This window comes from Chryseobacterium sp. SIMBA_029, from assembly GCF_046535275.1.
Classification (GTDB): Bacteria; Bacteroidota; Bacteroidia; order Flavobacteriales; family Weeksellaceae; genus Chryseobacterium.
Genome location: NZ_JAWRXA010000008.1, coordinates 115,343 through 173,013 on the forward strand (window position 1 = coordinate 115,343; position 57,671 = coordinate 173,013).

The 57,671-nt window shown below is 35.3% G+C and carries 51 protein-coding genes, 1 tRNA gene and 1 riboswitch (2 of these 53 running past the window's edge); of the genes, 32 read left to right on the forward strand and 20 right to left on the reverse strand.

Features of this window, described 5'->3' with window-relative positions; all coding sequences use genetic code 11:
• Both folP and SB679_RS15615 read right to left on the reverse strand, forming a co-directional pair.
• Nucleotides 1–320 carry the start of a dihydropteroate synthase gene (gene folP / locus SB679_RS15610; protein ID WP_410703364.1) on the reverse strand. The gene continues 442 nt to the left of window position 1, outside the view, so only the first 320 of its 762 coding nucleotides appear in the window; the start codon lies at nucleotides 318–320; the stop codon falls past the left edge of the window.
• A 311-nt stretch (nucleotides 321–631) separates the two neighbouring features.
• The gene (locus SB679_RS15615; protein WP_410703210.1) at nucleotides 632–2,653 is read right to left on the reverse strand and encodes a hypothetical protein; all 2,022 of its coding nucleotides are present in this window, start codon (nucleotides 2,651–2,653) and stop codon (nucleotides 632–634) included.
• Between the two features lie 280 nt (nucleotides 2,654–2,933).
• Here SB679_RS15615 and SB679_RS15620 point away from each other — a divergent pair, with 280 nt between their 5' ends.
• The 6 genes from SB679_RS15620 to tpiA all read left to right on the forward strand — a co-directional run bounded on the left by SB679_RS15620 (nucleotide 2,934) and on the right by tpiA (nucleotide 8,493).
• Nucleotides 2,934–3,500 (forward strand): DUF1599 domain-containing protein, encoded by a 567-nt coding sequence (locus SB679_RS15620; RefSeq protein WP_410703211.1) that lies wholly within the window; start codon nucleotides 2,934–2,936, stop codon nucleotides 3,498–3,500.
• 1 nt (nucleotide 3,501) lies between these two features.
• Nucleotides 3,502–4,614, forward strand: coding sequence for a BT_3928 family protein (locus SB679_RS15625; RefSeq protein ID WP_410703212.1), 1,113 nt, complete (start codon nucleotides 3,502–3,504; stop codon nucleotides 4,612–4,614).
• Between the two features lie 124 nt (nucleotides 4,615–4,738).
• Nucleotides 4,739–5,089, forward strand: coding sequence for a hypothetical protein (locus SB679_RS15630; RefSeq protein ID WP_034710850.1), 351 nt, complete (start codon nucleotides 4,739–4,741; stop codon nucleotides 5,087–5,089).
• A gap of 35 nt (nucleotides 5,090–5,124) precedes the next feature.
• Nucleotides 5,125–7,251: a S9 family peptidase gene (locus SB679_RS15635; protein ID WP_410703213.1), complete on the forward strand. Its 2,127-nt coding sequence runs from the start codon at nucleotides 5,125–5,127 to the stop codon at nucleotides 7,249–7,251.
• A gap of 35 nt (nucleotides 7,252–7,286) precedes the next feature.
• On the forward strand, nucleotides 7,287–7,664 hold the full coding sequence (locus SB679_RS15640) for a GxxExxY protein (protein WP_410703214.1): 378 nt from the start codon (nucleotides 7,287–7,289) through the stop codon (nucleotides 7,662–7,664).
• 67 nt (nucleotides 7,665–7,731) lie between these two features.
• The gene (gene tpiA, locus SB679_RS15645) at nucleotides 7,732–8,493 is read left to right on the forward strand and encodes a triose-phosphate isomerase (protein ID WP_410703215.1); all 762 of its coding nucleotides are present in this window, start codon (nucleotides 7,732–7,734) and stop codon (nucleotides 8,491–8,493) included.
• Nucleotides 8,494–8,559: 66 nt separating this feature from the next.
• On the opposite strand, the gene SB679_RS15650 is transcribed toward tpiA, so the two are convergent.
• Nucleotides 8,560–9,822, reverse strand: coding sequence for an esterase-like activity of phytase family protein (locus SB679_RS15650; protein ID WP_410703216.1), 1,263 nt, complete (start codon nucleotides 9,820–9,822; stop codon nucleotides 8,560–8,562).
• A 257-nt stretch (nucleotides 9,823–10,079) separates the two neighbouring features.
• A riboswitch (cobalamin riboswitch) is annotated at nucleotides 10,080–10,265 on the forward strand.
• An 86-nt stretch (nucleotides 10,266–10,351) separates the two neighbouring features.
• Here SB679_RS15650 and SB679_RS15655 point away from each other — a divergent pair.
• Nucleotides 10,352–11,461 carry a T9SS type A sorting domain-containing protein gene (locus SB679_RS15655; protein WP_410703217.1) on the forward strand — a complete coding sequence of 370 codons (1,110 nt, stop codon included), beginning with the start codon at nucleotides 10,352–10,354 and terminating at the stop codon, nucleotides 11,459–11,461.
• A gap of 79 nt (nucleotides 11,462–11,540) precedes the next feature.
• On the opposite strand, the gene clpP is transcribed toward SB679_RS15655, so the two are convergent.
• The gene (clpP, locus tag SB679_RS15660; RefSeq protein ID WP_034710843.1) at nucleotides 11,541–12,227 is read right to left on the reverse strand and encodes an ATP-dependent Clp endopeptidase proteolytic subunit ClpP; all 687 of its coding nucleotides are present in this window, start codon (nucleotides 12,225–12,227) and stop codon (nucleotides 11,541–11,543) included.
• Between the two features lie 123 nt (nucleotides 12,228–12,350).
• Nucleotides 12,351–14,333: a DNA primase gene (gene dnaG / locus SB679_RS15665; protein WP_410703218.1), complete on the reverse strand. Its 1,983-nt coding sequence runs from the start codon at nucleotides 14,331–14,333 to the stop codon at nucleotides 12,351–12,353.
• A gap of 103 nt (nucleotides 14,334–14,436) precedes the next feature.
• Here dnaG and tsaE point away from each other — a divergent pair, with 103 nt between their 5' ends.
• The 14 genes from tsaE (at nucleotide 14,437) to SB679_RS15735 (ending at nucleotide 29,559) form a co-directional block, all read left to right on the forward strand.
• Entirely contained in the window at nucleotides 14,437–14,844 is a 408-nt protein-coding gene (gene tsaE, locus SB679_RS15670; protein WP_410703219.1) for a tRNA (adenosine(37)-N6)-threonylcarbamoyltransferase complex ATPase subunit type 1 TsaE, read from the forward strand.
• Between the two features lie 71 nt (nucleotides 14,845–14,915).
• Nucleotides 14,916–16,109 carry an alanine dehydrogenase gene (locus SB679_RS15675; RefSeq protein ID WP_410703220.1) on the forward strand — a complete coding sequence of 398 codons (1,194 nt, stop codon included), beginning with the start codon at nucleotides 14,916–14,918 and terminating at the stop codon, nucleotides 16,107–16,109.
• Nucleotides 16,109–16,480, forward strand: coding sequence for a hypothetical protein (locus SB679_RS15680; protein ID WP_410703221.1), 372 nt, complete (start codon nucleotides 16,109–16,111; stop codon nucleotides 16,478–16,480). Before SB679_RS15675 ends, SB679_RS15680 begins: the two co-directional genes overlap by 1 nt.
• A gap of 39 nt (nucleotides 16,481–16,519) precedes the next feature.
• Nucleotides 16,520–17,290, forward strand: a complete 771-nt coding sequence (locus tag SB679_RS15685; protein WP_084681397.1) for a sensor histidine kinase — start codon at nucleotides 16,520–16,522, stop codon at nucleotides 17,288–17,290.
• Nucleotides 17,268–17,978: a LytR/AlgR family response regulator transcription factor gene (locus SB679_RS15690; protein WP_410703222.1), complete on the forward strand. Its 711-nt coding sequence runs from the start codon at nucleotides 17,268–17,270 to the stop codon at nucleotides 17,976–17,978. Before SB679_RS15685 ends, SB679_RS15690 begins: the two co-directional genes overlap by 23 nt.
• A 107-nt stretch (nucleotides 17,979–18,085) precedes the next feature.
• On the forward strand, nucleotides 18,086–18,475 hold the full coding sequence (locus SB679_RS15695) for a hypothetical protein (RefSeq protein ID WP_410703223.1): 390 nt from the start codon (nucleotides 18,086–18,088) through the stop codon (nucleotides 18,473–18,475).
• A gap of 99 nt (nucleotides 18,476–18,574) precedes the next feature.
• The gene (locus SB679_RS15700; protein ID WP_410703224.1) at nucleotides 18,575–20,857 is read left to right on the forward strand and encodes a cation:proton antiporter; all 2,283 of its coding nucleotides are present in this window, start codon (nucleotides 18,575–18,577) and stop codon (nucleotides 20,855–20,857) included.
• Between the two features lie 197 nt (nucleotides 20,858–21,054).
• On the forward strand, nucleotides 21,055–22,068 hold the full coding sequence (locus SB679_RS15705; protein ID WP_410703225.1) for a LysM peptidoglycan-binding domain-containing protein: 1,014 nt from the start codon (nucleotides 21,055–21,057) through the stop codon (nucleotides 22,066–22,068).
• A gap of 4 nt (nucleotides 22,069–22,072) precedes the next feature.
• The gene (locus SB679_RS15710) at nucleotides 22,073–22,924 is read left to right on the forward strand and encodes a PAAR-like protein (protein ID WP_410703226.1); all 852 of its coding nucleotides are present in this window, start codon (nucleotides 22,073–22,075) and stop codon (nucleotides 22,922–22,924) included.
• Between the two features lie 3 nt (nucleotides 22,925–22,927).
• Entirely contained in the window at nucleotides 22,928–25,426 is a 2,499-nt protein-coding gene (locus SB679_RS15715) for a M23 family metallopeptidase (RefSeq protein ID WP_410703227.1), read from the forward strand.
• Between the two features lie 4 nt (nucleotides 25,427–25,430).
• Nucleotides 25,431–26,360: a hypothetical protein gene (locus SB679_RS15720; RefSeq protein WP_410703228.1), complete on the forward strand. Its 930-nt coding sequence runs from the start codon at nucleotides 25,431–25,433 to the stop codon at nucleotides 26,358–26,360.
• A gap of 70 nt (nucleotides 26,361–26,430) precedes the next feature.
• Nucleotides 26,431–27,567 (forward strand): SH3 domain-containing protein, encoded by a 1,137-nt coding sequence (locus SB679_RS15725; protein WP_410703229.1) that lies wholly within the window; start codon nucleotides 26,431–26,433, stop codon nucleotides 27,565–27,567.
• Between the two features lie 398 nt (nucleotides 27,568–27,965).
• Complete coding sequence (locus tag SB679_RS15730) at nucleotides 27,966–28,448, forward strand: hypothetical protein (RefSeq protein WP_410703231.1); 483 nt, start codon at nucleotides 27,966–27,968, stop codon at nucleotides 28,446–28,448.
• 265 nt (nucleotides 28,449–28,713) lie between these two features.
• The gene (locus SB679_RS15735; RefSeq protein ID WP_410703232.1) at nucleotides 28,714–29,559 is read left to right on the forward strand and encodes a prephenate dehydrogenase; all 846 of its coding nucleotides are present in this window, start codon (nucleotides 28,714–28,716) and stop codon (nucleotides 29,557–29,559) included.
• Nucleotides 29,560–29,945: 386 nt separating this feature from the next.
• On the opposite strand, the gene SB679_RS15740 is transcribed toward SB679_RS15735, so the two are convergent.
• On the reverse strand, nucleotides 29,946–31,367 hold the full coding sequence (locus tag SB679_RS15740) for an L-serine ammonia-lyase (protein WP_410703233.1): 1,422 nt from the start codon (nucleotides 31,365–31,367) through the stop codon (nucleotides 29,946–29,948).
• A gap of 191 nt (nucleotides 31,368–31,558) precedes the next feature.
• On the opposite strand from SB679_RS15740, the gene SB679_RS15745 reads away from it, so the two are divergent.
• Complete coding sequence (locus SB679_RS15745) at nucleotides 31,559–32,137, forward strand: Crp/Fnr family transcriptional regulator (protein WP_410703234.1); 579 nt, start codon at nucleotides 31,559–31,561, stop codon at nucleotides 32,135–32,137.
• A gap of 60 nt (nucleotides 32,138–32,197) precedes the next feature.
• Nucleotides 32,198–32,821: an FMN-dependent NADH-azoreductase gene (locus SB679_RS15750; protein WP_410703235.1), complete on the forward strand. Its 624-nt coding sequence runs from the start codon at nucleotides 32,198–32,200 to the stop codon at nucleotides 32,819–32,821.
• Between the two features lie 83 nt (nucleotides 32,822–32,904).
• Here the strand turns inward: SB679_RS15750 and SB679_RS15755 are convergent, their stop codons facing one another.
• The 6 genes from SB679_RS15755 to SB679_RS15780 all read right to left on the reverse strand — a co-directional run bounded on the left by SB679_RS15755 (nucleotide 32,905) and on the right by SB679_RS15780 (nucleotide 38,255).
• Entirely contained in the window at nucleotides 32,905–34,248 is a 1,344-nt protein-coding gene (locus tag SB679_RS15755) for an ammonium transporter (protein WP_410703236.1), read from the reverse strand.
• A gap of 107 nt (nucleotides 34,249–34,355) precedes the next feature.
• On the reverse strand, nucleotides 34,356–34,997 hold the full coding sequence (locus SB679_RS15760; RefSeq protein ID WP_410703237.1) for an alpha/beta hydrolase: 642 nt from the start codon (nucleotides 34,995–34,997) through the stop codon (nucleotides 34,356–34,358).
• 114 nt (nucleotides 34,998–35,111) lie between these two features.
• Nucleotides 35,112–35,738, reverse strand: a complete 627-nt coding sequence (locus tag SB679_RS15765; RefSeq protein ID WP_410703238.1) for a YceI family protein — start codon at nucleotides 35,736–35,738, stop codon at nucleotides 35,112–35,114.
• 78 nt (nucleotides 35,739–35,816) lie between these two features.
• Nucleotides 35,817–36,383 carry a YceI family protein gene (locus SB679_RS15770; protein ID WP_410703239.1) on the reverse strand — a complete coding sequence of 189 codons (567 nt, stop codon included), beginning with the start codon at nucleotides 36,381–36,383 and terminating at the stop codon, nucleotides 35,817–35,819.
• Nucleotides 36,384–36,527: 144 nt separating this feature from the next.
• Nucleotides 36,528–37,577 (reverse strand): glucokinase, encoded by a 1,050-nt coding sequence (locus SB679_RS15775; protein ID WP_410703240.1) that lies wholly within the window; start codon nucleotides 37,575–37,577, stop codon nucleotides 36,528–36,530.
• A 114-nt stretch (nucleotides 37,578–37,691) separates the two neighbouring features.
• On the reverse strand, nucleotides 37,692–38,255 hold the full coding sequence (locus SB679_RS15780; RefSeq protein WP_410703241.1) for a hypothetical protein: 564 nt from the start codon (nucleotides 38,253–38,255) through the stop codon (nucleotides 37,692–37,694).
• A 239-nt stretch (nucleotides 38,256–38,494) separates the two neighbouring features.
• On the opposite strand from SB679_RS15780, the gene SB679_RS15785 reads away from it, so the two are divergent.
• Together SB679_RS15785 and SB679_RS15790 are read left to right on the forward strand one after the other, a co-directional pair.
• Nucleotides 38,495–39,871, forward strand: coding sequence for a DUF1800 family protein (locus SB679_RS15785; protein WP_410703242.1), 1,377 nt, complete (start codon nucleotides 38,495–38,497; stop codon nucleotides 39,869–39,871).
• Nucleotides 39,872–39,895: 24 nt separating this feature from the next.
• Nucleotides 39,896–41,080, forward strand: coding sequence for a DUF1501 domain-containing protein (locus SB679_RS15790; RefSeq protein ID WP_410703243.1), 1,185 nt, complete (start codon nucleotides 39,896–39,898; stop codon nucleotides 41,078–41,080).
• 88 nt (nucleotides 41,081–41,168) lie between these two features.
• Here SB679_RS15790 and SB679_RS15795 read toward each other — a convergent pair whose 3' ends face one another.
• The 4 genes from SB679_RS15795 to SB679_RS15810 all read right to left on the reverse strand — a co-directional run bounded on the left by SB679_RS15795 (nucleotide 41,169) and on the right by SB679_RS15810 (nucleotide 43,065).
• On the reverse strand, nucleotides 41,169–41,303 hold the full coding sequence (locus tag SB679_RS15795; protein ID WP_410703244.1) for a hypothetical protein: 135 nt from the start codon (nucleotides 41,301–41,303) through the stop codon (nucleotides 41,169–41,171).
• Between the two features lie 93 nt (nucleotides 41,304–41,396).
• A complete protein-coding gene (locus tag SB679_RS15800; protein WP_410703245.1) occupies nucleotides 41,397–42,416 on the reverse strand; it encodes a helix-turn-helix transcriptional regulator in 1,020 nt (339 codons plus the stop codon).
• Between the two features lie 9 nt (nucleotides 42,417–42,425).
• Nucleotides 42,426–42,731 (reverse strand): hypothetical protein, encoded by a 306-nt coding sequence (locus SB679_RS15805; protein ID WP_410703246.1) that lies wholly within the window; start codon nucleotides 42,729–42,731, stop codon nucleotides 42,426–42,428.
• Between the two features lies 1 nt (nucleotide 42,732).
• Entirely contained in the window at nucleotides 42,733–43,065 is a 333-nt protein-coding gene (locus tag SB679_RS15810) for a HopJ type III effector protein (RefSeq protein WP_410703247.1), read from the reverse strand.
• An 85-nt stretch (nucleotides 43,066–43,150) separates the two neighbouring features.
• On the opposite strand from SB679_RS15810, the gene SB679_RS15815 reads away from it, so the two are divergent.
• The 7 genes from SB679_RS15815 (at nucleotide 43,151) to SB679_RS15845 (ending at nucleotide 53,377) form a co-directional block, all read left to right on the forward strand.
• Nucleotides 43,151–44,545 carry an RtcB family protein gene (locus tag SB679_RS15815; protein WP_410703248.1) on the forward strand — a complete coding sequence of 465 codons (1,395 nt, stop codon included), beginning with the start codon at nucleotides 43,151–43,153 and terminating at the stop codon, nucleotides 44,543–44,545.
• 224 nt (nucleotides 44,546–44,769) lie between these two features.
• Nucleotides 44,770–44,877, forward strand: a tRNA-OTHER gene (locus SB679_RS15820).
• A 249-nt stretch (nucleotides 44,878–45,126) separates the two neighbouring features.
• Nucleotides 45,127–46,878 carry a hypothetical protein gene (locus SB679_RS15825; RefSeq protein WP_410703249.1) on the forward strand — a complete coding sequence of 584 codons (1,752 nt, stop codon included), beginning with the start codon at nucleotides 45,127–45,129 and terminating at the stop codon, nucleotides 46,876–46,878.
• A 485-nt stretch (nucleotides 46,879–47,363) separates the two neighbouring features.
• A complete protein-coding gene (locus tag SB679_RS15830) occupies nucleotides 47,364–48,116 on the forward strand; it encodes a DNA polymerase beta superfamily protein (RefSeq protein ID WP_410703250.1) in 753 nt (250 codons plus the stop codon).
• A gap of 100 nt (nucleotides 48,117–48,216) precedes the next feature.
• The gene (locus tag SB679_RS15835) at nucleotides 48,217–50,439 is read left to right on the forward strand and encodes an ATP-dependent nuclease (protein WP_410703251.1); all 2,223 of its coding nucleotides are present in this window, start codon (nucleotides 48,217–48,219) and stop codon (nucleotides 50,437–50,439) included.
• Nucleotides 50,421–52,319 carry a UvrD-helicase domain-containing protein gene (locus tag SB679_RS15840; protein WP_410703252.1) on the forward strand — a complete coding sequence of 633 codons (1,899 nt, stop codon included), beginning with the start codon at nucleotides 50,421–50,423 and terminating at the stop codon, nucleotides 52,317–52,319. Before SB679_RS15835 ends, SB679_RS15840 begins: the two co-directional genes overlap by 19 nt.
• Entirely contained in the window at nucleotides 52,316–53,377 is a 1,062-nt protein-coding gene (locus tag SB679_RS15845; RefSeq protein ID WP_410703253.1) for a DNA polymerase beta superfamily protein, read from the forward strand. Before SB679_RS15840 ends, SB679_RS15845 begins: the two co-directional genes overlap by 4 nt.
• Nucleotides 53,378–53,421: 44 nt before the next feature.
• Here SB679_RS15845 and SB679_RS15850 read toward each other — a convergent pair whose 3' ends face one another.
• The 4 genes from SB679_RS15850 to SB679_RS15865 all read right to left on the reverse strand — a co-directional run.
• The gene (locus tag SB679_RS15850; protein WP_410703254.1) at nucleotides 53,422–53,772 is read right to left on the reverse strand and encodes a TfoX/Sxy family protein; all 351 of its coding nucleotides are present in this window, start codon (nucleotides 53,770–53,772) and stop codon (nucleotides 53,422–53,424) included.
• Nucleotides 53,773–53,951: 179 nt separating this feature from the next.
• Nucleotides 53,952–55,217, reverse strand: a complete 1,266-nt coding sequence (locus SB679_RS15855) for a hypothetical protein (RefSeq protein ID WP_410703255.1) — start codon at nucleotides 55,215–55,217, stop codon at nucleotides 53,952–53,954.
• A 4-nt stretch (nucleotides 55,218–55,221) separates the two neighbouring features.
• Nucleotides 55,222–55,953, reverse strand: coding sequence for a WG repeat-containing protein (locus tag SB679_RS15860; RefSeq protein WP_410703256.1), 732 nt, complete (start codon nucleotides 55,951–55,953; stop codon nucleotides 55,222–55,224).
• A 124-nt stretch (nucleotides 55,954–56,077) separates the two neighbouring features.
• On the reverse strand, nucleotides 56,078–57,671 hold the 3' portion of the coding sequence (locus SB679_RS15865; RefSeq protein ID WP_410703257.1) for a polyribonucleotide nucleotidyltransferase. It continues 704 nt past the right edge of the window; 1,594 of the gene's 2,298 nt are visible here — the last part of the coding sequence; the start codon falls outside the window, past its right edge; the stop codon is at nucleotides 56,078–56,080.

Below are 57,671 nucleotides of genomic sequence, written 5' to 3' on the forward strand. Positions count from 1 at the left end.
TCATATTGCCCTCCTGAAATATCATTGATCATATCTATTCCTTCATTGAAACCAAATTGTACGGTTTCAGCATAAAAAGTATCCAGTGAAAGTAATGCCTCAGGGAATTCTTTTTTAATTTGAGAAAGTAAGCTTCCGATTCTCCTTATTTCTTCTCCACTCGTTAAAAATTCAGCATTGGGACGGGTAGATTGCGGACCGATGTCAATGATTTCGGCGCCGTCTTTCAGCATTTTTTCGGTGTGTTCTAATGCGGATTTTTCATTATTAAATGTGCCACCATCTGAAAAAGAATCCGGAGTAAGATTCAGGATTCCCATGATCTTTGGAGCACTTAAATCAACCAATCTTCCGTTACAGTTGATGGAGTGAAAAGGTTTGTGAATTAAAGGAGTTGAAAGCATACAACTTTGTATTAAGGATGATAGGTGGTTTGGTATACTGCAAAATTAGGGAGTTAATGTGTAATTTTCACTGAATATTTTACAAAAAATAATAGAATAAAAATATATCTTAATTTGTATACATATAGCCGGTACTCATTCAACACTATAAAAAGATTGAAAAGATACCGGCAATGAGAAGCTTATATTTTTTTGACTAAATACCAGCTATCAATGTATGAAAATATCTAATCAAAATAAGTCTCAGAGTTGTTATATGTACTTACTTTTCCTACTGCTTCAGGCATTAAAAGAATGTAGCCTGCTGCAGGAGTATTGGTTTTAATAGACAGCATATTTTGGTTTATAATTCCCGAAATCAGTCTATCACTATTATTTGAAACCATAATAATGGGTTCAGAATCTGAAGTTTGTAAAATACAGTTGTTAATTGTAAAAAACTGGGCATTATCGATATAAATACCTTGACGCGATTTTACATTATCTACGAATATATTGTACGCATTTATATGAGTTCTTCCAATATCTCCTCCCGAAATATGAACTTTAGACCCTACTGTAGTATTAGGAAGGCTTAATACTCCATTAATATTTGAGTTTTTGATAGCAATATCTGAAATATTACTGCTATAGAAAAAATCCGACATAATCGTAGAATTTTCTAAAATCAGTTGTTTATAATCGACGATGGTGTTAAAAGAATAAAAAGAAGATTCTTTAATTGAAATCTTATTAAATTGAGTGGAAATCGGAAATTGACATTCGATTTTAGAAGTTGGGGCATCAATTTTTGACAGATTAACCTCACCCGTTCCCCAAAATAACAGATTACCTTTTTCAATGATTCCTCCATTAAGGACCAGTTTACTTTTTAAGGGATATTCATTTTTAGCGAATTCCATAATACCATGAAATACAGCCTGATCCAGAAAAGCACCATCCATATAAAGATTATTTACAGTCACTGTACGATCATTACTATAACTTGCTCTTATCCCTTTTTTCAACAATATTGTATTTTTATTTGTTTTAATCTTCAGATTATCAATATACAATTCGGTATTAAAAGTTTCAAGAGCTGAGCTGTCAAAAGCAAGGTCTCTACTTCCTCTTTCACTGATATCGATATCCAGGTTGCTGATATAGGCATCACCGGTAGCTTCAAACCACATGGCTCCACTGGGATTGTTAGATTCAAATTTCTCAGAATCATTAGATATATAGATGTTGTTACCAAAGAATTTAGTATTTCTGTCAGAACAAACAGCAGAAGCGCCATAATTTACCACTTGAATATTTTCTACATAAAACTCACCAAAAGATACGATAGCTCCATATCCCCATTGTATCATTCCCTCAGAATCAGCTCTGTTTCTTAGAACGAACTGTAAATCTGAATTCAATTTTTCCAAAATTTCATCTGCTAAATAACCACAATCTTTTGTTGTTATATTTTTAACAGACGTTTTACCAGACTGATTTTCACCATTATCAAACGAGTGATACACATGAAAGGGTTTCATTGAAATATTTTCAAAATGACTATCCTCAATAGTAACATTTCCATGAGAATTAAAAGTAACGGCTGACATAGCGTGAATATTGACAGCTCGTAAATTTTTTATACTGGCATTTGATTCTCTATCACCTTGTATGAATAAAAAGACATCATCTAAACTTGGTATGATTGATGGTACAGAAGCATCTCCTGCCCATTGGATCCATTTTTCAATATTTCCGTTTTGATTTTTGTAAGTACCTCTTCCCCCATCAAGAAAAATATTTTCAAATACTATATTTTTTTTGACATTAAGTTTCCATCCACAATCTGACTCATAATTATCGTTTAGCCGAAAATTAAAGTTGATAAAATTAAAATAATCAACTTCCTGAGTAATTTTGCTAAGTAAATGATAAGTCAGACCATTGCCATCAATGGTATATCCCATAGATGATATGGTCATCATTTTAGAGATCGCAGGGCTATCATCGTCAATACCGTTGCAGAAAGGATTAAAAACCCTCGCATTCAATACTTTAGAGTTTTCCATTACTCTCTGGTAGAAAAAAGCTCCTTTTTTCCTGTAAATAATCTGATCCAAATTAGCATCCGTTATTGGTGATCCATTCTCCCAAACTGATGTCTTTTTAAAATTAACATTTTCGTTTGAAAAACTGTCTACTAATACTACTACATCATCTGTTGGATAGCTGCTTCCCGGAGAGAAAAAATCTTCAGTGTAAATCATAATTTTGTTTTTTGGTTGTTATTATCAATTCTTTGTAAGAGATTGTAGAGCAAAAATAGATCGGCATAGCGTCAAATCTTGACGTATTAAAATAATGTATTCATCATGAGAGGATCAATGTGAAATGTTTAACGATTAAAAACTATTATTTCCAGCCACTCTCTTCTTCAAGTTCTCCTACATTCAAACCTTATCGCTACACCTTTCAAGCTCAAAAATCTCCTTTCTAACTTCTGCTACCTGAAACCTAATTCGTATATTTGGAAGATTAAGAGAATTTATGCTAAAAACTTCATTACAGTTCGAAAAAGTTATTGGAGAGTGCCGTGCTCTTTTCAGCAAAAAAATGCAGGATTACGGTGCCGCCTGGAGAGTATTGAGACCGAGTTCCATCACCGATCAGATTTACATTAAAGTCAACAGAATCCGTACGTTACAGATGACCGATGTGAAAATGGTGGATGAAAGCGAAGAAGGTGAGTTTATCGCGATTGTGAACTACTCTATCATCGGACTTATTCAGCTTGAAAAAGGTCTTTCTAACGATTTCAACGAAAATAATGAAGAGATTTTACAACTCTATGATAAATATTCCAGTGAAGCCATGGCTTTAATGGAAAGAAAAAACCACGATTACGGTGAAGCGTGGAGAGATATGAGAATTTCTTCCATTACAGATCTTATTTATCAGAAAGTCTTAAGAACCAAGCAAATTGAAGACAACCAGGGCAAAACGATCGTTTCCGAAGGATTGGATGCTAATTATTTCGATATGCTGAATTATGCCGTTTTCTGCCTGATTAAATTCTCAGAAAAGGAAAACAATTTCGAACCCAAAACTATTTAATATGATCAAAGGTTTATTACGTTTTATTGTTGCTGTTATCTTTATTTTATCGGGATTTGTAAAAGCAGTGGATCTGGTAGGTTTTTCCTTTAAAATGGAAGAATACTTCTCGCCTGTTGTTTTTAATATGCCTTTTCTGGAGAAATTTGCACTGCTGTTTTCAGTCATTGTAGTAGTATTGGAACTTTTCCTTGGGTTTATGCTTTTACTGAAATTAAAACTGAAATTTACTCTATCAGCATTAGTTGCCCTTTGTATCTTCTTTGGATTCCTTACGTTCTATTCGGCGTATTATAATGTAGTGACAGATTGTGGATGTTTCGGGGATGCTATTAAGTTTACGCCATGGCAGAGCTTTATTAAAGATATCGTACTGTTAGCCGGGCTTTTACTTCTGTTCGTTCTGTATAGAAAAGAGTTTAAGAAAAAAGATGAATACAGTAACAGCACTCCAAAAGATACTTCAGCCAAGTTTAAATATGCTGTTTTGGGACTGTTCGCTGTAGTAATGATCTATATTATGGCACAGGGAATTATGCATGAGCCGATTATCGATTTCCGTGATTACAAAATAGGAACGGATATTAAAGCCGAAAAGGAAAAAATTAATAAAAACCCTTCTGAATACAAAACTTTTTACTCTTTAAAGAATCAAAAAACCGGACAAGTGTTAAAAGTTAATCAGGATGATTATATCAAAGAAACCAAATACTGGGCAGAAGGTTCTCCCTGGAAAATTGAAGAGGGGAAAAACGAATCTGTTTTAGTAAAAGAAGGCTATAAATCTGAGATCGTTAAATTTAAAATTGAAGATCCTACAGGACTTGAATTGACTGACGAAATTATCAAAGCCCCTAAATCTATTTTGGTGTTCTCTTATCATCCAAAAGAAGTTTCTGCAGAGATGCTTAAAGAGATTGAAGCTAAAGTAAATGCTCAGAAAGGTGCTCTTATCTATGGTGTTTCTACCGATCAGAATACCTTCAAAACGATCAAGAATGCAATGATGGACGGTACAGCCATCAAAACGGTTGCAAGAAGCAATCCATTTGTATTGATCCTGGAAAACGGGAAAATTGTAGACAAACAGCCTGCAAAAGATTACATTAAATAATAAAAGTGAATGGTCAATGGTGAATTGTGAATTTAAAACCGACCGCACCATCCACTATTCAACTATCAACTATCAACTATCAACTATCAACTATCAACTATCAACTATCAAATTTAATCATATAATGCAAAAATCAAATAAATCCATCGCCGGTTACCACTTGTTAATGATTCTTTCTTCTGTAGACGGAGAATTTGCTCCTGAAGAAGGAATGCTTGTTCAGCAATACCTGGCAGATGAGTTTCCTTTCAAGATGAATCTGGATGACGAACTTGAAACCATTGCCCTGCTTAAGCCGGAAGAATGGAATGCCCATTTTGAATTCCACGCCAATTGTTTTCATGATGATTCTACCGAGCAGGAACGTAAGAAATTCGCACAGTTTGCCAAGACGCTTATTAAAGCGGATAATAAAGTAACTGACGAGGAACATACGTACTACAAACACCTGAAAAACATCTGGAATCTGGAGTAATTAATTCTCCACCACACCAAAAACAAAATATAACCATGAAAAGATTTTATTTAGGATTACTAATAATGAGTGCTTCAACAATTCAATCACAACAATTTCCTGCCCTGAAAGCGCCTGTTGCCGACAAGCAGGAACATATCCGTGAAATACACGGCGATAAAGTCAATGATCCGTATTATTGGATGATTGATTATTTTAAAAAAGGGAAAGACTCAACGAAAGTTGTGAATTACCTGACGGCAGAAAATACCTACTGGGAAGGCATGATGAAAGATACAGAACCTTTCAGAGAAAAGATTTACCAGGAAATGAAAGCCAGAATCAAAGAAAAAGATGAATCTGTTCCCAGCTTCAAAAAAGGATATTATTACTATACCCGTACTGAAACCGGAAAACAGTATTTCAAATATTGCAGAAAGAAAGGAAACCTGAATGCTCCGGAGGAGATTTTACTGGATGTAGATCAGCTTGCAGAAGGCCATGCCTACTATTCGGCTGCAGGATTCAGCATCAGTCCGGACAACACAAAGCTTGTGTACGGAGTGGATGATGTTTCCAGAAGGCAGTATAAGTTATTTTTAAAGGATCTTACGACCGGGAAAACAACCGATCTGGGTATTAAAAACACCACAGGCTCTGCTACTTGGGCGAATGACAATAAAACGATCTTCTATACAGGGAAAAATGCGGAAACGCTTTTAACAGAGAAAATTTTCAGACATTCCCTGGGAACGGATGCCTCTAAGGACGTTTTGGTGTATGAAGAAAAAGACAAAACCAATTATATCGGAGTTGGAAAATCAAAGAATGAAAAATTCATTATGATTTATTCCGGTGCTACCACTTCTTCGGAGACAAGATATCTGAATGCAGACGATCCTAACGGAACATTCAAAGTATTCCAGCCGAGAATGAAGGATGTGTTGTATGATGTAACGCCTTTGGAAGATAAATTCCTGGTGACCACCAATAAGGATGCCCTTAACTTTAAAGTAGTAGAAACTCCTCTTGATAAAACCGGAGTTGAAAACTGGAAAGATTTCATTCCGCACAGAAAAGAAGTCTTAATGGAAGGGATCAGCGAGTTTAAAAATTATCTTGTTTTCAGCGAAAGACAAAACGGCCTTTCACAGTTGGTGATCTTTGACAGAAAAACAGGTAAAAAAGAATTTCTGAAGTTTGATGAACCCACTTATACGGTATCTGCATCAGGAAATCCTGAATACAATACTGATAATTTCCGTTTCGGATATACTTCCATGATCACGCCAAGCTCTCAGTTTGAGCAGGATCTGAAAACTGGAAAAAGAACATTACTGAAACAACAGGAAGTTTTAGGCGGCTACAATAAAGATAATTATACCACGGAAAGACTTTTCGCTACTGCAAAAGACGGAACAAAAATCCCGATTTCTATTGTGTATAAAAAAGGATATAAGAAGGATGGGAACAATCCATTGCTGTTGTACGCGTATGGTTCTTATGGAAATTCTATGGATGCGTCATTCAGCAGTACAAGGCTAAGTCTTCTGGACAGAGGTTTTGCCTTTGCAATTGCCCACATCCGTGGCGGTCAGGAAATGGGAAGACAGTGGTATGAAGATGGTAAAATGATGAAAAAGAAAAATACATTTACCGATTTTATTGATGCCGGAGAATATTTAGTAAAAGAAAAATACACGTCTCCAAAACACCTGTATGCACAGGGAGGAAGCGCAGGAGGTTTATTGATGGGTGCTATCGTCAATATGAAACCTACTCTATGGAATGGCGTTATTTCGCAGGTTCCTTTTGTAGATGTTGTGAATACGATGATGGATGAAACAATCCCATTAACCACCAACGAATATGACGAATGGGGAAATCCAAGCAACAAGGAAGCCTATTTCTATATGAAATCATACTCCCCGTATGAAAATGTAGAAAAGAAAAACTATCCTAACATGCTGGTAACAACTGGACTTCATGATTCTCAGGTACAGTATTTTGAACCTGCAAAATGGGTGGCAAAACTGAGGGATATGAAAACCGATCACAATGTATTATTATTAAAAACAGACATGGCGTATGGACATGGCGGTGCTTCAGGAAGATTCGACTACCTGAAGGATCTTGCTTTGGTGTATGCGTTTATGTTTAAATTAGAAGGAATAAGTAAATAATAGCTCGCAGATTAAGCAAATTTCGCAGATTTAATATGACGGAAAATGAAATTTCATATATTGTTCGTAAATGTATTTTTAATGTTTACAACCAATTAGGTCCCGGCTTATTAGAATCTGTATATCAAAAGATCTTATTATATGAATTAGAAGAAAATGGTTTAAATGTCAAGTCCGAAGTAGTACTTCCTGTTTATTATAACAACAAAAAATTTGACATTAATTTCAAAATTGATATTCTAGTAGAGGATAAAGTAATTTTAGAATTGAAATCTATAAAAGAGTTAGATAGCGTTCACTATAAACAGCTTTATACCTATTTAAAATTAGCTGATAAAAAGTTAGGCTTGCTGGTTAACTTCAACACATCTAATATACTGGATAGTATAAAAAGAGTGGTAAACCATTTATAAAAAATCTGCTTAATCAAAAAAATCTGCGAGAGATAAGAATTAAAATAATAAAAATTCAGATAAAATTATGAGAAGAAAAATAGTTGCAGGAAACTGGAAAATGAACAAAAATGTAATTGATGCTCAGCAATTAATGATCCAATTACTAAGCTATAAAAATAACAACGCTACCCAGTGTGAAGTATGGATTGCTCCGCCGTCTATCTATTTGATGATGGCTAAAGACATCTTCGAAAAAGATGAGATCGGTGTATTCTCCCAGGATATGAGCGAGCATGAAAGTGGTGCTTATACCGGAGAATTGTCTGCAGACATGCTGGAATCTATTGAAGCAACCGGTTCTTTAATCGGCCATTCAGAAAGAAGACAGTACCATGGAGAAACAGATTCTCACTGCAACAGAAAAATAAAATTAGCACTAGACAAAGGATTAATCCCTGTGTATTGTAACGGTGAAACGTTAGAGCAAAGAAAAGCAGGTCAGCATTTCGAAGTGGTAAAAAACCAGACTGAAGTTGCCCTTTTCACGCTTTCTGCTGAAGAAATCAAAAAAGTGGTTATTGCTTACGAACCGGTTTGGGCTATTGGAACAGGAGAAACGGCAAGTCCGGAACAGGCTCAGGAAATCCACGCTCACATCAGAAGCATCATTGCTGCAAAATACGGTCAGGAGGTTGCGGATGAGGTTTCGATCTTATATGGAGGTTCTGTAAAACCAGACAACGCTAAAGAAATATTCTCTCAACCGGATATTGATGGTGGTTTAATTGGTGGTGCAGCCTTGAAATTAGAAGATTTCTCTAAAATTATTGAGGGTTTTAATTCATAATAAAAACCAACAAAAACATAAAAAGGGCGGAATTAAAAATTCCGCCCTTTTCGTTTAAAAATCTAATTATTGAATATCGACTACATACATCGTTCCCTTATCTACTTTCCCTGTTTTAGGAAGAATTTTCGCCTTTGGATTTCCACTTCCGTCATCGACTACTCCAAAATCATCATCATTGAAAACTGCCAGTTTATTATTTCCCAAATAAACAATTCCTTCAAACTTATCATGCTCGTAGCCCAGTTTTGCTACCAGATCTACCGCTAACGTCTTGGTAACAGGTTTTAATCCTGCCGTAGTAATCTCTGCCCACGTAGACTGTTCCAAAGCTTTTCCATTAATTTTCATTCCATCCACAGCGGCAAGATCAGTTCCATTCACATCAGAAGCTCCGCTTATATTAATTCTGTATACTTTTTTAAGTCCTCCCTGCGAACCAAAATTTCCGTCTCTTTCAATCACCAGAAATTCAGTGCTGCTTAATGCTGTAATATCGCAGACAGAATCGGACGCACCGCCATCCTGTTTGTATAAATATTGTTTAGTCTGGCCGGTTGCAATATCAAAAGTTACAATTCTGGTCAAAGTAGTATTCGTTGCCAATGCCTTTGTCGGAACATACATCGTCGATTGCATTGTTCCTACCAATGTTTTTCCGTCCGGTGTGATGCAAAGTCCTTCCATCCCGCGGTTGGCTTTTCTTTTTGCTAATACGGCAGGCAGTTTTCTGGGTCCTGTATTAACCCCTATCGGGCTGATTCTTTCCAGCTCCACTCCATCTGCACTGTAATGAACGATATGCGGTCCATATTCATCGGATACCCAAAATGTCCCGTCTACAGCAGCGACAATACTTTCACTGTCTAATCCATAATTATCGGTTCCCAGTACATTTCCGGAAGCGTCATAGGCAACTTCACCTGTACTTCCCATTCCGACTGGATTCGGAAGCCCTGTGATCAGCTGTCCTGAAGGATTTTTAAGTTTGATATATTTAATGACCTCAATATTTCCGTCTGCATTGATTTTAAAATGCATAATGGTAGGCGTAAAATTTGGAGTGAGGAATTTTTTCCCGTTTAGATAATCCGTATTCGGACCACGGTCTGTAATCACATAAAATTCTCCTTTTCTGGTAGGATGGGCTGCCGCACCGGAACCAAAGCCGCCGTTGTTGACATCAACCCCTCCAATAGTTGCCAGTTTTGAAAAAGGAAATTCCTGAGGAAGCTTAGCATAATTGATATCCTGACTGATCATCGTATCATCGTCTTTACAAGCTGACACAGCAGCAAGTATAAGTACAGAAAATAGTATTTTTTTCATAGTTACTTTTATGGCAGCGAAAGTAGACATTGCATATAAACAGATCTTGAATGCAATGATAATTGTATTTTAAGAATCAATATGTAATATGAATACATGATCAACAGAAAAATCAAACTGGTCAATTCTATAAATCCATTAATCTTTTCATTTGCTTAGTGAATAAAAAAATATTCATTCGGAAAAGCTCAATTACAAGCTATTTTTGAAGGTTAATGCCCATTATTAACAAAATATTCTTCAAATAATTAAATAATATCTTTGCGCTCGTTTAAGGTTGAACATCGGTTCAATAATAGGGAATCAGGTAAAATAATAATCCTGAGCTGTACCCGCAACTGTAAGCTATTTCACTTGTAGTATGAAATGCCACTGGATCCTCATCCGGGAAGGTGTACTATAAGATGCAAGCCAGGAGACCTGCCTTAGATGCTGTTTAATTTTGATATAACATTTACAAAAAATCTCTTTTGTAGTGACGATATCCAAAGATCAAGTTTCGGGAATAAAACTTTAATTTAATTATATCATGAAGAAAAACTATCTTTTTTTCTTACTGCTCTGTATGCAGTTTTTATCCGCCCAATTCACAGAAAGTGATATTAAATTCTGGGTAGGCACCGGCTCCAAAAAAGCGTATTTCATCGCTGATTTTAATGATAATAATACTCCGGCTTCTTACGCATGGGGATATCGTTTTGATGAAGCTAATCTAACGATGGAAGACCTCATCAATGGCATTGCAGCGGCAGAACCTGGTATTGAGGCTAACATTCCGTCCGGTTTTTTGTACAGCCTTACTTATAACCACCATATTCCGAGTCTGGATGATTATTGGTCTACTTGGTCTGGCCCGGATTCAGAAAATATGGTGCTTAATAATGGGGTAAACAATGACCCGCTTGTTAATGGAAAATGGTACGGAATATCTTATGGATTCGAGCCTGACTATACATATCCATCAACTCCTGTTGCGGCTTACCATTCTGCGTGGTACAGTTCCAGTCAGATTGTCAACTGGATCGGGACAGGCACCCATAAAAGCTTAGTCGTTATTGATTTTGGAACCAATAGTTCCAACGGAAATGCCGATTCTTTTGTTTTCGGGATTCAATACAACGGAAGTCTGAATGCGGCCCAAGCCTTAGAAATGATCAAAACCCAGGCTCCGTATTTCAATTATACGGTAAGCGGTAATCAGATTGCCGGATTGTCATTACATAATTTCAACGGAACTCCATCGGGACAGCAAACATGGAAATTGTATAAAGGTAAAAACCTTTCAAGCTGGAGAGGGCAGACCAATTTGTCACAAATACAGCTCATCAATAATGATTGGTTAGGATTAAGTTTCGGACAAAGACTGCCATTTACGCCAAGTGAAGCTACTAACAGCACACTCGGAGTTGCATCTGTCCATAAAAATAATTTTAAGATCTATCCAAATCCAGCGACAGATTTTATCCAGCTTGATAGTAACGAAAATATAAAAGAAGTCAATATGTACTCAGTTTCCGGCCAGAAAGTGCTGAATTCTCTGGGTAAAAAAATCAATATCCAATCATTAGTGAAAGGAATTTATTTTGTTGAAATTAAAACAGATCATCAAACGATCATTCAGAAGCTGATTAAACAATAAACATCACCATCTTTATTGAAAAATATTCCATAAAAAAAGCGCACCGTCTGGTGCGCTTTCTTATTTTCATTGCAGAAAATTATTTCTTTTCAACAGATCTTTGTAAAACCTCATCTACCATTCCGAAGCTTTTTGCTTCTTCAGAAGTCATCCAGTAATCTCTGTCTGATGCTTTCTCTACCCATTCATAAGTTTGTCCTGAATGTTCAGCGATGATATCATACAATTCTTTTTTCAGCTTCAGCATCTCTCTTAAGTTGATTTCCATATCAGAAGCCACCCCTTGTGCACCTCCTGAAGGCTGGTGAATCATTACTCTTGAATGTTTCAGCGCAGAACGCTTTCCTTTTTCTCCTGCAACCAGTAATACGGCTCCCATAGAAGCTGCAATACCTGTACAGATCGTTGCTACATTAGGTTTAATGATCTGCATCGTGTCATAAATTCCCAATCCAGCATACACACTTCCCCCCGGAGAGTTGATGTAGATCTGAATATCTTTTGATGGATCTGCACTTTCCAGGAATAATAGCTGCGCCGTAATGATGTTCGCAACCTGATCATCAATTCCTGTTCCCAGGAAGATAATTCTGTCCATCATCAAACGGGAGAAAACGTCCATCTGAGCAACGTTTAATCTTCTTTCTTCCATGATGTACGGGGTAAGATTTGTTGGACCATACATTCCCATATACTGATCGGTAGCTAAACCGCTGTTTCCTAAATGCTTTACAGAGAAATCTCTGAAGTCTTTTTTAATGTCCATATTTCTTGTGTGTTATTTTAAATTAAATAAATTCGAAGTTTAAATTACAATTTTTATTCCTAAAATTTTATAGGACTTTTTGTCATAAGAAACCGGTTCGATCAACTCATTTTTTCCGTTTATTTATCTTTTCCTGTCCCCGTAAATTCCCTTTATCGGTGAATATTCAATAATTTCACTCAATTTCATTGAAGCCTGCTTCAGTAAGGTAATTTTTTTGATGAGTTCAAAGTATTTTGTTTCATCGGTCATACTATAATTACTGAGCTCGCTTGCCGTTTCCTGGATTAAATAGTCAATATATCTATATTTATGCAGCAATACATCCCCTTTGATCTGTTCGGCGATATTGTCCCCATAATTGGGTGGAAAAATATTCCTGGATTCCCAGTTTTCAAGCTCATCTACAGGAAGTAGTGCATCAACAACCTTGGAGGTGATTTCTTCATCCATAAAAGATATAAAGAAATTTCCACTTCTCAATTCATCTTTCTGAATACCTTCTTTCACCTGGTTGATGATGGTTTCATTTCCTTTCAATAAAAATATATATTGTTCTTCCTCAAAATGATGAAGTATTTCTTCTATCACTGTAATCTGGTATTCTCCATTTTTCTCATCCTGCCTTTTCAGCACGATATCGCCAAACATCAGCATGTGATCCACAAGCTTGCTTTCCATAAACAAAACATCATAGAGAAAAGGATCGCCTTTTTCATTATCCAGAGGAACGATCTCCATCTTTACCGGAGTTTGTTCTTTCTGCTGCTGAACGTGCTGGTTATGATTTTGGGTCATCTGCTTCTGAATATCCAGCTCATTGAATAAACTCTGCTCAGACAATCCAAACTTATTGGAAACCTCTTTTAAATAAACCTCTTTCTTTAAAGCATTCTGTACAAAACCAACCGATTTTACAATATTACGGATAGCTTCAGCCTTTTTGATGGGATCATTTCCGGCATCTTTTAAAAGGATTTCTGCTTTAAAGTCAATGAAATCCATCGCTTCATTCTCGATGAACTTTTCTACATATTCCTGAGGGTGTTTTCTTGCAAAAGAATCGGGGTCATCCCCTTCCGGGAAAAGCAGAACCCGGATATTCATTCCCTCTGCCAATAGCATATCAATGCTTCGGAAACTCGCTTTAATTCCTGCATTATCCCCATCAAAAAGAATGGTTACGTTTTCCGTAAGTCTTTTAATAAGCTTGATCTGCTCAGTCGTCAGAGACGTTCCGGAACTCGCTACTACATTTTCAATACCCGACATATGAAGTGAAATCACATCCATATATCCCTCCACAAGAAGGCAGACATTTTTCCTTGAAATAGCCTGTTTACTCTGGTTGAGACCGTATAGAACATTCGATTTATGATAAATCTCCGTTTCCGGCGAGTTAAGGTATTTCGCAGTTTTTACATTATTTCTGAGAATTCTGCCTCCAAAACCCAATACCCTTCCCGAAAAACTATGGATGGGAAAAATAACCCTTTCCCGAAAGCGGTCGATTCCGGCAGGTGCATTTTCAGGGAAAATGGATAATCCTGATTTTTCAAGAATTTCCTTAGCATATCCTTTTTCTGAGGCATATTCCGTAAAAGCATTTTTCTTTTCCGGTGCATACCCAAGCTGAAATTTTTTGATGATATCATCCTTAAGCTCACGCTCTTTGAAATACGCTAATCCTATATTTTTACCTTCCTCTACTTCCCAAAGGAAATGCTGGAAATAATCATTGGCTACTTCATGGATTTTATACAGAAGATCCCTTTCTGACTGGGCATTTTTAGCTTCTTCAGAAAATTCACGCTGATCTTCTTCAATTTCGATTCCGTATTTCTTTGCCGCATGGCGAAGGGCTTCAGGATAGGTGAAATTTTCGATTTCCATCAGGAAAGAAATGGCTGTACCTCCTTTCCCTGTTGAGAAATCTTTCCAGATCTGCTTGCTCGGTGACACTACAAAACTGGGAGATTTTTCGTCATGAAACGGACTTAATCCCTTGTAATTAGACCCTGCCCTCTTCAACTGCACATATTCTCCCACAATCTCTTCTACCCTGATTGTGGAAAATATCTTATCTATGGTCTGTTTAGAAATCATGGTGTAAAAATAAGGAAATTCCGAATTTTAACCTTACAATCGGATGTACTTTATGCATATATTTCAAATGTTTTTATTCTTATTTTTGCAACAAATTACTTTTATGCAATTTAATATAAAAAGTATCGAAGACTGGCAGAGAATCGTAGAACAGATTCTTCCCAAACTACAACATAACATTCTCCTTCTGAAAGGAAACCTGGGCGCAGGAAAGACAACTTTCACCCAATTTTTATTAAACAAACTGGGAAGTGAGGATGAAGTGAATTCCCCTACCTACTCTATTGTCAATGAATACAACACTCCCAAAGGAAAAGTCTATCACTTTGATCTTTACCGACTAAAAAACATTGAAGAAGTCTATGATATTGGGATCGAAGAATATCTGGATAACGCCTTTCTCTGCATTATAGAATGGCCTGAAGTATACGAAGAAGAGCTGTATGGCCTTAAATACCACACAATGAGCATCATCAATACCGGTGAAAACAGAGAGGTGTCATTCGACTAAATATTATGTATCTTTGCTTATTAATTTCTATTGTAGAATAATTGTCTGTAAGAAATAATTTAATTTAAAGAATGAGTACTACAAATATTTTTACTCCTTTTACTGAAGAAGAATTGATGCCGCAAGAGGAAAAATTGGAGGTTGTAAAGAAAGGAAAGCAATTCAGTATTGGAATTCCTAAAGAAACCTGTCTTCATGAAAGAAGAACGTGCATCACACCAGATGCAGTACAGGTATTGGTAGAGCACGGCCACGAGATCATTATTGAATCCGGAGCCGGAGAAGGTTCTTTTTTTGCAGATTTATTATATTCTGAAGCTGGAGCAAAAATCACGAATGATCCTAAAGAAGCTTTCGGGCAGGACCTTATTCTAAAGATCAATCCGCCTACAGAAGACGAAATTGATTATATGAAACCGAATACCTATCTGGTTTCTGCACTTCAGATCAATCTTAGAGAAAAGGCGTATTTTCTGAAACTGGCAGAGAAAAAAATCAATGCTATCGCTTTCGAATTTATTGTTGATGAGTACAAACAGCTTGCATTGGTAAGACTGGTGGGCGAAATCGCAGGAACGGTCTCTATCTTATATGCTTCTGAACTATTGGCATTATCAAACGGCTTAATGTTGGGAGGTATTACAGGCGTAAGACCCGCTGAAGTAGTGGTGCTGGGAGCCGGAATTGTAGGCGAATTTGCAACGAAAGCCGCTATCGGACTTGGAGCAAGTGTACGTGTTTTCGACAATTCCCTTTCAAAATTAAGAAGACTTCATACGATTGTTGACAGCCGCGTTCCTACCTCAATCATCGACCCGAAAGAAGTAGGCAAAGCATTAAGACGTGCAGACGTAGTAATCGGTGCCCTTCCAAGATTGAATATGACACCTATCGTGACCGAAGATATGGTGATGAGAATGAAAAAAGGCAGTGTCATCATCGATATTACCATAGACAACGGTAAAGTGATCGAAACTTCCGAGCTTACGACCATGGAAGAACCTTACATCATCAAACACGGTGTCATTCACTGCGGACTCCCGAATCTGACTTCAAGAATGCCAAGAACCACTACAAAAGCCATTTCTAACTTCTTCCTTTCCTATATTTTAAATTATGACGAAGAAGGCGGTTTCGAAAATATGCTGACCCGCAAAAATGAAATGAAGCAGAGCTTATACATGTACAAAGGAAGACATACTAAAAAAGTGATCTGCGATCGTTTTGGACTTACCTACCACGATATCAATCTTTTAATTTTCTAATGAAAAAACTTAAATTCTACGTAATCGGCCTTATACCAGGGCTCCTTCTTGTATTTTTTATCCTTAACAAAAAAGGAGCGAGCTGCAGTGGCTATTTACCCAACAGCCGTGTAATTGCTGAAACTCTTTCTAAGGATTTCCAGTATTCTGAAAATGCCAAAAGCGAAATGAGTACGTATAAAATCAATGAAAAATTCTTAAAGGACAGCATCATCACCAACGGAAAAGTAGATTTTGATAAAAGTAATGCTCAGAAAAAGCCTTGCCCGGACTATGTATTGGTATATCCAAAAGAGAATCCCACCTACGAAATCACTTTTGAAAAATGTGAGGAAACCGTAACGCTGAACAGCCTGAAAAAACTGAAATAATCCGCTTTCATTTTTTAACCCGTTAATAAATCTATTGGTATGGAAGGCAATTACTATATGATTCATGATTATCTGATATTCATTGGAGTTTTTGCTATTTTCTTTTTGCTGACGGTGGGCATCTATCTTTTTGGACAAAACAAAAAATTCAGGCAGAGAAATCTGAAACTGGCTGAAACAAACAGGATCATAGAACAGCGGCTGAATGAGGTACAGCTGGAACATATCGGCACCAAACTGAATCCTCACTTATTTAAAAATATCCTTAATTCTGTACAGTCGCATGCTTACCAGACCTATATGTCTTTGGATAAACTGGCGAATGTGCTGGATTATATTCTGTATGAGAGCAACAGTAAATTTGTAAGCCCGAAAGAAGAACTCAACTTTGCCTTAAGCCTTATCGAGATCAATAAAATTAAGATAAATCCACTTTTTGATTTTAGAATTAAATCAAAAATTAATAAATCAGACGACGTTTACGAAGAAAAAATCTTTGCCCCGCTGCTTTCCGTCGACCTTATTGAAAATGCGTTCAAGCATACTGATTTTCTGGCCCAGGACTCTTTCATTTCAATCCACTTGGAGCTTGACAACCGGGTTTTCACGATGAAAGTAAGCAATAAAGCTTCTTTAAAAAACGTCCTTGAAAAGGAAAAAAGCGGTTTTGGCAGCCAGTCTCTGGACCAAAGGCTAAAAATGATCTACAACAATTACTATCAGCTTCAGAAAAGTTCAAAAAATGGTATCTTCACCGCAGAATTAACAATCAACTTAGGAGAATTCTATGATAAAATGCGTTATTCTTGATGATGAATTACTGGCGATAAGCTATCTGAAACTGCTGTGTGAGCAGATTGAAAATGTGGAAGTAGTAAAAGCTTTTAATGATCCTAAAGTTTTTTTAAGTGAAATCGGTACTATCGACTGCAACGTTTGTATTCTGGATATTGAAATGCCCGGCATGAATGGTCTTCAGGTTGCAGAGCTGATTTCCAACTCTAAAAAGATCATCTTCACGACCGCTTATAAAGAATATGCAGCAGAAGCTTTTGACCTGAATGTGGTAGACTACGTCAGAAAACCCATCAAAAAAGAACGACTGATACAGGCCTTCGAAAAGGCTCAGGAACTGGTGGCCTCTTCACAGAAAAAAGGCTTCATCGAGTGGAATACCAATATTGGTAAAACCGTTATTTTCACAGAACAGATCGCTTATATCAAAACTTCAGAAATCGACAGCCGAGATAAAGAAATCATTCTCTATGACGGAACCGCTATCGTTTTAAAAAACCTCAGCTTAAAAAACCTCCTGGAAATGCTTCCTCCCAAAGATTTTGCACAGGTGAACAAAAAAGAGATTGTTGCGTTATCATCCATCAAAGTATTTTCTACCAACGAAATCATTACCACCATTGCATCAGGCAATGAAAATTTCCTTAAACTTCAGATTGGAGAAGCGTATAAAAGCTCATTAATGGAAATGTTCGCAAAGTAGACTTTTCAAAGGTTTCCGGTTTTATTACAGAATCAGCCCATTTCATTACACCCCCCGTTTTACAACAATAAATCAGCCTATTTTTGCCAGTGATTAAATGATGTATCATGAAAAAACTGATGTGTGCCGGGATCATTCTTTTATCCAGCTTTTGCTTTGCTCAAGAAACTGCCTCAAAACTTAAGGTGTCTTTCTTTGACGGGATTGTTGCTGCAGGGTATGTAGACCACGGTGCTTTTATTAATTGTACAGGTCCAAATGTGAGCCTCATGCATAAAGGAACGAAATTCATTCTGGGAATGCTTCCTTCACTAAGAATCAAAGAAGACCGGTCACCCGGAACTAAAAATAACGCCATCACCCCGAATCTGGGGGCAGGTCTTACAGTAGTTTACCGGAAAATTGCGCTTCAGGTGCCTTTGTACTATAATACCAAGACGGCCATCCAAAACGGAGCCTGGAAAATGGGTATAGGATTAGGCTATAGTTTCAAATAGATCTTTCATTACATTATTTATGGCATTGATTACATTTTCCAGAAAAAAATATCTGCCATTCACATATTCTTTAGAAATTTACACTAAAATAACGGACTTATGAACTTGGGGAAATACAGAAATATAATTTTTTACGTAGTGACCATCGCCTTTTTCTCCTGTCTGATGTATTGGTTCATTATTGAAGGCCAGACATTAGAGGTGAAGGAAAATATCATTATAAAAACCACCGGTGGATCAACATGGGAGAATTTTGTTGATTCATTTAAAACCAATCTTCACCATCCACTGGCTTTATTGCTGGCGCAGATCGTTACCATCATTTTGGTCGCAAGGCTTTTTGGATGGATCTGTATGAAAATAAAACAACCGACCGTTATCGGAGAAATGATTGCCGGTATTGTGTTGGGTCCTTCCCTCTTGGGAATGTACTTTCCGGAGTTTTCAGCTTTTCTTTTCCCGAAAGAATCTCTTGGGAACTTACAGTTTTTAAGCCAGATAGGATTGATCCTGTTTATGTATATCGTAGGAATGGAACTGGATTTGAGCGTTTTAAGAAAAAAAGCTCATGATGCCGTGGTCATCAGCCATGCTAGTATCATTATTCCTTTTGCCTTAGGAATCGGGCTTTCTTATTTTGTATATCAGGAATTTGCCCCGGAAGGTATCCAGTTTACTTCTTTTGCCTTATTTATTGCTATTGCGATGAGTATTACCGCATTTCCGGTACTGGCAAGAATTGTTCAGGAGAGAAACCTTCAGAAAACAAAACTGGGAACCGTAGTCATTACCTGTGCAGCAGCAGATGATATTACCGCATGGTGTATTCTTGCCGCCGTAATCGCTATTGTAAAGGCCGGATCTTTTACCAGTTCTATATATGTGATCATCATGGCAATTGCCTATGTATTTTTAATGATCAAGATTGTAAGACCTTTCCTGAAAAGGATTGGAGATCTTCAGGCTGGCAAAAATACCATTAACAAGCCGATGGTGGCTATTTTCTTTTTAACGCTTATCCTTTCCGCTTATGTTACAGAAGTGATTGGAATTCATGCATTATTCGGAGCTTTTATGGCTGGAGCTATTATGCCTGAAAACGCTAAATTCCGTACGATGTTCATCGATAAAGTAGAAGATGTGGCATTGGTCCTTTTACTTCCGCTATTCTTCGTATTTACGGGTCTTCGTACCCAAATCGGACTATTGAATGACGGTCATTTATGGATTACGGCAGGATTTATCATTTTAACAGCAGTATTAGGAAAATTTGCAGGAAGTGCACTGGCCGCAAAATTTCTCGGGATCAACTGGAAGGAAAGTCTCACGATTGGAGCTCTTATGAACACAAGAGGTTTGATGGAACTTATCGTCTTAAACATCGGGTATGATCTTGGTGTTTTAAGCCCTGAAATTTTTGCCATGCTTGTAATTATGGCATTATTTACCACTTTCATGACAGGACCGGCCTTAGATTTTATCAATTTTATTTTTAAATCGAAAAAAGGTGATGAGGAAAAGGTTCATGACGAAAATGATCCTAAATATCGTGTACTCCTTTCATTCGACAATCCGGAATCCGGAAGTACTTTAGTAAAACTTGCTCATGATTTCACCAATAAAATGAACGGCAACAAAAGCATTACCGCAATGAATATTGCTCCCGTTGAAGAAATGCATGCGTATGAAATCAATGAATATGAAAATGAACAGTTTAAAAATGTGATTGAAACCTCCCACGAACTGAATCTGGAAGTGACTACCCTTTTCAAAGCTTCAACAGATATTGAGAATGATCTTACCAATATTTCCAACAAAGGAAACTACGACCTCTTGCTGATCATGCTTGGAAAATCCATGTATGAAGGAAGTCTTCTGGGAAGATTACTGGGTTTCACGACAAAGATCATCAATCCTGAAAAGCTTTTAAACACAGTAAAAGGGAAAGGAAATATTTTCAACAATTCTCCTTTTGACGATTTTACTCTTCAAATCTTAGATAAAACCAATATCCCTGTAGGAATTCTGGTAGAAAAGGATTTCAAATCTGCAGACCGGGTATTCGTTCCGATTTTCAATTTGAGCGATTTTTACCTGCTCGAATATGCTAAAAGACTGATTAATAACAATAATTCGCAGATCATTATTCTGGATGTCGCAGGACAGATCCGAAGTAATATCGAGGTAAAGGAACTGATCAGAAGTATCGAACAGGTAGCACCCAATCACATCACGCTATACAACGAAAAGAAGATCGAAAAAGAATTCCTGGATGCTCAGGACTTAATGCTGATCAGCAGCAAAAGCTGGAAAAGCCTGATCGACACCAAGAGTCTTTGGCTTTCTGACATTCCTTCAACGCTGATTATCTCTAATCCATAAATTTGTTTTCAGATACGATTCACGTAATTTTTCATCAGGATATTTGATAAGGCCGGACTTTAAAAGTCCGGCCTTTTTGTATCCCTAAAAATCATGAATATCGTACTTCTACTACAATTTTCACATTTTATCATTAAAAATGAAATTTAAAAGTTGTTTTTTTATAGATTTATCCTATTAATTCACAAATGATAGAAATGGATTTTTTTCCTTATAAAATCCGGAACGGAGATACACTTTATTCAATTGCTTCACGGTTAGGCATTACCGAAGAAGAACTGAAGCATTTTCATAATGCCTACTGCGAAAAGATGGAAAAGGTCTGGTTTACCAATCTTCATGGGGTACAGCATCTTCTTATTCCTATTCATTATAACAGGGAAATACAGGGAGCGGCCGAGAAAGACAACAATCTTTCTTCTGAACAACTTCCTCATCAATTTTTTACCGGAGAATATAAAGTTCAGGAAGTTTTCGAGTATTCACAAAAGCCTTCTTTAACCATAGAATATACCATCAGTTTAAACAGTAAAGAAAAAAATGAAAAAGGACAAATTATCACTTTCAGCCGGAAAGATATTAAGACCAATGGTGAAATACCTGAAGATAAAATAAGCATTCTAAGCCTTGCCTGTATGGAAAGTATACAGCCTGTAGATTTTATCCTCCATCATAACGGAGCAATTACCGGATTTTCGGGTCATAAGGCAATACACCATCGTTTCAAAGAAAAACGAAAGGATCTTGATGACTATTTCACTGGAGAAACCAACAGAAATTACATCGATTTATTTCAGGAGTGTATTGCTGATGAAAATTTTCTTTTACAGCAGTTCCGCACTACCCTGCTTTTCCAGACTTTATTCCCAACCATGGATTGGTTTCACAAGAATACTCCCTGGACCGAAAGTTTTTACTTTTTTCAAAATTCATTTCCTGCAAAATGCAAGATGGAAGCAACACATCATGTTAAAAATACAGATCTGAAAGAAATAAATTTCGTAGGAAAAATTATAGAAGCCTGTACTCTTCAGGAGCTTAAACGGGGGATCAGATTTCATGAAACTGCCGAAGAAAATGTTTCAGGAGAAATCCGATTACAATTCACAATTGTCGGAGAACATAACAACATCATCCAGGCGGAAGCATTGCTGACACTCTGGCATCAGGAAATAGTATACCAAAAACACCACCTCACCATAACACAATGATAATATGAAAAATTATGTAATACAGCAGGGCGACACTTTTGCTTCGCTCGCAAAACAGTTCAAGCTTAAAGATGAAGGTACGCTCAAAATATTCCATAATCTCTACTGTCCCGCCGAAGATGTGATGCAGGAACCTGTTCCCGGAAAAACAATCATTATTCCGGAAGACCCGGCATTTTTACAGGAAGAAAATACAGAGCAAGATAGCTCTCCGGACAGTCAACAGGATACAGATACAGATACAGATACAGATACAGATACAGAAAGTAGTAACGACAACCCAAAGCACCAAGAACAAAACTCATCATCTGAAAATACAACAAAGGAGGAAAAAAAAGATGAACATAAACAGCAAAGTGAAAACAGCTCTAGCCCTCATGACAACAAATATTTCATTGTACAGAAAGGAACCGTACAGTGTAATCAGGGATTTACATTTCCGAAATTTAAAGTCACCAGTCATCAGAAGCATTATTGGAATGACGCCGATGGAAATGCGGACTACTTAGCGGTTACAGAAGATGATGTACAGCTTGATCCAACCGCACAACCATTCGGACAGTGTAAACTGAGACCTACATCCGGCGGTTATCTTCCCTGTGTGTATGCGCCCGCTGGAAAATGGCAGAAAACGTACGAAAAAGTAAAAGTACTGGACAAAAATTGCCTCACTGAAATTTCAGAGCTTATGTGCAGCACCGGTGGAAAGATCACCATCCAGAAACACGGACAACAGAGTGAAACCAGCAAAAGCCAGGTTGATAATGCCAACACGCAGGAACAGCAGGTCTACAATCCCATCGTGGATTTTGAGGCGTTTAAAGAAAATATCAACGATCAACCTTATTATAGTTAAGCCATGGCAGGAAATATTATAGGAACCCAGAACCCCACTGTTGGAATGACAGCTTATTACGAAGTAAGCATTTTCAGCACCCTTGGAAGTTTTTCTGCCCAATATGAATGGCATCTGTTCAAAAAACAGAAAAACAATACATGGAAAGATATTACAGGAACTCCGAAAACAGGAAAAAGAGTTCCCTATACTTTTGGAGAGATTGCTGTAGGCGTAGAATTTGAAATAAAGGTATATGAAATACCACAAAGCATTTTATCAGGTGTAAACCCTTCAAAAAAACTGTTGGGAACACTTGTACTGTTCCCTACCAGCAGTAAGGTTTCCAAAATAGAGAAAGTAGTGCTCTTCAACAGAGGAGCTAAAGATTCCAACAAGGCAGGTTACCGCGACACACTCATAGCGCAAGCCCATTGTATTGCTTTATTTAATCAGGAAATAGAATTTTATCTTTGGGAAGATGATGCTCCCGGAAAGGGACACAATGCAACTATTAACAAAAATAACCGTCACACAAGGGTATACAAAGCCGTAGTTAATGAAAAAGGAATTGCGGAAGTAAAGATTCCTCTCTCCACAGACGAAAGGATTTTAAGACAAATGGCCAACCAATATCTGATGCGGGGAGATAAAAACGAAGGAGCCAATCATGAATATTATGTAACGGCAAGCTATGCCGGAAAAATTCAAGGAGCCAGTCAGGTGAATGTAAGTGTGGCTAACCTGGATTATAAAAGCAGTCCACCCGCATCAACCCCTAAAAAAGACAGTCCTAAATTTCCAACCGGTCAGGGAGGAAAAAAGCAACCTGATCCCAAGGGTAATATTGTAGATGCTGTTTTTATTAATGATCAAGGAAAAGAGCTTTCCAAAGTTACGGTAGGAAATCGCGTCAGGGTAAGAATCCATTCTAAAAATCTGGTGGGAAAACATATCCAATATGTAGTCTGGGAGTACGATGCAGGTTCGAATGATGAAATCTACCGAAGTGAGAGTATAAAAATCACGGCAGACCTTTATGATTCATCAGGTTTTATCATTACAAAAGGTATTTTTGATAAAGGAACAGATCTTCCGTTCGGAGACCCTGATGCTGATAGCCAGCACTATTTTATAGAAATCATCACCCTTGATATCGGTGCTGAATCTGTAAAATTTGGAGTACATTCGGAAGGTTTAATGGAAGTGGAAAATGTGAAGAGTCCTGCGGTGGTGAAAGCAACTCCGAAGACCAAAAACAACTCATCATGTATTTGTAAAGAACAGTATAAAGATTTAGTTTGGGGGGAGAAAGTAAGCTGCGAATTTAGGAAAAAAGTTGTGCAAATATGTGCAGAACTTTGGGGAGAAAGCAGAAAAATGGAAATGGCAAGTGGATTGATGGCTGTGATGAATGTGGAAACAGCAGGTTCTTTCAAAGCTCATCAAATAATGGGAAAAGCTTTAGGAAATGTTAATTCTGTTACAAAGGATGATTTTTGGCTTATAAAAAAAGATAAAAAAACAGGTAAAGAAATTTCTCGTACTTCTAGGGCAGTTGGATTAATCCAATTCACCCAAGCAGCACTACAAGCGATTGGAGAGTTTAAAACTGGTAGTGGATTTGATAAATTGCATGAATTAAAACTAAGATTTGCTACAATGGGAGAAATAAAACAACTCGACTATGTCAAAAAATATTTTGATCCTTCCAAAAATAAAATAAAAACTCCAGAAGATATTTATCTACATGTTTTTGCACCTAAAGGAGTTAATAAAACTGACAGTTATGTATTATATGAAAAAGGAACTATAGAATATACACAAAATGAAACTGTAGATACAAAAAGTAAAGGAATAAACAAAAATGATGGAAATATCCAACGTTCTGAAATATTAGAAAGATATCATAATAGTTATAATGAAGGAGGAGGAGAAAATAAACCTAAAACTTTTAATTGTAATTTAACACCAAAAGAAGATAATCCTTCTAAGTGTCCAGACGACTGTTCACAATGTCTTGAATATTCAGATGTTGTTGATAATCCTAAATTAAATGATCAAAGTAATAATGTAAATAAAAATAGATTTCATAGAACCCTTAGGTATAATAATAGTCATCCTAAGGGATATTATCACACAGGCACAGATGTATTAACAAGTCTTGACACAGAATTAAAATCAATGCTATGTGGAGAAGTTGTTGAAGCATTAGATACTAAGGGTGATCTTGGGAAAATAGTAACCATTAAATCAAAAGATAAAAATGGTAAATTTATCTGGATAAGATATTGTCATTTAAATTCATATTCTGTATCTAAGGGACAAAAAATAAAACACGGAAAAGCTTTTGGCAAATCTGGTAATACTGGTAATGCAAAAAATATATTGCCTCAATATTATCATGTACATATAGAAGCATCAACAGATGGTATATTTTACGGTGGAACTACCCGTGTTGATCCAGAACAATTTATGAAAACAAAATTTGATGAAACAAAAGAAGGAAATCCTATTAAATAAAAAAATGAAAAAAATAATTCTCATACTATTAGCCGCTACATTACAATCTTGCAACGGCCAGGAAAAAAATAAAACACAAGAAGCAAAAACAGCTATTGTACCTCATAAAACTGAAACTTCAAATGAAAAAGAAGGTTCTATTGACTTTTTGGATATAAAATATCAATCAAATGGGTTTTTTATCCCTGATAATCCAGATCCTTATCCAACCTATTCTTTTTCAGACAAAAAAACAGGAATTTTCAGTGTAGACTTTATAGGAAAGACAAATGAAATCCAAAACTTCTGGAATAGCAGTAATAAAAATGGATACTTTTCAAAAACCGATAATCCTGAAAAAACGGCACAAGACTCAAAGGCAATAAAAACTCGAATAAATGAAAAAGATTATTATATAGTAGCATCACACTTACCAACTCAGTTCATTAATTATACTGGCGGAGAAGACGGTGAGTTTGAACCTAAAGAGCATGCTAAAACAACATTTTACTTATTTAAAGATAATAGTTGGAAACAAATAGGAGAAATAGAAACATCTAAAATTCCGGAAAATGTAATTGCATTTGAAACCAGCTTAATTCAAAAGGAAATTTTTAAAACTACAAAAAGTAATCTTACTGCCTATGAGGGATCTCATTCTGTATCGGTAGAAACAGAAGCAACAACTACTGGTATGGCTTCTATTTCTTATAATTTTACCATCACAAAAAGCAATATTTCTCTATCCTTAAATACTTATAAAGAAACTACTTTATGCGAAGGAAAATATATGGGTATTGAAAAAAACAATCAATTGGAAATTTATTATTGGGGAGAAGAATTATCTTGTGTTTCTATTGATCCTAAATTCATTATAAAAAAAGATAAAAATCAATTGTATATCAAAGGAGTTGGTGGAGAAGCAACTTATAATAAATGGATTTTAATGAATTAAGATAAAAGCAAGAAACACTATTAATACAAATTCCACTATGAAAAAGTATTAAAATAAGTATTAAACACAAATGAGAATAATATTAAAATTCATCTTTTTTATAGCTATTTTAGTTCCACTAACGATATCCTGTCAAAAAGAAACCTATAAAATAGAAGCACCCTACAACATAGTTGATGAAGGTGATGGTAAAAAATTCAATTTTGATAATTTATCCACTGATATTACGACATTTGGAACTACATCATTAAAAAACTTCAATTATAAATTTCCTGATTATAATTTATTTACAAAAAAAATTCAAGAAGTTTTTGGAATCAACATTAACGATTATAATAATACCATCATTGCATTAAGAATATCAGATTTTCCAGAAATTGTACTGAAACAGAATAAATATATTTTGGTACAAGATAGCGATTCAGAAAACAAGTACTCAATAAACGCAGAAGTATTGTATCACTTTAATAAATATATTTTTTATGATGATCCAGCCTCTTTAAATATTTTAAAACTTAAAGACCCATATCTTTTAAAAGACCTGGTAACGTATTACGGCTATAATACAGATAAAAATTTAATGAGTTTTGTATTTAAAGATTTTGACTTTGAAAACAATGTTTCATTTCATGAGTTATTATTTGGAAGAAAAAATCAAAATAAACAATATGTACTCAGAAAAGGTATTGTTAATGATATTGAACAAATTATTTATGGCGGGAAAACTAAAGATATTCTTTCCGAAACCAAAGAAGGGAAAGGGTATGATTCAATTTCAAATATTTTAGAAACGATGTCTAGTCATCCAAATGAGTATAATAATTATTTGGAAAATATTGCTTTTTTATGTGAGAAGGCACTGAATGTGGGATATTTAGGTGATGTTCAAAGCTTTCTACATAAAAATAAAAAAATTCTCGAATCCTTGAAAAAAAACAACTATTTCGGAAATGAGAGGCTTAAAATATTTAGTGAGAATTTGAATGTTATTGATAAAACTGAAGAAAAAGCAAGTAATTTTTATATTAATGACCCTGACGGTTATACTAACTTAAGAAAAGATAAAAGTACATCATCCGAAATTTTACAGAAAGTAAAAACTGGTGAGCAAATAGAAGTACTCAATGACACAGGTGATTGGTTTTTAATCAAAACAAAAGAAGGCAAAGAAGGATACGTCCATAAGAGTAGAATTCAATCCAAATAGTAATGAATTTTTTAAACAAATGATAAAAAAAGCAATAACAATTATTATTTCATTCTTTTTATTATCATGTCAAGAACAGAAAAAAGAAGAAAAATATGAGAATAAAGAGTATAATAACATAGATACATCATTACCTCCCTTATTTGATAAAAAATATTTTCATGGTTATTAATTAAGCCCAGATTCGGATTATCCTATTTATTCACATACCGATAAAAATTTTGGAGGTCTAACCATGAGTTTTATCAATAAAGATATTGATAATTTAAACAAGATAATTAAAACTAAATTAGAACCAAATTTAAATACTTATGAAATAATTGCTGAGCATGTTCCTCCAAAACATTTGATTACATCTATCCATATACCAAAAATTGCTATCAATAAATAATCATAAAATGATGAATAAAAACACACTATTAATATTACCTATACTCTTATTTCTCTTTGTTTCTTGTAAAAAAGAAATAAAATTTTCTCAAAAAAACACTGAACAAAGAACTGTAGGTATAGTAAACAAAGATTCAATAAAACAAATTAAAGACACAACTCTTTTTGATAATTCATCCCAAGGAGAAGATGTTAAATTATCAATAAATACACACACTAATGATTCAATTTTTGAAAGTGAAATATTTGGCGAAACAGGAAAATCTACTTATAAATTTGTTTTCAATAAATTTTTAAAAAAGGGAGAGTGTACAACATACAGATATGCAGAACCTATCTTTGTGAACTCAAATCCTAAAATAAAATTAGAAAAAAAAGAAAATTTATTATCCTCTAAAGAATCATCAAACAGATTAACTAATATTTTTAATAGTTATCGTATGGTTTTTATTCTTCCTAACAAAGCATATAAAATTTCAAATGTTAAATGATCTGATGTAACATTAAAAAAGAATCATTACCTATAGTACTAATTAAACATCCCTTAAATCATGACAAGTGATGAGCACCAGACAATAATTTAAGGAGGAAATCATTCGATTTTAAAAAATATTTTATACCTTCGCTTCGTGATTACTAAAAAAGGAACATATTATTATATAATTTTCAACTCAAATTTGGGCTAGGAATTCTTATGAACATATCATACAACCTCGTCCCAGGACGGGGTTTTTTATTTTACAAAAATTGACAAAGATGAAAATAAGCATCATAGGGGTTGGTCTTATCGGAGGCTCAATCGCTTTAAAATTAAGAGAAAAAGGCATTGCAGATTTTATTTACGGGATTGATAACAGTACCCGGCACCTTGACCAGGCGCTGGAATTAAAGATTGTTGACGCAAAAGTAGATCTGGAATACGGAATTAAAAACTCCGATCTGGTCATTATTGCCATTCCTGTAGATGCTGCCCGCAAACTACTTCCATCCGTACTCGATCTCGTATCCGATACTCAGAGCGTTATGGATGCCGGATCTACAAAAGCCGGAATCGTAGCAGGCGTCAAAGATCATCCTAAACGCTCAAGATTTGTAGCCTTTCACCCAATGTGGGGTACCGAAAACAGCGGTCCCGAATCTGCTATAGCCCAAAGTTTCTCAGGAAAAGCAGGTGTAATCTGTAATAAAGAAGAATCTGCGCCCGATGCATTAGCTCTGGTCGAAAAAATTGTGGAAAGCCTCGATATGCATCTGATTTATATGAATGCGGAAGCACACGATATCCACACTGCCTATATCTCGCATATTTCACATATTACCTCTTATGCCCTGGCTAATACTGTGCTTGAAAAAGAACGCGAGGAAGACACTATTTTCCAACTGGCAAGTTCCGGTTTTTCCAGTACCGTACGTCTTGCAAAATCCCATCCTGAAATGTGGGTTCCCATTTTCAAGCAAAATAAAGAAAATGTTCTGGATGTCCTGAACGAACATATTACCCAGCTTAGAAAATTCAAGGCTGCTCTGGAAAAAGAAAACTATGAATACTTAGGAGAATTAATTACCAATGCCAATAAAATAAGGGGAATTCTGGATAAATAAAAAAACTTTAAATTTTCTATAGCCACTGATTTCTCAGATTGCCATAGATGAGAGGTTTCTGCTTTAACCACCCCGTCAAATCGAAGATTTGACACCCCTCCGAAAGAGGGGAATGTGATCCGACGAATTAAAATCGATTTAACTGATAGTCTTAAAGACTTAAAATCTTAATAGTTATTATTTTTGCTTACGCTGATCATGATGATTAAACAGATGTTTTACCTTATGTGAACTTACTTATAGACAATAATTTAAATTAAAAAAAACTACAGTATTCAAAAAACTTTGTGACTTTTGTGGTTAAAAACGAACCAATCCCAAAATCAAAAACTCCCCAGATACATTCATCCGGGGAGCTTTTATTTTTAAAGCAATTGCTTTTTATCTTAACATTCCGGAACATTGACCGCTATGGCCAATCCGCCTTCAGACGTTTCTTTAAAACGGTCACTCATTGACAAAGCGGTTTCCCACATCGTTTGGATCACCTCATCCAACGTAACTTTTGCTTTTGCAGGATCACTTTCCAGTGCAATATTAGCTGCCGTGATGGCTTTTATAGCACCCATCGTATTTCTTTCAATACAAGGAATCTGCACCAAACCTTTAATAGGATCACATGTTAAACCTAAATGATGTTCCATCGCAATTTCTGCAGCCATCAATACCTGGCCTACACTTCCGCCCATGATCTCTGTAAGACCTGCCGCTGCCATCGCAGACGACACTCCCACTTCTGCCTGGCATCCTCCCATAGCTGCCGAAATAGTTGCATTTTTCTTAAATAAAGTTCCGATCTCTCCGGCTACCAGTAAAAAGCGCGCAATGGCATCTTTACTTTTAAAAGGAGTAAATGCCTGGGAATACATTAAAACAGCAGGAATTACCCCGCTGGCGCCATTGGTAGGAGCTGTAATGATTCTTCCAAAGCTTGCATTTTCTTCATTAACCGCTAATGCGAAACAGGAAATCCATTTATTGATGTTGGTGAAATTTTCTTCTGCATCCACCACCATCTGAAACCATTCTTTCTTATTTTTATAGATCTTATCATCGCCTAAAAGCTTTCTGTTCATTCCGGCAGCTCTCCTGGTAACATTCAAACCTCCAGGAAGAATTCCTTCTTTATTAACGCCTTTATACACACATTCTTTAATCTGTTTCCAGATATACAGAGCTTCTTCTCTGGTTTCTTCCTGAGATCTCCAGCTTTCTTCATTAATTAAAATTAAATCTGAAATTCTGCTAAAGCCCAGCTTCTGACAGTATTTTGCAATATCCGAAGCTTTATGACAAGGATATAAGGTACGTACACATTGTTTTTCTATGGAATTTTTTTCCTGGCTGGCTATAAAACCTCCGCCCACAGAATAAAAATCCTGAACAAGCTCGGTACCGTCTTCAAAAACAGCTTTAAAGATCATTCCATTCGGATGAAAATCAAGTGATTTTGACATATTTAAAATCAAATGATGCCCGTAGATAAAAGGAATTTCCTTTTCACCGCCTAAATTAATAGTCTCACTTCTTTTTATGTATTCTATCTTCTCATCAATTTTTGAAGTATTGATCGTTTTAAAATCTTCACCGTTCAACCCAAGCATTCCTGCGATATCTGTTCCGTGTCCGATTCCCGTTTTTGCAAGTGAACCAAAAAATTCAACAAAAACTTCTTTAACTTCAGCGATTGATCTTTCTCTTTTTATAATCCTGATAAATGCAGATGCTGCATTCCATGGCCCCATGGTATGTGAACTGGACGGGCCTATTCCTACTTTAATAATCTCAAAAACCGATATTGATTCCATAAATGATTCTTCATTTTCCTCTAAAAACAAAGATACATGATAAATCCCAATAAAAGCATTCCACAATCTTAGAATTGATAACACTTCACAGATCATAAGATGCCTTTACAATAAGTATTTTTGTACATTAGCCAATACAGTGTTGGCTCCTAAACCTGTCATATAAACTTCTCTCCTTTTAATACCTTTGAATGGAAACATTAATTAAGAACATTTTACAGCATATCAGCTTAAGTCCGGAAGAGATTGTCATTTTTAAAAGCTTTTGGACAGAAAAAATCCTGAAAAAAGGTGAATTTCTTTTAAGAAACGGAGAAATCTGCCGCTATGACAGCTATATTATTTCAGGTGTTTTAAAAGCTTTTTGCATCAATTCAGAAAACGGAAATGAAGAGATCCTTTTTTTAGCTATTGACGATTGGTGGGCAACCGATATCTCCAGCTTTTCTAAACAAAAAGCTTCTATTTACAATATACAGGCCGTAGAAAAAACAAGTCTTTTACAGATCAGCCATCAGTCTTTTCAAAAAATGCTAAAGGAAATCCCTTCCCTGGAAAGATATTTCAGGATTATTTTAGAAAGTTATCTGGGAACTCTTGAGAAAAGGATTGTATTTAACAACATGTACAAAGCTGAACAGAAGTATTATGATTTTCTCGATACCTATCCGGATATTGTATCCAGAGTTCCTCAATATTTAATTGCTTCTTATTTAGGAGTATCAGCAGAATTTATAAGCAGAATCCGGAAAAAAAATAAATCCTCTTGAACTAGATCAATTTTTAAGAAATGAATAATCAGGAATTTTGTTATTATAAAATTTACCCTAATGAAAGTATTGATTATTAATGCAAGTGTAAGAAGTGAAAGATCTTACAGTAGAAAATTAACCCAGCTTTTTGTTGAAAACTGGAAAACCAAATATCCCCTGGATACATTTACATACAGAGAAACGGGTATTAACAGTATTCCCAACATTAACGAACCCTGGATTGCAGGAGCATTTAAAAAGCCTTCAGACAGGACGGAAGAAAACCAAAAGGCATTACAGGTAAGCAATGAGCTGGTACAGGAGCTCAAAGAACATGATATCTATGTTATTGGAACCCCAATGTATAACTGGGCTATTCCAAGCGGACTAAAAGCGTATATAGACCAGGTGATGAGGATCAATGAAACCTGGAAATTCAGGTCAGGAGTCCCCGATGGTGACTATGTTGGTTTACTTGAAAATAAAAAGGCATTTATACTATCTACCCGGGGCGATACAGGATACGGAGAACATGAAAAAAACGGACATATCAATTTTCAAACAACCTACCTGAAACACATTTTCGGGATTATGGGAGTCAATGACATTCGTATTTTCTCATTAGATAATGAAGAGTTTGGAGGCGAAGTGTTTGAAAAGTCAAAAAACAGTATTTTCAATGCTATTCATTCAATTGAATAACATAAGGAAACATCTTTTTACATGAAATATTCAAACAGGGCACAACAGATTCTCCGATCGTTCCCTGTTTTCTTTAACCGCCATCATTTAAAACTCTCCTGATGCTGAGAAAGATCAAGTCCTATATCCTCAGACTCTTCGGAAACCCTTAGGGTGATAATAGAATCTGTAATCTTATATAAAAGAAGTGATCCGAAAAATGCAAATACGGAAACCAGCACCAAAGCAATCATATGATGAACGAAAACCTCAACTCCCCCATGAAGAAGACTTGCGTTTTCCCCGTGGGCAAAAATAGCTGTCAGGATCATTCCCATAATACCTCCTACCCCGTGGCAGGCAAAAACATCTAAAGTATCATCTATTTTTTTTAAGGCTTTCCAGTTGACCATCAGATTAGAAACAATCGCAGAAATAAAACCGATAAAAAGACTTTCCGGGATACTCACAAAGCCACAGCCTGGAGTAATTGCGACCAATCCAACTACTGCTCCGATACATGCGCCCAATGCAGAAACACTCCTCCCATTGATCCGATCAAAAAAGATCCACGTCATCATGGCGGAAGCAGAGGCAATCGTAGTCGTTCCAAAAGCAACAGCTGCTGTTGCATTAGCGCTTAACGCCGATCCGGCATTAAAACCAAACCATCCGAACCAAAGCATTCCCGTTCCCAGCAATACATAAGAAATATTCGACGGTTCATGGTGCGGATTTTTTCTGTTTCCCAGTACCAAGGCACCTGCTAGAGCTGCAAATCCGGCACTCATATGTACAACGGTTCCGCCTGCAAAATCTTTGACTCCAAAATATTTATTCAAGAGTCCGTCGGGATGCCATACCATGTGGCAAAGCGGAGCATAGATACAAATGCTGAAAAGCACCATAAACAGCAGATAAGAAATAAAACGTACCCGTTCAGCAAAAGAACCGGTAATGAGGGCCGGAGTAATCACGGCAAATTTCATTTGGAATAGAGCAAATAATACAAAAGGAATCGTGGAAGCCATCATTTTGTGAGGCAAGACACCCACCCGGCTAAAGAACGGATAACTTAACGGATTTCCAATAATCCCGTAATGTTCTCCATTGATGTCAAACCCTAAAGAATCACCAAACGAAAGAGAAAATCCAACGACCACCCAAAGAAGAGAAATAACTCCCAGCGCAATAAAGCTTTGCAGCATTGTAGAGATTACATTTTTCCTGCCCACCATTCCACCGTAGAAAAATGATAAACCGGGCGTCATCAGTAAAACAAGGCCGGCCGCAGATAATACCCAGGCAACATCTGCTCCTACGATTTTATCTTCACTCAGAAATTCCCCGGTATTGGGGAAATCGGTAATCGGGCTCCAGAACAGACCCCCAAATGCTACAAGAGCAACCATAGAAAATGAAACAATCCATTTTAACCCAATTTTCATAAACTTTAAATTTAACCCCATCAAAAGTAGGTATAAATTTTATAAAAACGTATAAATTTTGAATTAACCCCTATTAATTTTTAAATAAATTGAAATAAAATATTAATTCATGAAAAAACTTCGCTTAATATTTTTGAAACTTCCTTATATTTTGTTGCAGGAAAAAGATGTGTTCCTCCCTTTACAACATAGTTGGGTTTTGAATATTTAACAGGAAAAACAATATCACGGTCTCCCAGGATCTGGATCACTTCAGGATTTTCTTCAAACTTCCATTCAGAAACTTTTTCTACAGACCATTTCAGATAATAAGGATCTCTTACTTTAAAATACTGAAGAATTTTTGGGTTTTTAGGATCAAAAAGTTTTCTGACTACTGAATATACATTGGCCGCTTTATCATTAAATAAGCTTACAGGAAGTATCCTTGGAATCTTCGTTACCTCTCCAGTTCTTATAAATTTAGATTTTTCTTTGTCCGATTTTATACTTCCCAGAATAACAACTTTTTGTGCCGGCTTCAGTTTATTAATTTCCTGCACAATAATTCCCCCGAAAGAATATCCCAATAGACAAAAGGGTTCCGAATCATCTACCTTTTCAGCCATTCTTTTGACATATGCATCAAAAGACTCATTTTTTTCAGGAATCAGCCAGTCTATAAAGACTAATTCATACTGATCAGGAAATTCCAGTCTCTCAAGTACTTTAAAATCTGCTCCAAGACCACTTACGATATACAATTTCATCCTGCTAAAATATAAAAAAAGTAGATTGCTTGATTCAATTCGGATCAGATAGGATTATAAAAAAATGAGCGGTTTATACAAACCGCTCATTTCTTAGTATACCAATAATAGTACTTATTTTTTCTTCTTAGGAACTCTGTTTTCATTATCCAATACTTCAGTAGATAATTTGAACTGAATATCCATCTCATTTTTAATGAAATAATCTTTCAGTGAAGACTGATAGAATACTTTGAAATCTCTTCTGTTCAATGAAAACTTAGCAGACTCGATTACTACCGTAAACTGAGTAACGTATGCGTTGGCAGGAAAAGAGATTGTTTTTCTAACTCCTTTGATCGTAAGGTCTCCATATACCGTAGAGTTATACTCGCTGTTTGCTAAAGGAATAATTTTAGTCAGGTGGAATATAGCAACAGGATATTTTTTAACCTCAAAAAAGTTTGTGCTTTTAAGGTCATTCGTAAGCTTGATCTGATCCTCTTCAGAAACATCTCCAGCCATTAAACTTCTCATATCTATTACAAAATCACCGTCTACTAAAACAGTTTTATCAAAGTTGAATTTTCCGCTTTTCAATTTCACGGTTCCCGAATGTGATGAAGCTTCAGTTTTTACAACCTTATATCCCCACCATCTGATCTCTGATGAAGTTACTTTTGAAACCTTATCAAATTTCTTTTGGGCAAAAACAAATGACATGCTCGCACACATCATCGCAAACAATAGTAATCTTTTCATTCTTTTTTATTTACAATTCAACAAAAATAAAAAAAAGTGTAGAACTTCTACACTTTTAACAATCTTTTTTTGTTTAAATTATTTAGCGGTCACTTTTACCAGCATATCGATATCATCTTTCACAAAAACATCCTGCATCGTAGATTTGTAAGCAACATCAAATTTTTGTCTGTCAAAAGAGAATTTATTAGATACTAAACTCACTACTCCTTTGCTGTAAGAAATTTTTGCAGGGAAAGAAATTGCGTTTGTTTTTCCTTTTACTGTTAAATTTCCAGTTACCAGACTGCTGTAGATTTTATCACTGTTTGGTTTCACAGAAGTGATTTTAAAACTAGCTGTAGGAAATTTTTCAACTTCGAAGAAATCACCATTCTTAAGGTGTCCGTTTAATTTCCCCTGGTATTCTCCGGAAAGGTCAGTTGAGTTAATCGTCGTCATATCTAAAACGAAGCTTCCTCCTACCAATTGGTTTCCTTTCATCACAAGATCACCGGATTTTACTTTTACAGTACCATCGTGAGAACTTGCTTCAGATTTCGCTACTTTATATCCCCACCAGTGAACATCAGATGCTACTACTTTTTTTGACTGTCCGAAAGCTAAACCTCCTGCTAATACCGCTAATAATAATATTTTTTTCATTTGAATAAAGTTATTTACTTATTTTAATAGTACAAATGTAGCTATCTTAAGTGATAGATTTCATTGATGTATATCAATAAAAGCAATTATTTTTATGAATAATATCATCCATAAAAAAACTCCGAATTTCTTCGGAGTCTTTTTTTATTCTTGGTAATAAGCGGTGTACAATGCGGCACCTTTTAATCCTGTATGGTTATGCTTGATTAAATATATTGGAATATTTTTTAGCATCTCTTCCATTTTATCGCTTATCTTAAATTTCTCGTAGAATTTATCTTTGTCGATGTATTCCCTGATCATCTGAACGATGTCTCCGGAAATCAGCAATCCACCTGTTGCTTTGAGCTTCAGTGTTAAGTTATTAGCCTCTCTTGCAAGGAATTCAAGGAAAGTATCCAATGCGATCTTGCAGATCAATACATCTTCCTCTACCGCTGCTTTATACAGCTCCTGTACAAAATTACCTCCTGCAAAACGTTCTGCCAGCCATTCCGGCTCAGGATGTCTTTTTACATCTCTTAAAAATCTATAGATATTGAACAGACCGGTTTTAGAAAGTACATTCTCCCAGCTTACAATTCCGTAGATATTATTTAAGAATTGATAAAATTCAACTTCAACGTTTGTTCTCGGTGAGAATTCAGAGTGACCTCCTTCTGTTGCAAACGGTCTTAAATATTGTCCGTCAAAAAAATATCCGGCTTCTCCAAGCCCATTTCCTGGTGCTAGAATAGCTACATTTCCTTTTTCTAAATGACCGCTTGTATAGATTGCATCAAGATCGCTATCTTCAAGAAGAGCCATTCCGTAGGCCGAAGCCTCAAGATCATTCAGCATATCTACTTTCTCAAACCCGAAATCTCTGGTATATTCTTCAACATCTAAGCTCCATCCTAATCTTGCAGGGTTACTTTTCCCGTCAAGTACAGGTCCCGGAACTGCCATTCCTAAACGCTTCACGTTTTCCAATTGATTATCCTGAATAAACTTCTTTAAGATATCTGAAAAAGAAGGGTATTCTTTTGTAGGATAGTCATTTTGTAGTTTTATCTCAAGACCTCCGTTACTAGAAACAAAATAGCCTAAAGTTGTAATATCCTCGTGAAGGTTTGCCCCAATGATAGAAACATTATCATTATTACTGTTTTTTACTCCTGGTAAATAAAGCGGAAACTTTGGATTCAAAATCATAATCACAAATTTTATCAAATATAATAATTGTTTTGGTAAATTCTACAGGGAAGGAAAAAACCTTTTCATAAAATTGAAAAGGTTTGGTTAATAATTGCTTATATATAAATCTAACTACTTTCCTAATGGAATATTGTACCCGAATCCTACTCCAATGTTCCCCACATTGTAGTCTTGACCGGCTAAATCACCTTTATCTCCTACAAATACTTTTTGGTATTGTACAAAGAAATTCCAGTCTCTGTTATGATATCCGATCTCAGGTTTGATGTAGAAACCTCCGTCCGGTCTGTCAACCGTAGTGTTAGAAGCTACTTTACCATTCCCAACAAGGAATCCGTATCCAAGATCAGTTCCGAAATAAAATCCGGTTTGTTTTGGATATATTCTGATCAATGCACCTACAGGAATTACTCCTACGTCATTGTTATCATAACCGTTATTACTTTTTCCAAAATAATGAGTATAACCTGTAGCAATACCTAATCCAAATCCTGGAGTGATCAGGTTTTGATAAGATACATCTACTCCAGCTGCTGCCGAAACGTTATCTGAAGGAACCGCTAAACCAACATTTGCACCTACCTTAATCATATTATTCATCTTTGAGTTCTGTGCGCTTGCTATTCCTGCTGTTAAAATTCCAGCGAGTAATATTGCTTGTTTAAACATTTTCATACCTCTAATTTTTAAAATTTTACTACCGTACAGGATGTAAAAATCGTGCCAAGGAACACATTTTTAAACACTTTAACACTGATAAACCCCATAATTAAATGAAAATCAATCTATTAAAAATATGTTAAAATTAAATGATTGTTTAAGTTAAAATTATAAAAAGTAATATTAAGGATTCTTAACCGTTATCTTTTTAACCTTCTCTGCTTAAAAGCATCCAAAAATTAAATTCTTTCATCATGGCTGATTCACTTTTACATAACAAACATCTTCTTTGGCGCGCCGGTTTTGGGGCAGGAATCAATGAAATGGAAGACCTGAAAAATAAAAACACAAATACCTTATTGAATGAATTATTTAAAGAAGAACCTTTTGTGCAAATCAACTATGATACTCCTGATGTAGAAATCGTGGATTATATGAACGACAAAACTCCTGCAGAAAAGAAAAAAGAGATTCAGAAGATCAACAGAGAGCAGAATAACGAGCTTAATCTTAATTTTCTTGACAGGATCGTGAACAGCAAAGAACAGATGCGGGAAAAGATTGCTTTTTTCTGGCACGGTCATTTTGCATCAAGGGTGATCAATCCAAGATTCAGCAAACAGATTTTAAATACGATCAGAAAAAATGCACTGGGAAATTTCAAAGATTTGCTTTTTGAAGTAAGCCAGGCTCCTGCTATGCTGAATTTCCTTAACAATCAACAGAATAAAAAAGACCACCCCAATGAAAATTTTGCACGGGAAGTCATGGAATTATTTACGATGGGAAGAGGAAACTACACCGAAAAAGACATTCGCGAAGGAGCCCGGGCCTTTACAGGATGGGGATATGATAAGGAAGGGAATTTTAAGGAACGAAAAAACCTGCATGATGAAGGAGCGAAAACCTTTCTCGGAAAAACCGGAAATTTCACAGGAACAGATGTTTTAAATATCATCCTCGAACAAAAGGCAACGGCAAGATTTATCACCACTAAAATCTATAAGTTTTTTGTGAATGAAAATATTGATCAGAACATCATCAATACGTTAAGTGAGAGCTTTTATCACTCCAATTATGATATAAAAAAACTGATGACTGATATATTTTCAAGCACCTGGTTTTATGACAAAAAAAATATCGGAAACCGGATAAAATCGCCTATTGAATTAATGGCAGGAATGATGAGAACCTTACCCATGAATATTCAAAATCCTGAAAACCTCATCGTATATCAGAAATTACTGGGACAGATGCTCCTCTACCCGCCTAATGTTTCCGGTTGGCCGAACGGGAAGTCATGGATTGACAGTTCGACCCTGATGGTCCGGCTTCAGATTCCGCAGATATGGTCCGGATTGAGGCCCTTGGAATACAGTCCGCGTCAGGATGATGACATCGATATGGGAAACAAATCCCGTGAAACCGCCGTTAACAAAAGCTTTAAAAATCCGAACATCACCATCGACTGGGCGCGGGTTGAAAAAATATTTGCAGGTAAAAACTGTGCAGACTATCTCATCCAGAATACAAAGACACTGGATCTGGATACCGTGAAAAATTTCTCGGATAACAGCGTGAAAATGAACATCATTAATCTCATGTCAACGCCTGAATATCAACTGATGTAATGGTTTTATTTAAAAATTTACAGTATGTTAATTAAAAGAAGAGAATTCCTAAAAATAAGTTCATTGGCAGCGACTTCGCTGATGATGCCCAGTTTCCTGAAATCAATGACTTTGGACAATGCACTGGAACCTGGACATAAGATTCTGGTGGTCCTTCAGTTTACAGGTGGAAATGACGGGCTAAATACGATCATCCCGACGAAAAATGATATCTATTTCAGAGAGAGAAATAATATTGCAGTAAAAGATTCTTTAGTTTTAAATGATGAAGCGGGAATTAATCCTGCACTCTCCTATTTCAAAGAGCTTTTTGACAGTGGAGAACTTTCCGTACTAAATAATGTCGGCTATCCTAACCCAGACAAATCTCATTTCAGAAGTATGGATATCTGGCAATCTGCAAGTAAAAGCGATGAATATCTGGAAACCGGATGGCTTGGAAGATTCCTGGATGAGGAATGTTACCGATGCGAACACCCGACTCAGGCTCTTGAAGTAGATGACATGCTGAGTTTGGCATCAAAAGGACAGAACAATAAAGCTTTTGCCTTCAAAGATCCTAAAAGACTGTATCAAACCAGTCAGGAGAAATATTTCAAGTCGCTTTACGACCATCATCACGATGATGAAACGGTTTCTTACCTATACCAAACGCTGGGCTCTACCATTAATAATGCAGGGTATATTTTTGATAAAAGCAAAGCAAAACAGACAGATCAGACTTACCCGAATTCACAGCTGGGAAAAGATTTCAAAACAGTATCTTCTTTGATAAAATCTGATATCAACACTCAGGTGTATTATCTTTCCATCGGAAGTTTTGACACCCACGTGAATCAAAATGACAGACAGCAAAAGCTTTTCAGCGACATTAATGAAGCTGTGAAATCTTTTGTGGCAGATATGAAAAGTAACGGGTTATTCGACAATATCCTTCTGATGACCTTTTCAGAATTTGGACGCAGGGTAGCTCAAAATGCCAGCAATGGAACCGATCATGGAACGGCCAATCAGATGTTTTTTATCAGTGGCAGATTAAAGAAAAAAGGCATTTTAAATAGTCTTCCCGATCTTCAGAATTTAAACGAAGGAGATCTGATTTACACCGAAGATTTCAGAAAAGTATATGCTACCATCCTTAAAAATTGGCTTAAAGCAGATTCTTCCAAAGTACTAGGCTGGAAAAACGGGGTGTATGATTTTATATAAATGAATCGAAGGACTTAACGGAATATGATAAAAAGAGAGGCAGTCTTTCGACCGCCTCTTCATCATCTTACATTAAACTACTTTGTTTTTAAGCAGTAATTTGCTTTTTATTGTCTTGCTTTTCAGACTTTTCAGATAATTTTTCAGCGACCTTTTTCACAACATAATCGATTACTAAAGGGGCTAAAATGGCTACTAATGTTTTTAATATACGTGACTTCATAGTGTAATTTTTTTATAAATAAGCTAATACAATTTCCAAGCCATAAAAATATAATAGCCCGACACAACCCTATGCAAAGGGCTTTCCAGCGTATTATGATTCTTCAGAAACGGATAAGTTTTTGTAATTATTGCTTCCTGTATTAAATTTTTCTTCCATTTTCAGCCTTAGCTTTCTTGGTTTATGAACGATGAGAGAGTCTCCGAATCCCAGCAGCAATCTTTCCAGCTCGTAGTTGATCTGTACACAGATTTTAAACAGTGTTCCTTCTTCTGTTTCACTGATGATTTCCTGGCTTTTATGCAGTGGTTTCGTTTTTACATATGGCGCATTCGAGGAGTCAACGAAGAAAATAACTTTTTTGGGCATCATAGTTGGCGAAACGGTAACACCTACGATATCTTTGAAATACTCATCTCCATCAAGATTTTGATCAATATACTGGATATTGTCTATAGTTTCAATACTTTCCATCCTGTCTAAAGCCAGGTTATATATTTTCCCTTTATGAAGGCAGATGAGAAACCATCGATTATTAAACTCTTTCAACAGCTGAGGATGGACGATATAATGATCCGATTCTCTTGCTTTAAAACTTTTATAAAGAATCTTCAATACTTTTTTGTTCAGAACTCCTTCATACAGAACATCGATATGCTCCAACCCTTTCAACTGCTCATTTTTATCCAGATGAATAATTGATTTCTGGTTGGTCGCATGAATAGAATCTTCCAGTTTCTGAATCACTCCATTCATCTCTTTAAACATCGAAAAATCTTTGAACTGCTTAAGGATTTGAATGGCATTATTCATGGCTTTCAAATCACTTTCATTCACCGAAATATTATGTATACTGTACTCCGGATCACTGTAACGGTAATATTTTCTTTCGTACACCTCAATAGGAGCCTCATACCCGAATTTTTCACTGCGCATATTCTGCAGATCCAATTGTACAGTCCGTTTGCTGACAAATGATTCTTTCCCTTCAAACTCAAACAAAGCTTCAGAACATTCATCAATTAAATCTTCTAAAGTATATTGCTTATATTTATTTTTAAGGCATTTATCTAAAGTTTTGTAGCGGATAAGAGCGTTTTTGTTGGATGACATTTGAATTTATTATTTATAATTTGTAAAGATTAAAGCACTAATTACACATAGAATATGAAGAATTAAAATCAAATATTTGTATTTGTTATTTTTTAATAGATCCAATACATATCCGTAAATCGGAAATTGGAATAATCCTAAAACGATAAATGGAACTGTAATTGATTTTTGAAAAATTGTTCCAATCATTCCAAACGGAAATAAAATAATTGTTGGAATATAAGTTCCGTGACCACCGCCCATCATAAGAAGTACAAATGAAATTAATATTGGCGTGACAAAACTAAAAATTATAGTCCATTGGAATTTCTTCATTTTATTTCCTTTTCAAAGCATCTCCTTCAAAAGAAATCCCGTCCCAACCGAACGTCATGAAATTTCTGATATTCTGATGATCGGTTCCTTCAGGGTTTTTCAATACATCCTCTCTGTAAAATTCTCCAAAAAGGTTCAATACTTCTTCTTTGGACAGATGATTCAGCTTCGCAAAACTGAATACTTTACACGAACCATTATTCTGATCTGCTTCATTGACTGTATTTCCGTTGGTGAATTTTGTTGGGGTAAAGTGGTAATTCTGATCGATATAAGCAATTACTTCTTTGAATTGAATCGTCCCGGGAGAAGTTTTTAATTGTTCTATTAGCATTTTAAAAATTTTTTCAAAAATAATTAAAATATTTTTATCTACGCAAAAACATTGCACACTTGTGTTATTACTTTGCATCAACAAAATGAGAGAACACATGGAATTTAATGGAAACCATATTATAGAATTGGGATATAGATCAGCGAAATGGTTTAAAGAAGCGATTGCGCATATCATCGAAAATAAATTAGACGAAACTCAAATCAAGGAATATCTGGAACAATTCAGACAACCGGATCCGATTCCACTGCATGAACATCCAAAAGATTTCATCATTAACATCAGAGCGGAACACGAAAGTGAAAATGATAACGTGGAAAAAGTAATCAATACCATGAAAGTTTTGATGAAAACTCCGACTTTGGTTGCAGGTGCAATCATGCCCGATGCCTGTCCGACAGGTCCGGTTGGTCAGATTCCTGTTGGTGGAGTTGTTGTGGCAAAAAATGCAATTCATCCGGGATTTCATAGCGCAGATATCTGTTGTTCGGTGATGCTTACGGATTTTGGAAAAGCCAATCCTAAAGAAGTGTTGGATGCAGCCCATTCTATCACGCATTTCGGATATGGAGGAAGACCAAGAGGAGAGCAAATGGAGATGTCTCAGGGATTGATGGATGCTTTCAGAGAAAATGATTTCCTGAATGATGAAAAATTAATCAGTATTTCACGTTCACATATGGGAACTCAAGGCGATGGAAACCACTTCCTATTTGTCGGAATTTCTAAAAACACAGGAAATACAATGCTGGTAACGCATCACGGATCGAGAGCTCCGGGAGCCGCTTTGTATGATAAAGGAATGAAGGTTGCCAATAGATTCAGACAGGAAATTTCTCCTGAAACATTGAGAGAAAATGCATGGATTCCGTATGAAACAGAGGAAGGAAAATCCTATTGGGAAGCCCTGCAATTAATAAGAACTTGGACAAAAGAAAATCATACATCTATTCACGATGCCGTTTTAAACAAAATGGAAATCGAAAAAGAAAACAGATATTGGAACGAACATAATTTCGTCTTCAAAGACGGAGATTTATTCTACCATGCAAAAGGAGCGACTCCGCTGGATGATAAATTTATGCCGGATATTACGGGACCAAGATTGATTCCATTGAATATGGCTGAGCCAGTTTTAATTGTTCAGGGAAAAACCAATGAAAGAAATCTAGGGTTTGCACCCCATGGAGCAGGAAGAAATTTCAGCAGAACACAACATAAAAGATCATTGGCCCATAAGACCATTGAAGAAGTTTTTGAAGAAGAAACCAAAGGATTGGATATCCGTTTCTTCTCGAATGAGATTGATATTTCTGAACTTCCGACTGCTTATAAAAGTGCCAAAAATGTAAGAGCTCAAATTGAAGAATATGGACTTTGTGAAGTTCTGGATGAAGTGATGCCTTACGGATGTATTATGGCCGGCGATGTTCAGAAGAATGCGCCGTGGAAGAGAAAGAAAAAATATAGAAAAGCATAGCTATTGGTAATCGCAAAAGGCACAATTTCTTCTAACAATTATACTTTTTAAGGCGCAAGGATTTTATCTTCGATACAATTTATGAGTTAAAAAATTTAAAATCTTTGCGCCTTTGCGTTTAACCAAAAAATACTAAGTAAAAATTTGAAAAACTAAAATTAATAACCGAGCCTTACAGGTATAAAAGTCTGTAAGGTTTATGAAAACTTTTAATAATAAAGGTAGGAGTAGTAGCTCAGATGGTAGAGCAACAAGAGTACTTTTCGCTGCTGGCACATAAAGTTCCTATGAATTCCAGTTGTGGGTCGCAGGTTCGAGTCCTGCCTGCTCCTCAAAAGAATGAAAATAATTATATTTACGATTAATTATTTTCATTGGTTCAAAAAATTAAGGCAAAGAAAGTTCCTATTTGATTTCCCATATTTTACTTTCCGCCTTTTTACAAATTACGAGGCAAAGGGAGTTCCTATAATTTTTGGAAAATTACTCCCCGCTTTTATAAAACTATAGGTAAAAGGAGTTCCTATACTATTCACTTTAAAGAAAATTACTCCTCACTTATTTTTTTAAAATTAAAAACAATGAAAACACTACAATTATTCAATGCTGTATTAGCCAGAAAATCTGATGAAAAGCCATTCATTTCAGATACTGGTTTTATCATTGAATCTGATGCACTTTGGGCAAAAAAAGAAATTATTTCTTATTATGCAAAGGAGAAACTGAATGGAAATGACCTCAACAAAACCTTTCATAAATCATGGCAGAAAATCAAAGAGAGTTCAAGAATTGAATTGTTAATGGAACAAATCAATCATTATATTTCAACGTATGGAAGTAATTTTCAGAATGAGATTTATATTCCTAATGAAGTGTTAAATGTTCCGGATTCGAAGTTAACTTTTAAAGTGATTAAAGCGTATACCCAAGAGGAAATGCAGGAAAAATGTCTTTCGCTTTTGAAATCAGGTATTGCTTTGAAGGAAGAAACCATAGATGATCTACTTTATATTTTGCACACTGAACTGGAATATGATTTTACTGGAAAAGAAAACATCAGAAATAAGGAAGCCATTATAAAAATTGCTGATTTATATGATATTTACCCTGAAAATCCGGTTGAATTTTTCCGGTATGTGATTTATAAAACGACTACCAAGACGCTTTTAATTAAAAATGATGAATTGATTGGCTTAATTAAAGAAAGCAGATTTGATCCGACGTATTTGTTTGAAAAGTTCGGATTGGAAAAAATGGCAGAGATTTTTAACCGATTTAAGCCTTTATTTTTAGCGTATAAAAAAAGAGCACCAAAAACGATTAATAAGATTTCAAAGTTGTCTAAGGTCTATCATCAACCGTTAATTTCAAATCCATTAAATAACGCCACCAATACATTACTGGAAAACAGTGATTTACACTGGCTGGAAAATGCCACTCCTTTTGCTTTGTTTAAAGCTTTGTCGGCTTGTTATTCAAGAATGTATGGTCAGGATACTTTTGTGTACAGAATCAGAAACGGAAAATCCTGGACTAAGAAAGGTACTTCTACTTCTGTGAATGAATTAAATTATGATTTCATCTTAACCTATTTACAGTCAAAATATAACCTTTCCGGAAAAAAATTCTATTTCCCTAACGATGTAGAATTCGGTTTACCTACTTCTGAGAAAATGTTTGTGGGAAATATTCCGACCGGAACAAGATTCTATGGGGAAAGACTGGCTATCGGAATTTATTGGGAAAATGCCTGGGGAGCTCATGACCTCGACCTTTCCGGATTGAATATCGCAGGAAAAATTGGGTGGAATGCAGCGTATAATCAGGATAACGGACAATTGATGTATTCCGGAGATATGACCTCTGCTCCTAAAGGTGCGGTAGAATATCTTTACGCCAATAAATATTTAAGTACTCCAACGCTTGTGATGAACAGTGTATTCTCCGGAGATGCCAATTGTGGGTATAAAATCGTCATCGGAAAAGGAGATGATATTTCCTATGATTATATGATGAATCCTAACAATCTCTTTGCTGAAGCTAAGTGTAACTCTGTTCAGAAGCAGACGATTTTGGGAATGCTGCTTCCAAAAGACGGAAAACAATGTTTTGTTATCTTGAATTTTGGAGCGGGAAATTCACATGTTTCGGGAACTTCTGAAGTTTCTACGATGGCAACCAATGCACTGTACCAGCAATGGTACGAACCGATTTCTTTTAATCATCTTGTGAAAGAATTGGGAGCAGAGATCACTTCAGAAAAAGAAGATACAGATTTTAATTTCTCATTGGAAACCTTGGAAAAAGATAGTTTTACCAGGATTTTCAAATAATATTTCAGCTGTCATTTTGAGTAAAAATCTCGGAATGGCAGTTTTCTTTTTTAAAGCAAAGATTTGTTTTAATATTCTATATTTTAAGGAGCAAAAGGGAATAGGATATTTTAAAAATTTTCACATAACAATTATTGATTTAAATCTTAAATAATTTCTTTTGTCTTGATACAAAAGAAAGAAAAAATCAAGACCTGGAAACTTCCACTAAAAATTAAAATTTAATCCTAAAATCCCCAAAACTTGCGCGAATTCAAGATTTGTTTTTCAACTCTAAATTACCTCGCGCTTCGAACAGTGGGAATTTTTTAACGGATTAAACTTTAATTTTCTTAACGCTCCATTTTCCTATGTCGAAATTCAGTACCATTAATCAGGTAAAATCTAAATATTAATATTCTACAACTCTTAAACTCTCCCACTCAAATACATTACGTAAAAAGATTGCGCAGATCTCCTCTTACTTTGCAGTATAAATTAAAGTAATGACACCTAAAATAATAGAAAAATTAAAAGAAATAGAGGCAAAAAGGAATATAGAAATACTTCTTGCCGTAGAATCCGGAAGCAGGGCCTGGGGTTTTGCCTCGCCCGACAGCGACTACGACATCCGCTTTATCTACCGGCATGAAAAAGACTGGTATCTTTCTCCCTGGGATAAGGATGAAACGATAGAATTTATGACCGAAGATGATCTGGATGGTTCCGGTTGGGACTTGCGGAAGACGTTTCACTTGCTGCTGAAGTCTAATGCTGCTTTATTGAGTTGGTTCTATTCGCCGATCGTGTATATGAAAAATGAGAAGTTTGTTGAATTGTTCAGCCCAATAGCTGATGCCTGCTTCTCTCCGATAGCGGTTTCTTACCACTATTTGAGCATGAGCAAAAAGTATCTGGAAGCCTGCAGAGCCGATGAAGTAAAACTGAAAAGTTATTTTTATTGCCTTCGAACGGCACTGACCGGAAAATGGATCATAGAAAAAGGAACAGTTCCTCCGGTTTTGTTCAGTGAATTGCTGGTTTTAGTTGACGATGCTACCAGAACCAAAATAGAACATCTTGTTGCTTTAAAAGCTACAAAAGGAGAATCATATTACCATGCGAATGATTGGGAACTTTTTGGTTTTTTAGAGAAAATGGTGAAAGATAATGAGGAAAGAGCTAAAAGCTTGGCTGGAGGGAAAGTGGATAAAGTTGAGATGGAGAGGGTTTTTAGGGAGATATTAGAGAGATGTTAGGGATTACGGGAAACCGTAGTCTTTTTTTGTGGATTGGGAATATATTTGTTGATTGGAAAACTGTATCAAAATATTAATATATTAGAAAAAAATAACTACCATGAAAATAGAGTCTATTTATATAAATAACTTTAGGCTACTCAAAAATTTCAAAATAGATTTGGAAAAGTCTCTTTCCTTAGTTCTAGGGAAGAACAACACTGGAAAAACCTCATTTTTAACTTGCTTAGATAAATTCATTAACAATTCAGATAAGAAAAAAATTGTTTCTGAAGATTTTAATCTTGATTACAAAAAGGAAATTGAAAAACTAACTTCTGAAACTATTGAACTTGATGAAGAAAATTTCAATAAAGATATTCACGGTATAAAATTAAGACTTGTGATTTCTTATGAGGAAGGAGAAAACACCTGTAATATTTCAGATTTAATGATGGATTTAGATCCTGATCACAATAAAATTATTTTAGGCTACGAGTATTATTTAAATTATGATCAATACAAAGAATTTCGCAAAGAGTATAAATCTTTTGTGCTTGCTGAAAGTAAAAAAGTGAAAGAATATGAAGAGAAAGAAAAAGATAAACCCGAAGAAGAAAGAAAAAAATATATTCCAAAAAACTTTGATTATTTTTTTAAAGTAAATGCAGAGAAATTCTTTAAATACAGATGGAAAAGTATTAACTATAATTATGAACATTCAGCAATTGATGAAAGTAATTTTAATGATTTAGAACAATCTAAAACTAAAAGTAACTTAAGTAATATTATTAATTTCAAATATATCAGTGCAAAAAGAAGCGTTACAAATAAAGAAAATGAAAAGACTTTATCTACGCAAACATCTGAAATATATGAGAGAAGTGAGAAAAATGATGAAGATGAAAAGAAAATTGAAGAATTTAAATCAGTAATTGAAGATACTGACGAAATTTTAGGAAATGTATACGAAGCCTTATTTAGCGATATTACCGAAAAAGTAAGTTTATTTGGAGGAGTAAGAAAAGATGAGTCTATAATAAAAGTAATTTCCACTTTACAACGAAAAGAACTATTAAAAGGAAATACAACTGTTATATATAAACACAGTAATGATTCTGAATTCCCCGAACATTATAATGGTTTGGGTTATATGAATCTTATAAGTATGATTTTTGAGATTGAAATTTTAGTAAGTGAATTCAAAAGAGGAAAAGATGAAACTCCAGCTGATATTAATTTACTTTTTATTGAAGAACCAGAAGCCCATACTCATCCACAAATGCAATATGTTTTTATCAAAAACATTACTGAACTTTTAAAGAACGGGATTGTTCTTGAGAAGGATGCAAGTGGGAAGATTATAAAAAGTCAACCTTTTCAGTATATTATTAGTACACATTCATCTCATATAGTTGCTAATTGTCAAGAATTTAATTCTATAAAATATTTAAAAAAAGAATCTATTAATGACATTAAAGCAAGAAACATAAAAGATTTAGAGAAAGAATATATTGATGCAGGGGAAGAAAAAAATTACCGTTTTTTAAAACAATATTTAACAATAAATAGAGCAGAATTATTTTTTGCTGATAAAGCTATTTTTATTGAAGGCGATACTGAAAGAATTCTATTACCTGCAATGATGAAAAAATTAGACTTAGAAGTCGATTTAGAAGACAATGAACTTCATTTATTATCACAAAACATTTCAATTATAGAAGTTGGAGCACATTCACATATTTTTGAAAGGTTTATTGATTTCATAGGTATAAAATCACTAATTCTAACCGATTTAGATTGCTATTATACAGAGCCTATTCTAGATGAGGAGGGAGTACCACAAATGTATCAAAATGGAAATCCCAAAGTAAAAGAAAAGAAATGTCCTGCAAGTGACGTCAATGTAAAATTCACAAAAAATTGGGCTTTAATATTTTTTCATAAAGAGAAAAAAGAAATAAATTATTTTAAAGAACTAAAACTTGATTGGAAAATAATTAGAAGAAATAGAAAAGGAAAATGGAACTCTAATAGAAAAGGTAAAATTCTTTTAATGTTTCAAATAGAAGAAAATGGTTATCACGCAAGAAGTTTTGAAGATGGTTTTTTTCATATTAATTGTGATTTTATTTGTGATGAAAATAATAGCTTTCAATCATTAACAGATAAATGGATTGAAGATTTCAAAGCAAATAAAAATGCTTTTAATCTTTCCGAAAATGGAATAGACAGTAAATCTTCTTTGGCGATAGAAATATTATTGAATAGTGATGAAACATATTCTAACTGGCAAATTCCAGTTTACATTAAAGAGGGATTATTATGGTTAAGGAAAGACTAGACATACAAGATCAGCCAGAAGTATTATCAATTTTTGAACACATTGATAATGGGCACAATTTTCTATTAAGTGGTGGTGCAGGAAGTGGTAAAACATATTCTTTAGTTTCTGTAATCAGGCAAGTCATTAAAGAAAACCCTAACATTAAAATTGCCTGTATGACATATACAAATTCTGCGGTAAAAGAAATTGAGGATCGTGTAAACCATAAAAATCTTAAAGTATCTACAATTCACGATTTTCTCTGGGATAACATTAAAAACTTTCAATCAGAATTAAAGTCAACTTTAATACATTTAGCAAAGGAAGATAGTATTACTAGGATTGTTATAAATAATCCCGAAGAAGTTTTATCGGGAGATATTAAAATTCAATACAAAGAATATATCAGATTGAGAGAAGGAATCATCTCTCACGATGAAGTGTTAACTATTTCTGAACATATGTTTGCAAAGTATCCTAAGTTATGTGATATTTTAAAGGATAAGTTCAAATTCATATTCATTGATGAGTATCAGGATACTAATGAACAAGTAATTAGAATATTTTTAGATCATCTACGAGTATCTAAAAAAGAACCTATAATAGGTTTATTTGGAGACGCAATGCAATCTATTTACGATGATGGAATTGGTAACTTAAATTCTTATTTGGAAGAAGATTACGTAAAAGAAGTTGTTAAAAATCAAAACAGAAGAAATCCAAAAAAGATTTACGAGCTTGCCAACAAACTCCGTACGGATAGTGTCAAGCAAGAACATTCTTCTGATTTAAGTGCTCCTAACATTTTACCAGATGGAAATGTAAAAGATGGTAATATCTTATTTTTATATTCCGTAGAAAAGGATACTGAAAAAATAAAAGATTATTTAAAAAAACTTGATCAAGGTTGGGACTTTGATAATTCTAAAACAACTAAAGAATTAAACCTAACTCATAACTTAATATCTGCACAAGCTGGATTTTCAACATTAATGGAAATTTATGGAAGAGACAGGATAATTGAATATAAAAACAAAATACTAAAAGAACTAAAGGAAAAAACAGATATTATAATAGAAGATAGTGACACTTTTGGAAATGTGATAGAAAAGATGCAGACAAGCAAGACACCTGTTATTACACAATTCATAGACTCTAATCCATTATTATATGAAAAAGCAAAAAAATATCCTTTTGAAATTTTTAAGAAAATTTATATTGATACCGATATTCTAACTGATGATAAAAAACAAAACGAGGATGAAGAAAACACTAAAGGTTCAAAAAGAGATAATTTAGTAAAGCATTTGTTCAAAATTCAAAATATCTTAAGATTTTATGTGGATAAAAATTTCCCTGAGTTTTTTAGAGTTATGAAGAGAAATGGAATCTGTATCACTACAATTGAAGACAAACGAAAATTTAAAAGTAACATTGAAAATTTATTAACTAATCAAAACACTACAATTGGTGAAGTAATAAATAAAGCCGATGAGTTGGAAATTGTAAAAAAAGATGATAAAATAAATGAATTTATCAATTCGTCCGAATATATTTATGATAGAATAAAAGAAGTATCCTATCAAGAGTTCATTAAATTATATAATTATTTGGAGGGTTTAACTCCTTTCTCTACACAGCATAAAACCAAAGGAAATGAATTTGACAATGTCTTAGTAATTTTAGATAATGGAAATTGGGTTAAATATAATTTCAATTATTTATTTACCAATAGAACAGATAAAGCGAGTGTTTTAGAAAGAACTCAAAAATTATTCTACGTTTGTTGTACTCGTTCAAAAGAAAACTTAGCTGTATTCTTTCAAAACCCTTCATCACAAGTTATTGAAACTGCAAAAAGATGGTTTGAAAAAATTATAGATCTAGACAACTTATGACCATACAAACCCTAAAAGAGAAAAACCTCATCCTCTTCGAAGCCATCTCCGGAAGTCGCTCTTTTGGGCTGGCAACGGAAAATTCGGATACTGATATTCGCGGAGTATATTATTTACCGAAAGAAGATTTTTTCGGACTAAACTATATTCCGCAGATTTCCAATGAGACGAATGATATTACGTATTATGAGATCGGGAGATTTGTAGAATTATTGCAGAAAAATAACCCGAATATTCTGGAAGTTCTGGCAAGTCCGGAAGATTGTATTCTTCAGAAACATCCTCTGATGGATCTTTTGAAAGCTGAAGATTTTCTCTCTAAACTATGTAAAGATACGTTTGCAGGCTACGCTGTTTCACAGATTAAAAAAGCGAAAGGACTCAACAAAAAGATTCTTAATCCTGTAGAAAAGGAAAGAAAATCGATTCTTGATTTCTGTTATATTCTTCATCATCAGGGCTCTGTTCCGCTCAGAAAGTGGCTTTCAGAAACCGGAAAGGTTCAGGAGCATTGCGGATTGGCTAGCATTGATAATACGAAAGGAATGTATACCCTTTTCTACGATGAATCCGGGATTTTACGTTATAAAGGAATTATGCAGGATGCAGAAGCCAACCAGGTTTCCGTTTCATCTATTCCTAAAGGTGAAGATTCCCTAGCGTATCTGTTTTGTAATCTGGATGCCTACTCTAAGTACTGTAAAGACTACAGAGAGTACTGGAAATGGTTTTCCGAACGCAACGAAGACCGTTACAATGTCAATCAGAAACACGGGCAAAACTATGACAGCAAAAACATGATGCATACCATCAGATTGCTGCAGTCGTGTGAACATATCTTCAAGACGGGATCGATGCAGATCCGGGTAGACAACCGTGAAGAATTACTGGATATCAAAGCAGGAAATAACCCGTATGAATCAGTAATGCAGAAAGCAGAAGATCTACTGGAATCTATTGAACGGTATTATGCAGCTTCCCCACTTCCCGCAAATCCTGATCTCGAAAAAACAACCAAGATTTTAGTTGAGATAAGAGAAAGACTTTATTTAAAATGAATTGATGGGCAATCAATATACTTCACAAAGTATATTAATGATGGTCACTTCTTTCTTTTTTTCGAGGCTTTAGCAATTGAATTGTAATCAAGACAGATCTTTATCCAATACTCAAAATCATCAGGTTTCTGAAAACCAACGGGTTCTACATAGCAATAGTCTTTGAGTTGTTTTCCTCTCATCATCATTGGGAGGAAACCTGTTTTTTCTGAAACCTCATCCTCCAGTTCGGGGTTATAGCGGCACATCAGATTATCATGGCTGATATTGATACACATCTTCCCATTGACAAGAAATGCCAGACCGCTAAACATTTTCTTTTCCTCTACTTCAATATCATGAACTTTTGAAAGCCGTTCGCGAACTCTGTCTGCCAATTCAATATTATAAGCCATGATTTCAATTTTTTATTATTTAAAATTAAATAAAAACGATATTCAGTACCACATTTTTTAATTCTATTTTAAGATGATTCAAAAAACAATAAATTAGCTGGTAAAAGCAGTATTAAATAACATCCTGTTTTCTTTTTAATGATGAAATCAAAAGATCATTCAGTATATAGATCTGACATTTATTTACTGAAGTATTTAATTTGATTTAATGGAATAGAACTTGGGTAGAAGGTATGAGCAATCAACAGCTCAGCTTTTTTGGAGTCTCTGTCAATGGACACAATTCCTTTTCCTGTCATATAGAGTAATTGTTTTTTTGCATTCACTTCAATATTAGAAACCGGATATAAGGACGTATCAATAGGAATTTCCAGGGTTGTTTTCCCTTTGAGGTCTACTACAAAAATTTTATTTTTAGTGTATCCTACCACTTCGTTTTGATTGACCACCTGCCAGTTTTTGATAATATCCCGAGGCTCAAACATCCATTTTTCCTTTCCTGATTGAGCGTCAAGGGCAATTAAGGCCATTTTGCTTTCATCTTTCGATTTTTTACAAACAATAAACAAATCGTTCGTTAAAGACGTTTGGTCATCTCCTAAGCCTGGGTATTTTTCAGACTGATAGGTCCATTCAAAAATGTCTTTCCTGTCTATAAAATTGTTCTTAGGATTGGTAATATCTCCACCTTTTGCCAATCCTTTTTTATCCACAGCTAATGCATGGAAAACTCCATAATCATCCCCTACAAACAAATATTTTTTTGAGGTCTGCATCTGAGTATAAAGAGGGTTTTCAAAGGCCGCACCTTCATACATACCGTTACTGGCAAAAGTTCCTTCTTTATAATGTAAATCGAGGTAAACGGCAGAATTAAGATAGATATTATCCGAGTTTTCAACCGGCTGAAAATAGTTATAATTAGTGGAATTTTCGGAAGTAGAACTGCTGCTTCCATTCCTGGCATTAATTACATAAAAGCGGGACGTAAATTCCCCCGGCCTGCCGGCAGAAGCAATATACACATTGTTGTTATACAGCAAAGGTTTCGACATGAAAATAGGCCCAAAATCACTTCCTGAATTCTCCGTAACCACCGTCCCATCATCAGCAATAACAGCGTCCATCACTTCATCATGAGCATCTTTGTAATTATGGTTCCAATTGATTTTTCCTGAAACAATTTGTGCTGAAATTAATCTTCCGCTTTCAAAAGGCAGGTAAATTGAGTTTTCATCATAGCTAAACCGATTGCGGTTCATCAGTGTATCTTCCTTTGAAACATACTTCCATGTCAATTGTTTCGTTTCCAGATTGAAATTGAATAATTTACCTTTTGATGAAACGATCAGTGTTTCATTGGGAACGTTCACTTCCGCTTCTGTTTTTTCAGAATTACAGCTCATTAAAACGGCCACAATACCTATCGTGATTATTTTTTTCATCCTATTATTTTTTAACCACGTTACCGTTGGCATACACCACATAATCCTGACCATCCTTTTTTTGCACGACCGTTTTTCCATTCACAAATTCTCCCGTATTGGTAAATTCCGGCTGAACCACTATTTCTTCTTTAAAGTTTTTCACTCCCCACTGTGCCGGGGCTTTCATAAAAAAGAATAATCCCTCCCCCGCATAGGATACGGATTCATAGGTAGGCGGAACCAGGATTTTCCCTATTTTATCGGCAAATCCATATTTATTGTCCTTTGAAATTCTGAAGATGCCATCTTTCTCAGCCTGAATATCGCTGTAAACAGGCGGCAGAATCTCTTTTCCTTTATCATCTACGATTCCCCAGTTATGATCTAAACCTACCTGACAAAAACCGTTGGTAAAGCCTATTGAAATCCCGTCATACTTGGTAGCAACTACTATTTTGCCTTGTTTATCAATCAATCCCATATTGGGTTCATCTTCATTATCCACCAAACGGCGAACGCTTTCAAAATCAGAACCATTAAAATACACACTGTCATAAAAAGGATCTTCACTAATCCAGGCATCTTCTTTTTTATCGTAATGTCCTTTTACCTGCTTCCCGTAATCATTGACTTCTGTCTTTATGGGTTTAGCCGTTTCGGCGGTAGTGGTTTTGGATGCGTTTCCTTCTTCTTTATTTTTGGATTGACATGACAATACTACAATGGTCATGCAGCTTAATAGGAATATTTTCATTTTTATCTGTTTAGATAAAGATAAACAAAATAGGCTAAGATCATCTTTAGCCTTCTTTATTTAACATTAACGGCAAAAAAAAAATCCCTCAAATTGAGGGATTCTATATGAATAAGAAATAATCTTAAGCTTCCGTTGAAGGGTTTTCATTTTCATTTGGTGCCTGATCAGCTGGCCTTCTGTCTCCTTCCGGTCTTCTGTCTCCTTGTGGCCTTCTGTCTCCTTCTGGTCTTCTGTCACCTTGAGGTCTTCTATCACCTTGTGGTCTGTCTTGACCTTCTGGTCTTGGTTTAGACTCAGGTCTTTCAGGTCTTGGCAACAAAACTTTTCTTGAAAGTTTCATTTTCTTACGATCATCGTAACCCATGAACTTCACCTCTACTTCGTCACCTTCGTTATAAGGTACTTTATCAAGACGAGCCCATTCTATTTCAGAAATGTGAAGTAATCCTTCAGTTCCTTTTGCAATGGCTACAAAAGCTCCAAAATCCATTACTTTTACCACTTTTCCCTGATACACTTCACCTACTACAGGTACAAATGTAATCTCGTTGATTCTTGCAATCGCTGCATTGATTTTCTCTCTGCTTACACCAGAAATTTCGATTCTTCCGATTTCTCCTACTTCTTCAATAGCAATAACAGTATCGGTATCTTTTTGAAGTTGTTGAATAATTTTTCCACCAGGTCCGATAACAGCACCGATGAAATCTTTAGAGATTTCAAGCATTACCATTTTCGGAGCGTGAGGTTTCACGTCTTCTCTTGGTGCAGAAATCGTTTCATTTAATTTATCTAAGATATGAAGTCTTCCGTTTCTTGCTTGTAGAAGAGCTTTCTCCATGATATCCATAGATAATCCCTGGATTTTGATATCCATCTGACAGGCAGTAATACCGTCTGCAGTTCCTGTTACTTTAAAGTCCATATCTCCCAAGTGATCTTCATCTCCTAAGATATCAGAAAGAACGGTGAATTTTCCGGTTTTAACGTCTGTTACCAATCCCATTGCAATTCCGGAAACCGGTTTTGTAATCTGAATACCTGCATCCATCAATGCTAAAGTTCCTGCACAAACAGTTGCCATAGAAGATGAACCGTTTGATTCTAAAATATCAGAAACGATACGGATCGTGTAAGGGTTTTCTTCAGGAATCATATTTGCCAAAGCTCTTTGAGCTAAGTTTCCATGTCCTACTTCTCTTCTTGAAGTTCCTCTTAAAGGTCTTGCTTCACCTGTTGAGAATGGCGGGAAGTTATAATGTAAGAAAAATCTTTCGTCATAATTTACCATAACGCTGTCTACCATGTTCGCATCTTTCACTGAACCCAACGTTACCGCTGTTAAAGACTGAGTTTCACCTCTTGTGAAGATTGCTGAACCGTGAGCTCCCGGTAAATAATCAATTTCGCTCCAGATTGGACGGATGGTTTCAGGATCACGACCATCAAGACGGATTTTATCATTTAAAATCATCTGACGCATCGCTTCTTTTTCTACATCATGGTAATATACTTTTACAAATGGAGTTACTCTTTCCAATTCTTCTGCATCTTCAGCATATTGTGCTAAAAATTCTTCACGAACTGCTTTGAATTTTTCTCCTCTCTCATCTTTACCAGATGGAGTTTTTGCTACTTCATATACTTTATCGTATGTTTCTTTCCACACTTTCTCACGAATAGCTTCGTCGTGATTTTCGTGGCTGTATTCTCTT

Bases quoted from the DNA above. Each gene is read 5' to 3' on its own strand.
- SB679_RS15615 (WP_410703210.1), bottom strand. From the start codon at position 2,653: ATGATTTACACTGAAGATTTTTTCTCTCCGGGAAGCAGCTATCCAACA.
- SB679_RS15620 (WP_410703211.1), top strand. From the start codon at position 2,934: ATGCTAAAAACTTCATTACAGTTCGAAAAAGTTATTGGAGAGTGCCGT.
- SB679_RS15625 (WP_410703212.1), top strand. From the start codon at position 3,502: ATGATCAAAGGTTTATTACGTTTTATTGTTGCTGTTATCTTTATTTTA.
- SB679_RS15630 (WP_034710850.1), top strand. From the start codon at position 4,739: ATGCAAAAATCAAATAAATCCATCGCCGGTTACCACTTGTTAATGATT.
- SB679_RS15635 (WP_410703213.1), top strand. From the start codon at position 5,125: ATGAAAAGATTTTATTTAGGATTACTAATAATGAGTGCTTCAACAATT.
- SB679_RS15640 (WP_410703214.1), top strand. From the start codon at position 7,287: ATGACGGAAAATGAAATTTCATATATTGTTCGTAAATGTATTTTTAAT.
- tpiA (WP_410703215.1), top strand. From the start codon at position 7,732: ATGAGAAGAAAAATAGTTGCAGGAAACTGGAAAATGAACAAAAATGTA.
- SB679_RS15650 (WP_410703216.1), bottom strand. From the start codon at position 9,822: ATGAAAAAAATACTATTTTCTGTACTTATACTTGCTGCTGTGTCAGCT.
- SB679_RS15655 (WP_410703217.1), top strand. From the start codon at position 10,352: ATGAAGAAAAACTATCTTTTTTTCTTACTGCTCTGTATGCAGTTTTTA.
- clpP (WP_034710843.1), bottom strand. From the start codon at position 12,227: ATGGACATTAAAAAAGACTTCAGAGATTTCTCTGTAAAGCATTTAGGA.
- dnaG (WP_410703218.1), bottom strand. From the start codon at position 14,333: ATGATTTCTAAACAGACCATAGATAAGATATTTTCCACAATCAGGGTA.
- tsaE (WP_410703219.1), top strand. From the start codon at position 14,437: ATGCAATTTAATATAAAAAGTATCGAAGACTGGCAGAGAATCGTAGAA.
- SB679_RS15675 (WP_410703220.1), top strand. From the start codon at position 14,916: ATGAGTACTACAAATATTTTTACTCCTTTTACTGAAGAAGAATTGATG.
- SB679_RS15680 (WP_410703221.1), top strand. From the start codon at position 16,109: ATGAAAAAACTTAAATTCTACGTAATCGGCCTTATACCAGGGCTCCTT.
- SB679_RS15685 (WP_084681397.1), top strand. From the start codon at position 16,520: ATGGAAGGCAATTACTATATGATTCATGATTATCTGATATTCATTGGA.
- SB679_RS15690 (WP_410703222.1), top strand. From the start codon at position 17,268: ATGATAAAATGCGTTATTCTTGATGATGAATTACTGGCGATAAGCTAT.
- SB679_RS15695 (WP_410703223.1), top strand. From the start codon at position 18,086: ATGAAAAAACTGATGTGTGCCGGGATCATTCTTTTATCCAGCTTTTGC.
- SB679_RS15700 (WP_410703224.1), top strand. From the start codon at position 18,575: ATGAACTTGGGGAAATACAGAAATATAATTTTTTACGTAGTGACCATC.
- SB679_RS15705 (WP_410703225.1), top strand. From the start codon at position 21,055: ATGGATTTTTTTCCTTATAAAATCCGGAACGGAGATACACTTTATTCA.
- SB679_RS15710 (WP_410703226.1), top strand. From the start codon at position 22,073: ATGAAAAATTATGTAATACAGCAGGGCGACACTTTTGCTTCGCTCGCA.
- SB679_RS15715 (WP_410703227.1), top strand. From the start codon at position 22,928: ATGGCAGGAAATATTATAGGAACCCAGAACCCCACTGTTGGAATGACA.
- SB679_RS15720 (WP_410703228.1), top strand. From the start codon at position 25,431: ATGAAAAAAATAATTCTCATACTATTAGCCGCTACATTACAATCTTGC.
- SB679_RS15725 (WP_410703229.1), top strand. From the start codon at position 26,431: ATGAGAATAATATTAAAATTCATCTTTTTTATAGCTATTTTAGTTCCA.
- SB679_RS15730 (WP_410703231.1), top strand. From the start codon at position 27,966: ATGATGAATAAAAACACACTATTAATATTACCTATACTCTTATTTCTC.
- SB679_RS15735 (WP_410703232.1), top strand. From the start codon at position 28,714: ATGAAAATAAGCATCATAGGGGTTGGTCTTATCGGAGGCTCAATCGCT.
- SB679_RS15740 (WP_410703233.1), bottom strand. From the start codon at position 31,367: ATGGAATCAATATCGGTTTTTGAGATTATTAAAGTAGGAATAGGCCCG.
- SB679_RS15745 (WP_410703234.1), top strand. From the start codon at position 31,559: ATGGAAACATTAATTAAGAACATTTTACAGCATATCAGCTTAAGTCCG.
- SB679_RS15750 (WP_410703235.1), top strand. From the start codon at position 32,198: ATGAAAGTATTGATTATTAATGCAAGTGTAAGAAGTGAAAGATCTTAC.
- SB679_RS15755 (WP_410703236.1), bottom strand. From the start codon at position 34,248: ATGAAAATTGGGTTAAAATGGATTGTTTCATTTTCTATGGTTGCTCTT.
- SB679_RS15760 (WP_410703237.1), bottom strand. From the start codon at position 34,997: ATGAAATTGTATATCGTAAGTGGTCTTGGAGCAGATTTTAAAGTACTT.
- SB679_RS15765 (WP_410703238.1), bottom strand. From the start codon at position 35,738: ATGAAAAGATTACTATTGTTTGCGATGATGTGTGCGAGCATGTCATTT.
- SB679_RS15770 (WP_410703239.1), bottom strand. From the start codon at position 36,383: ATGAAAAAAATATTATTATTAGCGGTATTAGCAGGAGGTTTAGCTTTC.
- SB679_RS15775 (WP_410703240.1), bottom strand. From the start codon at position 37,577: ATGATTTTGAATCCAAAGTTTCCGCTTTATTTACCAGGAGTAAAAAAC.
- SB679_RS15780 (WP_410703241.1), bottom strand. From the start codon at position 38,255: ATGAAAATGTTTAAACAAGCAATATTACTCGCTGGAATTTTAACAGCA.
- SB679_RS15785 (WP_410703242.1), top strand. From the start codon at position 38,495: ATGGCTGATTCACTTTTACATAACAAACATCTTCTTTGGCGCGCCGGT.
- SB679_RS15790 (WP_410703243.1), top strand. From the start codon at position 39,896: ATGTTAATTAAAAGAAGAGAATTCCTAAAAATAAGTTCATTGGCAGCG.
- SB679_RS15795 (WP_410703244.1), bottom strand. From the start codon at position 41,303: ATGAAGTCACGTATATTAAAAACATTAGTAGCCATTTTAGCCCCTTTA.
- SB679_RS15800 (WP_410703245.1), bottom strand. From the start codon at position 42,416: ATGTCATCCAACAAAAACGCTCTTATCCGCTACAAAACTTTAGATAAA.
- SB679_RS15805 (WP_410703246.1), bottom strand. From the start codon at position 42,731: ATGAAGAAATTCCAATGGACTATAATTTTTAGTTTTGTCACGCCAATA.
- SB679_RS15810 (WP_410703247.1), bottom strand. From the start codon at position 43,065: ATGCTAATAGAACAATTAAAAACTTCTCCCGGGACGATTCAATTCAAA.
- SB679_RS15815 (WP_410703248.1), top strand. From the start codon at position 43,151: ATGAGAGAACACATGGAATTTAATGGAAACCATATTATAGAATTGGGA.
- SB679_RS15825 (WP_410703249.1), top strand. From the start codon at position 45,127: ATGAAAACACTACAATTATTCAATGCTGTATTAGCCAGAAAATCTGAT.
- SB679_RS15830 (WP_410703250.1), top strand. From the start codon at position 47,364: ATGACACCTAAAATAATAGAAAAATTAAAAGAAATAGAGGCAAAAAGG.
- SB679_RS15835 (WP_410703251.1), top strand. From the start codon at position 48,217: ATGAAAATAGAGTCTATTTATATAAATAACTTTAGGCTACTCAAAAAT.
- SB679_RS15840 (WP_410703252.1), top strand. From the start codon at position 50,421: ATGGTTAAGGAAAGACTAGACATACAAGATCAGCCAGAAGTATTATCA.
- SB679_RS15845 (WP_410703253.1), top strand. From the start codon at position 52,316: ATGACCATACAAACCCTAAAAGAGAAAAACCTCATCCTCTTCGAAGCC.
- SB679_RS15850 (WP_410703254.1), bottom strand. From the start codon at position 53,772: ATGGCTTATAATATTGAATTGGCAGACAGAGTTCGCGAACGGCTTTCA.
- SB679_RS15855 (WP_410703255.1), bottom strand. From the start codon at position 55,217: ATGAAAAAAATAATCACGATAGGTATTGTGGCCGTTTTAATGAGCTGT.
- SB679_RS15860 (WP_410703256.1), bottom strand. From the start codon at position 55,953: ATGAAAATATTCCTATTAAGCTGCATGACCATTGTAGTATTGTCATGT.